Below are 43,516 nucleotides of genomic sequence, written 5' to 3'. Positions count from 1 at the left end.
GCGAGACGTGAAGAGCGCGGACGCCGCCGTGAGGGTGCGGGGGCTCGTGAAGCGCTACGGGGAGACGAAAGCCCTCGACGGAGTGGACCTGGACGTACGGCAGGGGACCGTGCTCGGGGTGCTGGGACCGAACGGGGCCGGGAAGACGACGCTGGTGCGCATCCTGTCCACGCTGATCCGGCCCGACGCCGGCACGGCGACCGTGGCGGGGTACGACGTGCTGGCGCAGCCGCGGCAGCTGCGCCGGGTGATCGGCCTGACCGGGCAGTACGCCTCGGTCGACGAGTCGCTGTCCGGCCGCGAGAACCTGTACATGATCGGCCGGCTGCTCGACCTGTCGCGCCGCGACGCCTGGTCGCGCACGGACGAGCTGCTGGAGCGGTTCTCGCTCACGGAGGCGGCCCGCAAGCCCGCGAAGGAGTACTCCGGCGGTATGCGCCGGCGCCTGGACCTGGCGGCGTCGATGATCGGCCGCCCGGCCGTGCTGTACCTGGACGAGCCGACGACCGGCCTGGACCCCCGCACCCGCAACGAGGTGTGGGACGAGGTGCAGAACATGGTCGCGGAGGGGTCGACCGTGCTGCTGACCACGCAGTACATGGAGGAGGCCGAGAAGCTCGCCCACGAGCTGACGGTCATCGACCGCGGCCGGGTCATCGCCGGCGGCCGGGTCGAGGAGCTCAAGGCCAAGGTCGGCGGCCGCACCCTTCAGGTGCGCCCGGTCGACCCGGCCCTGCTGAACGCCATGGCGGCGGCCCTCGGCACGGGGGCGCAGGCCGTCCCGGACCACGCGCGCGGCGTGCTCAACGTACCGATCATCAGCGACGAGCAGCTGACGCAGGTCGTGGCCGCGCTCGGTGAGCACGGCTTCGCGATCGCCGGCATCGACACCCATCTGCCCAGCCTGGACGAGGTGTTCCTGGCCGTCACGCACGGCGGGGCCCCCAAGGACCGAGAGGAACTCGCCGCATGACCGCCATCACCGCCCCCGCCGCGCCCACCGCCGCGGCCGTGGACGCCGATCCGCGGATCGGGCTGCGGGCCAATCTCCGGCACGTCGGCGCCCTCGTGCGGCGCAACGTCCTGCAGATCCGGCAGGACCCTGAGTCGATGTTCGACGCACTGCTGATGCCGATCGTCTTCACGCTGCTGTTCGTGTACGTCTTCGGCGGCGCGCTCGAGGGCAGCCAGGAGAAGTACGTCAACTACATGGTGCCCGGCCTGATGGCCATGATGGGCATGAACATCGCGATGGCCGTCGGCACCGGCGTCAACTCGGACTTCAAGACCGGGGTCATGGACCGCTTCCGGACCATGCCGATCGCCCGCTCCTCCGTGCTGATAGCGAAGATCGTCGTCGAGATCGGCCGAGCGCTGGTCGCCACGGTCATCCTGCTCGCGATGGGCTTCATCCTGGGCCTGCACGTGGACAACGGTGTCTTCGGCCTGGTGTGCGCGGTGGTGCTGTCCCTGACCTTCGGGGCCTCGCTGATGTGGGTCTTCATCCTGCTGGGTCTGGTCGCCCGGACCCCCCAGTCCGTCCAGGGGCTGTCCATGATCGTCGTCCTGCCGCTGCAGTTCGGAAGCTCGATCTTCGCCAAGCCCTCGACCATGCCGGGCTGGCTGGAGGCCTTCACCCGGTACAACCCGCTGTCCAACCTCGCGGACGCCTCCCGCAATCTGATCAACGGGGGCGCGGTGGCGCACTCGGTGATGATGACGCTCATGTGGGCCGTGGGCATCACGGTGATCAGCGCGCCGCTGGCGGTGGCGCGGTTCCGCAACAAGACCTGATCCTGGAGGCATGGACCCCGTCGAGGCGCTGGACCGGATCGCGTTCCTGCTGGAGCGGGACGGCGCCCCGACGTACCGGGTGAAGGCCTTCCGGGGCGCCGCCGCCGCGGTCACCGCGTTGCCGCCGGACGAGCTCCTGCGGCGCGCGGCCGTTTCCGGTTCCCTGGAGGAGATCAAGGGCCTGGGCCCGAAGACCGCCGCCGTCGTCCGGGAGGCGCTGGACGGCGGCCGGCCCGCCTACCTCACCCGGCTGGAGGAGGGCGGCGGAACCGATGCCGTGCCGCGGCCCGAGGGCGACGCGGGGCAGCGGATGCGGGCGGCGCTGCGCGGCGACTGCCATCTGCACTCCGACTGGTCCGACGGGGGCAGCCCCATCGAGACCATGGCCCGCACCGCGGCCGCGCTCGGCCACGAGTGGGCGGTGCTCACCGACCACTCCCCCCGGCTGACCGTCGCCCGCGGCCTGACCACCGACCGCCTCCGCGCCCAGCTGGCGGTCGTCGCGGAACTGAACGAGCGGCTGCCCGCGCCCTTCCGGCTGCTGACCGGCATCGAGTGCGACATCCTCGCGGACGGCTCCCTCGACCAGAACGCCGAACTGCTGGACCAGTTGGACGTGGTGGTCGCCTCCGCCCACTCCAAGCTGCGGATGGAACGGGACGAGATGACCCGGCGCCTGGTCTCCGCCGTCAGCAACCCGCTGGTGGACGTGCTCGGCCACTGCACCGGGCGCCTGGTGCGCGGCAAGTCCCGCCCGGAGTCGGAGTTCGACGCGGACCTGGTCTTCGCCGCGTGCGAGCGCTTCGGCGTCGCGGTGGAGATCAACAGCCGCCCCGACCGCCTCGACCCGCCCCGCCGGCTCCTGCGCACGGCCGTCGACGCGGGCGTCCTCTTCTCCATCGACAGCGACGCCCACGCCCCCGGCCAGCTCGACTGGCAGATCTTCGGCTGCGCCCGCGCCGAGGAGTGCGGCGTCCCGCCGGAACGGGTCGTCAACACATGGCCCGCGGACGCCCTCCTGCACTGGACCCGTACCCGGCGGGTGCCTCCGGGGACCGCTCAGGCCTGAGCGCCGGTCCGGTCCACCGCGAGGCCGAGGAGATCACGCAGCGCGGTGGTGTCCGGCTCGGCGCCGTCCTGCGGGGCCGTCGCGGCGTCGACCGCCCGGTCCAGCGCGGCATGCACGCCCTCGTCGAACTCCAGGTGCTTGCCGCGTTCCCAGTCCAGCTCCCAGCGGGCCCAACCGCCCTCGACCAGGGCCGCCAGCGCCAGGGAGTACAACTGGTCCGCGGCGGCGGCCTCGTTGCGGGCCCGCAGGGAGTCGTCGAGGAGCATGTGGCCCACGTCGCCGGGGCGGGGCATGCAGTCGACGACCTCCGGCCACCGTCCGTCGTCGACGGCGTCCAGCAGCGCCCCGAGGTCCGCGGGCCGGCGCAGGACCGCGCGGCCCGCCCGGAGCACCGGCACCGTCTCGGCACCGAGTTCCGCCGTACCCGCCGCGGCGGCCAGCTCCCGCCAGGGCAGTTGCCGCAGCCCGCCCGTCCCGGGCAGTGCCAGAACGGTACGGGAACCGGTTCCCGCGGGGTCGTGGAGCAGTCCGGCCGCGGCCGGTGACGGCTCGTCGGGGAACAACCCGGCGGCGTCCGCGGGCAGCGCCTCGATCGCCGCGACCCGCTCGCGCATCGGAGGGTGCGAGTCGTAGGGCGAGGTCTTCTCGCGCGGCGGGTCGGCGATCAGCCGCCGTTCCTCCTCGCGCCAGGTGTCGCTGTCCAGGAACGCGGCGAAGCCGGAGTGCACCTCCGCGGCCGGCGGGAGCAGACCGAGCCCGATGCCGATTCCGGCGTACTCGCGCAGATAGCGGGTGTGCGCGGCGTCGATGAGAGGGATGCGGCGCAGGGCGGCGGAGGTGGCGTCGCGTCCGGCGACCCGCGCGGCGGCGCGGTCCGCGGCACGTTCTCCGAGGCGTGCTTCGGCCTGCGTCACCCGCAGGCAGAAGCGGGCATAGCCGGCGAACAGCGAGCCCATCGCGTGGCCGATGCCACTGCCGTCCTCGGCATACCGGTCGAGGACCCGCGTCAGACCGCTGCGGTTGCGGGCGGCCAGTGCCGAAAGGAAGGTGTCGCGCCGGGCGAAGTGGCCGATCTCATGGGCGATGACCGCGTCGAGCTGGTGTTCCGTCAGACCGGTGAGGTACGGGACGCCGAGCACCATCCGCCGGCGCCCGGGGACCAGCCCGAGCAGCCAGGAACTCTGCCAGACCGCCGCTTGCGGCTCCGCCACGAGCCAGAGCTCGGCGGGGGCGGGGGTGTCCATCGCCGTGGCCACCCGAAGGACGCGCGCCCACAACTCCGGCTGCTCGTCCGCACTCACCCGCAGACCGGCGGGCCGTTGGCGGTTCATCCCGCGGACCGAGGCGAGCAGCCCCGACACCAAGGGCGAGGCGAAGGCGACGCTGATGCCCACGAACAGGAAGGTCACATAGCCCCCCTTGAGCGCCGCGTCGAACAGGACGACGTTCGCGGCAACGATCGCCGCGAGCAGGCCGAGGGCCATGACGTAGAAGCCGAGGAGCAGCCCGAGGAGGCGGACGGCATGGAACAACGCGCGCATGGCGGAAGGGGTCTCCTGGGGAGCGGGGATCGCGAACGACGGCCGAGTGGCGACGCGCCATCGTATGCGGGCACCCGACACCGCTCAACGGCCTTTCCGCTCAGGGCGTCCCGGGCCTCGTCCCGCAGGTCAGGGCGGCCGCAGGCGCAGGACCGTGGTGAGGGCGTGGCGGCCGACGCCCTGGAGGATCTCGACGGGGAGGGGCCCGGGCAGCGGGCGGTAGGGGGTGCCGTCGTCGAGGGCCGCGGTGGCGAGGGGCACGGGGGTGAGGAGGGCGGCGAGTTCGGCGCGGAGGGGGGCGTCGAGGGGGGCGGAGGACAGCGGGCCGTCGCCGAGGTCGAGGACGAGGGCGCGCGGGGCGCGGGGGGTGCCGGTGAAGCCGATGGCGACGGCGTCCTGGGGGACGGAGTGCCGGAGTTTGAGCCAGTCGCGGCGGCCGGGCCGGTAGCGCTGGGCGCGGCCCTTGACGACCAGGCCCTCGATGCCGGTGGCGGCCAGGGAGGCGTACCAGTTCAGCGCCTCGTCGCGGTCGGTGGTCATGGGGACGGGCTGCAACGGCGGGCCGAGCGGGGCGAGGAGGGCGGTCAGGGCGGCGCGGCGCTCGTCGTAGGGGCGGGCCCGCAGGTCGGTGCCGCCGGCCGCGAGGAGGTCGAAGGCGGCATAGTTGGCGGGCGGTCCGGGCGGTCCGGGCGGGCGTCTGCGGGTGCCGCCCAGGGCGCGCCGCTGGAGCGCGCCGAAGTCGATGCGGCCGTCGCGCCAGATGACGACCTCGCCGTCCACGACGGTGCCGGGCGGCAGGGCCCGCGCGGCTTCGGCGAGTTCGGGGAAGGTGTCGGTGACGATCCTCCCGGAGCGGGTCTGGAGCCGTACGGGGCCGGTGAGGACGACCATCCGGTGGCCGTCGAACTTGGGCTCGTACGCGCAGCCGCCGGGCAGCGCGCCCGTCTCGGGGACGGTCTCCACGCGCCGGGCGAGCATCACCACGACGGGCGGCGGGACGGGATCGGTCACGGCAGCCGGCCCCGGGCGGCGCCGTCGTCGAGGCCGGCCAGCAGGTCGCCGTAACGGCCGACCCGGTCGAGCACGTCCTCGGGCCCGAAGACGAGGTCTCCCGGCGCGCGGCAGGCGGCGACCTCGTCCCAGGTGACGGGGGTGGCGACGCCGGGGCGGTCGCGCAGCCGCAGGGTGTAGGGGCAGGCGGTGGTCTTCGCGGAGGCGTTCTGCGACCAGTCGATGAAGATCTTGCCGGGGCGCAGGCTGCGGGTCATGGAGACCAGGACGAGGCCGGGGTGCTCGCCCTGCATCCGCCCGGCCAGCGCCTTGGCGTAGCCGCTGACGGCCCTGCCGGTCGCGGGCTCCAGCGGCGCGTACAGATGCAGGCCCTTGCTGCCGGAGGTGACGGGGAAGGCGGTGAGCCCGTCGTCGTCCATCATCTGGCGGAGCCGTTCGGCGACCCGGCAGCACAGGACGAGGTCGGCGCCCTCGCCGGGGTCGAGGTCGAGGACGAGCCGGTCGTGGCCGTCGCGCCCGGCGTCCGCGGTCCACTGCGGGACGTGCACCTCCCAGCCGCCGAGGTTGGCCATGGTGACCAGGGTGGCGGTGGAGTCGAGGACGACGTGCGGCTCCCCGGGGCCGCCGGTCGTGGTCACCCAGGAGGGCGTGCCGGCGGGCGGCCGTTTGGCGAACCACGCCTGCCCGTGCGGCCCCTCGGGGGCCCGGACGAAGGAGGCGGGGCGGCCGGTCGCGTGGGGCACCATCACCGCGGCGACCTGGGCGTAGTACCGCAGCAGCTGCGCCTTGGTGTGGCCGGTCGCCGGGAAGACGACCTTGTCCAGGTGGGTGAGGACCACCTGTCGGCCGTCCACCTCGGCCGGCTGCCGGTCGGGCGAGGCTGACGGGGCGGGCATAGTGTGGAAAGTCCCCGGAAAGGGACGAAAGTATGCGATCCATGTGGAAAGGTGCGATCGGCTTCGGGCTGGTCTCCATTCCCGTCAAGCTCTACGCGGCCACCGAGGAGCACGGCGTCTCCCTGCACCAGGTGCACGCCGAGGACGGCGGCCGCATCCGCATGAAGCGGTTCTGCGAGAAGGAGGGCAAGGAGGTCCCCTACTCGGAGATCGCCAAGGGGTACGAGGACGAGAGCGGCCGCACGGTGGTCCTCAGCGACGAGGACCTGGCGCAACTGCCGCTGCCCAGCCGCAAGCTGATCGACGTCCTCGCCTTCGTCGACACCGACGAGATCGACCCCCTGTCGCTGTCCCGGGCCTACTACGTGGGCGCCGATGCCGCCGCGTCCAAGCCGTACGTCCTGCTGCGCGAGGCGCTGGCCACCAGCGGCAAGGCTGCCGTCACCAAGATCGCCCTGCGGACGCGCGAGTCGCTGGCGCTGCTGCGCGTCCACGAGGAACTGCTGGTCCTGCACACCATGTACTGGCCGGACGAGGTCCGCGACGCCGGGGGGCTGGCGCCGCCGGAGAACATCGCCGTGCGGCCGCAGGAGCTGAAGATGGCGCAGAGCCTGATGGAGACCCTTTCCGAGGACTTCGACCTGGAGTCCCTGCACGACGACTACCAGACGGCGCTGGACTCCCTGGTCGCCGCCCGTCTGGAGGGCGAGCCCGTGCCCGAGACGGCCGAGGTGACCTCCGCCCCCGACAACGTGGTGGACCTGATGGCCGCGCTCCAGGCCAGCATCGACGCCCGGGGCGCCGAGAAGGCGGGCACCGCCGAGAAGGCCGGGGGCACCCGGAAGACGGCCGCCGCGAAGAAGACGGCCGTCAAGAAGGCCCCGGCGAAGAAGGCTGCGGCGAAGAAGACCACCGCCAAGAAGACGACGGCCAAGAAGACGGCGGCGCCCAAGAAGGCCGGCTGAGCACCGGCCCGCGTCACAGAGGTTCTTGCAGCAGCACGATCGTCCCGGAGAAGGTGAGGGCCCCGCCCTCGCGGTAGACGGCGTCGAAATCCCGCTCCCCCAGGTGCGTGCGCAGCCAGGCCGCGTCCTCGTCGAGGCTCTGGCGCTCCCACGGGGTGCAGGCGGTCTGCCGCAGGCTGTCGTGGGCGCCGAGCACCAGCGCGGCACGGCGCGCCGCTTCCCGCGCGTCACCGTCGTCGCGCAGTCCCGCGATGCCGGTGAAGAGTGTGACGGCCGGCGGGAAGAGCAGCACACCCATGCGCGGCCCGATGACCGGGCTCAGTGGATGGGCCTCCATGTAGTCGACGGCCTCGCGGAGATGGGGCAGCCCGCCGTACGGATCCCCGGCCATGCCGGTCAGCCAGCCGCGGATCGCGGCCAGCAGCCCGAAGATGAACGAGGGCATGCCCCGCGGGGGGTCGGCCTGCATGGCGTCGAGCAGTGCGAAGCCCTCGTCCAGGTCGCCGCGCCGGGCGAGCATCGCGACCAGGAGCACCCTGCCGTAGTAGCTCGCGTCGTCGCCGACCGGGCGGAAGCGCTGGGCGTCGGCGATCCCCTCCCGGACCAGCCGCTCGCCCTCCTCCTCCTGACCGCTGTTGGCGAGGGCATCGCCGAGGCGGACCGTCATCATCGGGACCTGCTGGTGGGCGCCGAGCTTGAGCGCGAGGGCGATCGCCTCGCGGCAGCTCTCGGCGGCGCGGCCCCAGTCGCCGGCGTTGGCGGTCGCCTCGGCCTCGGCCGCCAGCACCTCCGCCAGGCCCCAGTCGTCGCCGGCCTCGCGGAACAGGGCCCGGGCCTCGCGGATGTCCTCCATGGACTGGGCGAACCGGTCCTCGACGTCGTTCATGATCTTGGCCCGCAACTGCAGCGCGTACGCCAGCTCCCACGTCCGGCCGTGCCGCCGGCAACTGCTCACCGTGGAGTCGATCAGCTCGGGCATCAGGTCGAAGCGCCCGGTCAGCATGGCGCCCAGCATGCGGAAGAGCCCTGGCCGCAGGCTGGACTGGGGCAGGTCCGGCGGATAGGCCTCGATGAGCGCCTCGCCGAGCGCGACGTACCGCGGGTCGCTCCAGGCGTCGGTCTCCTCCATGCGGGCGAACACCTCGGCGGTCCGCACCCAGCGCCTGGCCTCGGTGAGCAGCTGCGGCGCCATCGGCAGCGGGTCGTCCAGCGGACCGCGGTCCAGCGGCGGCAGCGCGAGCGGTGCGGCGAAGGCGTCCACCGGACTCATCTTCGCCACCACGCCGGGCCAGTAGCCCATCTCACTGCGGTAGTTGCGCATCTCCCAGAACCAGCTGGAAGCCAGCACCAGGCAGAGCGCCTCCTGCTCGTCGCCCGTCTCCACCGCCCGGCGGATGGCGGCCCGCAGGTTCTCGTGCTCACGCTCCAGGCGGTCCAGCCACAGCAGCTGGCGCGCGCCGCGCAGTTCGGGATCGGCGGTGCGGATGTACTCGCGGAAGTACGAGATGTGGCGGCGCCCCACGATGTCGCGCTCGCCGGCCTCGTCGAGCCGTTCCGCCGCGTACTCGCCGATGGTCTCCAGCGTGCGGTAGCGGGCGCCGTCCTCGGTGAGGTCGGCGACCACGAGCGACTTGTCGACCAGCGAGGCCAGGAGATGGGCGACGTCACGCGGGTCCACGGAGCCGGCGCCCTCCCCGCCGCACACCGCCTCGGCGGCGGCCAGGTCCCAGCCGCCGGCGAAGACGGCGAACCGGCGCAGCACGGTCCGTTCGGCCTCGGTGAGCAGGTCCCAGCTCCAGTCGACCACGGCCCGCAGCGTCTGCTGGCGGGGCAGCACGGTGCGGCTGCCCGCGGTGAGGATGCGGAAGCGGTCGTCGAGCCGGTCCACGAGCTGACGCGGCGTCATCATCCGCAGCCGGGCTGCCGCGAGCTCGATGGCCAGCGGCAGCCCGTCCAGCCGCCGGCACAGCTCCGCGCACGCCTCGGGGTCCTCGTCCGGGGTGAAGCCGGGACGGGCCGCGGCACCGCGGTCGGCCAGCAGGCGCAGCGCGGGCGGCTGCGGCAACGGGTCCAGCGGCCGGATCAACTCCCCCGGCACACCCAGCGGTTCACGGCTCGTGGCGAGCACCGCCAGGTCGGGGCAGTCGGCGAGCAGCCGCTCGGTCAGCTCGGCGGCGGCGCCGATCACGTGCTCGCAGTTGTCCAGCACGAGCAGCAGCCGGCGGTCGGCGCAGTACTCGGTCAGCTGCAGCAGCGGGTCCTTGGCGACCGCGCCCTTGGCCTCCGCGGCGAGCGCGGCCTCGGTGGCCGAGCCCGCGTGCAGCAGGGTCTCGCGCAGCCCGAGGGCGTTCACCACGGCCACCGCCACCGTGCGGGGGTCCTCGACGGGGGCGAGCTCGGCGAACCACACGCCGTCCGGCCAGTGCCCGGCGACCGCGTCCCCGGCCTCCTGCGACAGCCGCGTCTTGCCGGTGCCCCCGGGGCCGGTGATCGTCACCAGCCGGGCGGTGGACAGATCGGACGCCAGCGCCGTCAGGTCCGACTCCCGCCCGACGAAGCTGGTCAGCCGGGCACGCGCGTTGCCCCGGCGCGGCGGCGGGAGCGGTGCGGCGGCCGCCGGAACGGGGGTCGGGGTCGCCGGCGCGAGCAGTTCGGCGTGGAGCGCGCGCAGTTCCGGCCCGGGGTCGGCACCGAGCGTCTCGGCGAGCTCCCGGCGCACGTCCTCGTACGCGACCAGGGCGTCCGCGGTCCGTCCCGCCTCCCGCAGCGCCCGCAGCCGCAGGGCCTGCACCGGCTCGTTGAGCGGATGGGCCGCCGCCAGCTCCGCGATCTCCGGGAGCACCTGCTCGGCGCGGCCCAGCGCGACCTCGGCGGTGATCCGCAGACGGCGGGCGTCCAGCCGCAGCGCGTCGTAGCGGGAGGCGACGGAGACCCGGTCCGGAAGATCGGCCAGCACGGGCCCGCGCCACAGCCCGAGCGCGCCGTCCAGCGCGTCGGCGGCCTTGCCCGCGTCGCCGTCGGCCAGGGCGCGCCCGCCGTCCTCCACCATGCGCTCGAAGCGGAACAGGTCCACGGCGTCCGGCGCCGCGTCCAGCCGGTAGCCGCCGTCCGCGGAGGCGACCGCCTCGTGGCCGATCGCCCGGCGCAGCCGCGCCACCAGCGCCTGCAGCGCGCCCGTCGCGTCGGCGGGCGGCTCGCCCTCCCACACCTCGTCGATCAGCGCCTCCGTCGTGCGCACCCGCCCGGGGCGCAGGGCGAGCGCGGCCAGCAACGCCCTGAGGCGCGTCCCGGAGAGGGGGACGGCGGTGCCGTCGTCGCGGTGGGCCTGTGTCGTCCCGAGGATGCCGTAGCGCACGCCCCCATTGTGTCCGAGTGCGGCGCCGCGGTTCCGTGGGCCTGGGTTTTTCCCCCAACCTCCCTCCCGAGTGCCCGGCGCGGTAAGTGCGGGCCCTGCGCTGCGTGCGTTGTGGGGTCGGCGCCGCTCCGGAGTCCTCCCCCAACCTTCGGCCGGGGGGACCCCCACGGGGCTCGCGGTTTGCCCCCACATCATTCGGCATCGACCACGCAGTCTCCGCTCGTCCCTCCCCCAGCTACCACTGGGAGGTGCCCCCAGCGGGCGGACCCCGGCGCACCCCCTCCCGGGGTCGTTGGGGCGACTGACGGCCGGTGGGGGTGCGGTGGGCGGTGACGGCTGCGCACTTTGTTGGCGCTGCGCCAACGGGTGCCCGAGCACGGTGCCGTCCATACCCACCCACCGGGGATCAGGCGCTAGCAACTACGGAGGGGGCGGGGCCAGAGGGGTGGCGTTCTGGACTGTGGAGCATATTTGGGTGCACAACCCGGAGTGCGCAGCGGAAAGCACCTGAGGCACCTAAATGTGCTGTCCAGAATGGCAGCCCCGGAGGCCCCGAACCCGGCCCCCCAACAACTGGCGTCGGGGCGCCCAGACCTTGCCGGGCACACGGGAGGGCGGGCGGGGAAAACGGGCGCCCCGGAACGTCTCGCGTTGGCGGAGCGTTATCGGCCCGTGGGTGTGCCCGACCCCCCACGGATGACATGATCGGGCGGCCGGCCCGGCCCCCTCCCCGAACAGCCCTCCGCAGGAGCCCGCACGATGACCACCGCAGCAGCCCGCAGTGAACGGCAGATCAGCCCGATTTTCCTCGGGCTGGTCGCGATCATGGCCGTCTCCGGGTGGGCGGTGTGGACCGGGTTCTCCTCGAACACCGGCTTCGCCGTCTTCCTGTTCGTCGTGTCGGGCTGGGTGGTCTCCCTGTGCCTGCACGAGTACGCGCACGCCCGCACCGCCCTGCACGGCGGCGACATCTCGATCGGCGCGAAGGGCTATCTGACCCTCAACCCGCTGAAGTACACGCACGCGCTGCTGAGCATCGTGCTGCCGCTGGTCTTCCTGATCCTGGGCGGCATCGGCCTGCCCGGTGGCGCGGTGTTCATCGAGCGGGGCCGGATCAGCGGCCGCTGGAAGCACAGCCTGATCTCGGCGGCCGGACCGCTGACGAACGTGCTGTTCGCGATCGCGGCGATGCTCCCGTTCACTCTCCACCTCGTGGAACCGGAGACCAAGGAGCAGCTGGCGTTCGCCGCGGCCCTGGGCTTCCTGGCCATGCTCCAGGTGACGGCGGCGATCCTGAACCTGCTGCCGGTGCCCGGTCTGGACGGCTACGGGATCCTCGAGCCCTGGCTGTCGTACAACGTGCGGCGCCAGCTGGAGCCGTTCGCGTCGTTCGGGCTGCTGGCCGTCTTCGGCGTGCTGTGGATCCCCGAGGTGAACTCGGCGTTCTTCGGCTTCGTGGATGCCGTGACGGCTGCCTTCGGCGTGCCGGAGGGCCTCTCGGGCCTGGGCTCCCAGCTGTTCCGCTTCTGGGAGAGCGGCGGCTTCTAGGCCGCCTTCTCCAGCTTCGCCTTGCGCGCGTAGTACCAGCACATGTTGCTGGTCAGGCCGGTGATCGCGAGCCACAGGACGCCGAGCCAGCTGCCTTCGACGAAGGAGACGACGGCGGCGACCACGGACAGCACGCACACGATGAGCGCGTAGAGGGCGAGGCGGGGCATGGGGGCGGCTCCTGTCGGGTCGGTCACGAACCCGCCCATTGTCCCCCATGCCCTCGCGCTGCCCCACGGCGGTCACACGTCGGTGAGGCGTACTCCGGCGTGGGCCTTGTAGCGGCGGTTGACGGAGATCAGGTTGGCGACCAGTGCCTCGACCTGGTGGGCGCCGCGCAGCCGGCCGGCGAAGATCCCGCGGACGCCGGGGATGCGTGCGGCCAGCGCCTGTACCAGGTCGGTGTCGGCGCGGGACTCGCCGAGGACGAGTACGTCGGTGTCGATGGTCTCGACCTCCGGGTCCTCCAGTGTCACCGCGGACAGGTGGTGGAACGCGGCGGCGACCCGGGAGTCGGGGAGCAGCGCGGCGGCCTGTTCGGCGGCGCTGCCCTCCTCCGGCTTCAGGGCGAAGGCGCCCTTCTTGTCGAAGCCGAGCGGGTTGACGCAGTCGACGACGAGCTTTCCGGCGAGTTCCTCGCGCAGTGACTCCAGCGTCTTGGCGTGGCCCTCCCAGGGCACGGCGACGATGACGATGTCGCTGCGGCGGGCGGTCTCGGCGTTGTCCGCGCCCTGGACGCCGTGGCCGAGTTCGTCCGCGGTGGCCTGCGCCCGGTCGGCGGCGCGGGAGCCGATGATCACCTGCTGGCCCGCCCTGGCGAGCCGGTAGGCCAGGCCGCGGCCCTGCGGGCCGGTGCCGCCGAGGACGCCGACGACGAGGCCGGACACGTCGGGCAGGTCCCAGGGGTCCTTGGCGGGAACCTTCGGGGCGGGGGCGTCATTGCCGCTGTCAACAGTCATGTACGTGATCCTGCCACGGTCACGCCGTGACGCTGCCCTCGCTGAGGCCGCCCCGCCAGTGGCGCTGGAGCACCACCATGAGCAGCATGAGCGGCAGGACGGACAGCAGCGCGCCGCCGACCGTGTACTGGTAGAGCTCCGGCTGCCGGTCGGCGTAGCCCTGCCAGGAGGTGAGCCCGAGCGTCACCGGGTACAGGTCGCTGTCGGAGAGCATGACCAGCGGCAGGAAGAAGTTGTTCCAGATGTGGACGAATTGGAACAGGAAGACGGTGACGAGGGCCGGCGTCATCAGGCGCAGCCCGAGGACGTGGAAGATCCGCCACTCCCCCGCCCCGTCGAGCCGGGCGGCCTCCAGCAGGGAGCGCGGGATGGCGGCGGTGGCGTAGATCCGGCACAGGTACACCCCGAACGGGCTGACCATGCCCGGGACGAGGACCGACCAGTAGGTGTTGGCGAAGCCGAGGTCGGTGAAGAGCAGGTAGAGCGGCAGGGCGAGCGCCGTGGAGGGTACGAGGACACCGGCGACGACGGCGGTCAGCACCGCCTCGCGCCCCGCGAAGCGGTACTGCGCGAGGGCGTACCCCGCGGCGGCCGACAGCCAGGTCGCCCCGAGGGCGCCGACGCCCGCGTAGAGCAGGCTGTTGCCGAACCAGCGGACGTAGACGCCGCCGTCGTAGGTCAGCACCCGGCCGAGGTAGTCGATCGGGTGGGGGTGCGCGAACCAGAAGCCGAAGCTGCCGAAGAGGTCGGCGCTGGACTTGGTGGAGGAGACCGCGAGCCAGTAGACGGGCACGAGGAAGTAGACGGCGGCCAGGGCGAGCGCGGTCGCGGTCAGGACGCGGTGGCGGAACGGGACGGTCATCGCAGCGCCCCGTCCCCGCCGCGGCGGCCGACGAGGCTGAGGAAGCCGAAGGACAGCGCGCACGCGACGAGCGCGAGCAGCACCGCCTCGGCGGCGGCCACGTGGTAGTCGTTGGCCGCGAACGCCTCGTTGTAGGCGTGCAGGTTGGGCGTGTAGCCGGAGTCGATGGCCGGGGAGAGCGGACGCAGCACGAGCGGCTCCGAGAACAGTTGCAGCGTGCCGATGATGCTGAAGACGGCCGTCAGGACGAGCGCCGGACGGATCAGCGGCAGCTTGATGTGCCAGGCGACGCGTGCCGCGTTCGCGCCGTCGAGGCGGGCCGCCTCGTACAGCTCGGCGGGCACGGCCTTGAGCTGGGCGATCAGGACGAGCATGTTGTAGCCGGTGAACTGCCAGGTCACGATGTTGGCGATGGACCACAGCACGGTGCTCTTGGACAGGAAGTCGACCTGCCAGCCGGCCGAGTGCAGGATCTGCACCAGGGGGCTGATCCCGGGGACGTACAGGAAGCCCCACAGGATCGAGGCGATGACGCCGGGCACGCCGTAGGGCAGGAAGTACGCGGTGCGGAAGAAGCCGATGCCGCGGGCGGAGGCGCTGTCCAGGAGCAGCGCGAGGGCGGCGGCCAGCGCGAGCATCAGCGGCACCTGCACGACCCCGAACAGCAGCACGCGCCCGAAGCCCGCGAGGAACGAGCCGTCGCTCAGCGCGTGCGTGTAGTTGGCGAGGCCCGCGAACACGTCGTGCGAGCCGCCGAAGCCGAGCGGCCCGGTGCGTACGGTCCGCAGCAGGCTCTGCTGCACGGCGTAGCCGATGGGGACGACGAAGCAGAGCAGGAACAGCGCGCAGAACGGCAGGAGGAACGCGGCCGCGGTGCGGGCCTCGCGCGAGCGGGCACGGGAACGGGAACGGCTCCGGGGGCGGGCGGGGCCGGCCCGGTGCGTACGGGCCCCGGACGCCGCGGCGGAACCGGGGGCTTCAGGCGGCACGACGTCCGCCCGCGCGGTCATGCGGCCTCCGCTTTCAGGCCCTTGTCGCGCAGGTCGGCGAGGGTGCGGGCCTGGAGTTTCGGCAAGGTGGCGGTGAGGGAGGTGCCGTCGCTGACGGCGCCGCTGAGGGCGTCGGTGAGCCGCTGGAAGAAGGTGTCCATGGTGGGGCCCCAGGTCCAGGTACGGTCGACCGCGGCGCCGGAGGCGGCGACGACCGCGCCGTAGTCCTGGCCGCCGAAGTAGGCCGCGCGGGTGTCGAGTTCGGCCGGGGTGAAACCGGAGGTGGGGGCGGGGTAGCCGTAGCCGCCCCGGATGAGCAGGCGGACGCTTTCGGGGTCGCTGTTGAGCCACACCGCGAAGTCCAGTGCGGCGCGGGGGTTGCGGGTGCCGGTGAAGACGGCGGTGGTGGAGCCGCCCCAGTTCCCCGAGGAGGGGGCGGCGCCGGAGCCGGCGGCGTGCCACTGCGGCATCGGCCGGACCCGCCACTTGCCCGCGCCGCCGGGGGCGTTGCCGGTGAGCAGGGCGTCGCCCCAACTGCCGCCGGTCCAGCTGACGAGGTCGCCGGACTGGAGGCCGGCGTACCAGGCGCTCTGCATCATGGGCTGGGTGGTGACCAGCCGGTCCTTGATGAGCCGGTCCCAGTGGCGGGTGACGCGGCGGGTGGGCTCGTCGTCGATCGAGACCAGCCAGGTGTCGCCGCCGGCCCGGAACCAGCGGGCGCCGGCCTGCCAGGCCAGGGCGGTGAACCAGCCGGGGTTGGAGGGCGAGAAGGAGGTGAGGTGTGCGCCGCGGCGGCGGACGGCACGGGCCGCGGCGGTGAAGTCGTCCCAGGTGGCGGGGGTCTCGATGTCCCAGCGGTCCAGCAGGTCCTGGCGCTGGAACAGCACCATGGGCCCGGAGTCCTGCGGGATGGCCCAGACGCCCCCGGCGTACACGCTCTGCTGCCACAGCCAGTCGGCGAACCGGGGGCGGTAGCGGTCGGCGCCGTGCCGGGCGAGGTCCACCAGGCCCTGGTCGAGCAGGAATCCGGGCACCATCTGGTACTCGACCTGCGCGAGGTCGGGCGGGCTGCCGGCCTTGAGCGCGGCGTGCATCTTGGCGTACTGGGCGCCGCCGCTCGCGGCCACCTTCTCCAGTTCGACGCGGACGCCGGGGTGCAGCCGGTTCCACAGTGCGACGTTGCGCTCGATGCCGGGGACCCAGGACCAGAAGGTGAGGGTAGTACTGCCGCCCGCCGCGCCGGTGGTGGCGGCGCAGCCGGGCAGGGCGAGCGCCGCCGCCGTGCCGCCGGCCGCCGCCAGCACGCCGCGCCGGCCGATCAAGAGACCAGCTCCGCGAGGGGGACGCGGCGGAAGGTGATCGTCTCGTAGGGGCCGAAGTCGCCGGTCTCGTAGAGCAGTCCGACGGTGTCCTCGTCCAGCCGCACCAGGTCGGAGTAGGCGGCGGGGAGGCCGTCGACGGTGTGCGCGGTCCGCCAGGTGACGCCGTGGTCGTGGCTGGCCCGGATGGTCATCAGGGCGCGCGCGGCGGGGTGCCCGGGGCCGGAGAACAGCAGGACGTCGGGGGTGCCGAGGTGCAGGACGCTGCACTGCACGACGGGGGCGACGAGGCCGGCCTGCGGGCGGAAGCGGCGCTCCAGGGTGGCGCCGCCGTCGGCGGAGACGGCGTCGGCGCGGTTGCCGGGGCTGCGGGAGTCGGTGCGGGTGTTGAAGTAGACGGTGCCGTCGGGGAGTTCCGCGGCGGTGGTCTCGTTGGGGTTGACGTAGTCGTCGGACGAGTCGTCGGTGTAGCCGAGTTGCCAGGTCCCGCCGAGGTCGTCGCTGTAGAGGCAGTGGCCGCCGTTGTAGCGGGGCTCGGCGCCGGTGTCGGGGCCCTCGGGCGGGCGGGTGTGGTTGCCGGCGACGACGATCCGCCCGGCGTGCCGGCCGGTGCGCAACTGGAGCGCGTGGCCGGGGGTGGTGGCGTACCAGCGCCAGCCGGGGCGTTTGACGGCGGCGGTGATCTCGCGCGGCTCGGACCAGGTGGCGCCGTCGTCGTCGCTGTGCTGGACCCAGACCCGGCGGCCGTCCTCGTCGGGCACCTTGCCGCGGATGATGTCCCGTTCCTCCGCGGTCCCGGCGTTGCGCACGTGGACCAGGACGACGCGGCCCTCGGCGGTGACGACCGGGGCCGGGTTGCCCGCCGTGCCGGAGCCGTTGGACGTCACCACCTGCAGGTCGTCCCAGGTGCGGCCGCCGTCGTGCGACCGTCGCAGGACGAGGTCGATGCGGCCGGTGTCGGCTGCCGAGGCGTGCCGGCCCTCGGCGAAGGCGAGCACGGTGCCCGCACCGGTCACGACGACCGCGGGGATGCGGAAGCTCGCGTAGACGGGCCCCGGGTCTTCCCCGGAGGTTCCCCCGGTACCGCCTCGGTAGGGGACGGATGTGAGGTATGACATCGGTGTTGCCTCCGATGCGCCCTTGCATGGCAGACGTAGGACGTCCCTTGTCGTCAAGGGACGGTAGACAAGACACTGACGGCACGTCAAGAAAGCACGACAGCACGTGGGAAAGGCGGCCACTTGTGACCAGAACCGCCGGCGGGGGCCGCGGCCCGACGCTCCAGGATCGCATCATCGAGCTCATCCACGAGCAGCGACTCGCCCCCGGCGCCACATTGCCCACCGAGCCGCAGCTGATGGATCTGCTGGGCGCCGGCCGCAACAGCGTGCGCGAGGCGGTGCGCGCGCTCCAGGCGCTCGGCATCGTCGAGATACGCCACGGCACCGGCACCTTCGTGACCGACGCTCCGCTGCGGGTGCTGCTGCCCTCGCTCACCTTCCACATCCGCTCCCGGGTACGGGCGCTGGCCGATCTGGTGGCCGTGCGCGAACTGCTGGAGGTCGGGCTGATAGGCGAGGTGGCCGGCACCATACCGCCGGAGCGGCTCGACGAACTCGACGCGCTCGCCTCGCGGATGGTCACCGACCCGGACGCCGACCGCACCTTCCACGCGCTGTTGTACGCGACCTGCGACAACGAACTGGTGCTCCAGCTCATGGACCTGTTCTGGAGCGTCTACCAGGACGTCGGCTCCGCCCTGGCGCCCGCCGACGACCCCGTCGAGCGCGTCATCGCCAACCACCGCGCGGTGGTGGGCGCGCTGCGCACCGGGGACGCGGGCGCGGCGCGGGCGGCGATGCGCCGGCACTTCACCGACGTACGGGCCAGGGTCGCGGGCGCCCTTCCCGCACAGTGACCCCCTTCGGGTGAGCCGGGCGGGAAGCCCGGTACGGCGGCGGAGGCCTGCGCCAGGATGCCGTGGCATGGATGCCGTACGGGTCGAGGTCGTCCGTGAACTGCTGGCCGGCAGCGAGTGGCCGGAGCGGACCCGGGCGTTCGCGGGGGCGCTGCGCGGCGCGGTCCGCCGCGGCTCCCCGGGCGGGCTGCTGCTGGTGGGCGGCGGCGGGTACGAGCCGTGGCACATGGCCGCGCATCTGGACGACGAGGCCGCCTGGAGCGGGCTGCCGGAGCTCTCCCCCGTCCTGGTGCGGCAGCGCGTGCCGCCGGGCGCGCCCGCGCATCTCGCGGTGGGCACGGCCCGGCTGGAGGCCGCGCGGCGCGGCGAGACGGTCCTGGTGGTCGCGCCCGGGCAGGCGGAGGCGGGGCTGCTGGAACGGGTGGACGGCGCCCGGCGGGCCGGGGCGAGGGTGCTGGCGATGGACGCGGGCGACCGGGAGCTGGCCGGTCTCGCCCATGAGGCGCTGTCGGTGCCGCCGGAACCCGGCGAGGTGGGACTCGAACTGCTGCAGCACCTGGTCAGTGCCGCCGCGGGGCGGCGGGTGCGGCTGCGGGACCGGCTGCCGCGGCTCGCGCGGCTCGCCGAGCAGTTCGTGTCGCCGCCCCCGGCAAGCTGGTAGAAGTGACCGTTATGACCGATATGCACGCCCCCTTGTGCGGCGTCGTACCTCCTCTGTGCACTCCCCTCACGCCCGCGGGCGACGTGGACACCGACGGGCTGCGCGCCTTGGTCGGCCATGTGCTCTCGGCGGGCGTCCACGGCGTCTTCGCGCTCGGGTCGAGCGGCGAGACGGCCTATCTGTCCGACGCGCAACGCCGGATCGCGCTCACCACCGTCGTCGAGGCGGTCGGCGGGCGCGTCCCCGTGCTCGCCGGGGTCGTCGACATGACCACGGCCCGGGTGCTGGACCACGTCCGGGCGGCCGTCGCGGCGGGTGCGGACGCGCTGGTGGCGACCGCGCCCTTCTACACCACCACGCACCCGGCCGAGATCGCGGACCACTTCCGCCGGGTGCGGGACGGCGCGGACGGCCTGCCGCTGTTCGCGTACGACATCCCCTCCGCCGTGCACACCAAGCTGCCCGCGGCGACGGTGCTGGCGCTGGCGGAGAACGGCACGCTGGCCGGCCTCAAGGACAGCAGCGGCGCCGACGGCGGCATGCGCCGGCTGCTCGTGGAGCTGCGCCGGCGCGGTCTGTCCGGCTCCTTCTCCCTTCTCACCGGCTCCGAACTCACCGTCGACGCCGCCCTGCTGGCCGGCGCCCACGGTGTCGTGCCGGGACTCGGCAACGTCGACCCGCACGGCTATGTGCGGCTCTACGAGCACGCGCTGGCCGGACGCTGGCGGGAGGCCGCGGCGGAGCAGGACCGGCTCGCCGCGCTCTTCTCCATCGTCGACATCGGCGCCGCGGCCGCCCCGATGAGCGCCAGTGCCTCGGCGCTCGGCGCCTTCAAGGCGGCCCTGCACCTGCGGGGCGTCATTCCCTGCGCCGCCACGGCCGCGCCGCAGGTGCCGCTGGACGACACCGCGGTCAAGGCCGTCGGCGAACGCCTGGAGGCCGCGGGCCTCATGGCCTGAACGCGCCGCCCGGACCGGCCCGGTGGACCACGGCGTCCACCGGGCCGGCGCCGGAAAATGCGTTGCACCCCGCCGCCCGCCCGCGAAACATGCGAGGGTGCGCAATCTCCTCCCCGACCTCGCGCCGTGGCGCAGCTCCCGCGACTTCCGCCTGATGTGGTGCGCCGGGCTGATCACGAGCTTCGGCAGCTTCCTGACCTTCGTGGCGCTCCCGGTCCAGATCAAGAACCTCACCGGATCGACGCTGGCGGTCGGCGCGCTGGGGGCGGTGGAGCTCGTACCGCTGGTGGTGTTCGGGCTCTACGGGGGCGCCCTGGCCGACGCCCTCGACCGGCGGAAGCTGATCCTGTGGACGGAGGCCGCGCTCGGCCTGATGTCGGTCCTGCTGCTGGCGAACACCCTGCTGCCGCGTCCGCTGCTCTGGCCGCTGTACGTGGTGGCGGCGCTGACCAGCGCGCTCGGCGGGCTGCAACGCCCCGCGCTGGAGGCGATCGTGCAGCGCATCGTGCCGCACGACCAGCTCACCGCGGCGGCCTCGCTGAACGCGCTGCGCTGGCAGCTCGGCGCCATCGCGGCCCCCGCGCTGGCGGGTGTGCTCATCGCGTACGCGGGACTGCGCTGGGCGTACGCCGTCGACGCCCTGACCTTCGCGGTGTCGCTGCTGCTGGGCCTGCGCCTGCGGCCGTCCCCGCCCTCGCAGGACGCGGAGCGCCCCTCACTGCGCTCGATCGGCGAGGGCGCGCGCTACGCCTGGAGCCGCAAGGAACTGCTGGGCACCTATGTGGTGGACATCGCGGCGATGGGCCTGGCGTTCCCGATCGCCGTGTTCCCCTTCATGGCGGACGACCTGGGCGCCCCGTGGTCGCTGGGCCTGATGTACGCGGCGCTGCCGGCCGGGGCGATGCTGATGAGCCTGACGAGCGGCTGGTCGTCCCGGGTGCACCGGCACGGCGTGGCGATCGTGCTGGCCGCGGCGGGCTTCGGGCTGTGCATGGCGGCCGCCGGGCTGACCCGCAATGTGTGGCTGGTGCTGCTGTTCCTGGTGCTGGCGGGCGCGCTGGACATGATCAGCGGTGTGTTCCGCTCCACGATCTGGAACCAGACGATCCCGGACGCCCTGCGCGGCCGCCTCGCGGGCATCGAGCTGCTGTCCTTCATGACCGGCCCCCAGCTGGGCCAGGTCCGGGCCGGCGGCGCGGCGGCGGTGCTGGGGCTGCGGACCTCGGTGTGGACCGGCGGCCTGGCGTGCGTGGCGGCGGTCGGGACGCTGGCGGTGTGCCTGCCGACGCTGATCGCGTACGACGCGCGGACCAACGTGCACGCGGTGGGCATGCGGACGGCGGCGGAGGACGCGGTGTCCCCCGCCGCCTGACCCGTGGGGCGGTCGGTGGGCCCGGCCGGTGTGGACGGCCGGGCCGTGGATCAGCCGGTGAACCCGGCGGTGATCGAGGTGAACTGCCAGGTGCTCTGGTTGATGCCGGAGCAGTTGCTCACCACGCCGCCGCCGGCGCACGGCCGGTCGCGGTTGACGGCCCAGTAGGCGAGCCGCGCGATGTGGTGCGAGTTCGCCCAGTCCCGGATCTGGGTCCAGATCGCCGGGGTGGTGGTCTCCTGCTGGTCGCTGAGGCCGTTCATCCCGGACAGGCCCATGTGGGCGTAGGCGGTGGCGTCGTCCCAGCCGAAGGTGGACTTCAGCTTGGCTTTCAGCCCCTCGGCGGCGTTGACGGTGTTGCCGTACATGTCGGCGCCGCCGCCGAAGTCGAACGGCATGATCGTGAAGACGTCGATGTTGGCGCCGAGCGCGTTGGCCCGGTCGATGAGCCGGCCGCCCCAGTAGGTCGGGCCGGTCGTCGACGTGCCGAAGGTGAGGATCGTCCGGATGCCGGGGTTGTTCTGCTTGACGATCTTCAGCGCGTTGAGGACGCGGTCCTGGACGACCTCGGACTCGAACTCGTCGGTGTTCTCGATGTCGACGTCGATCGCCTTGAGCCCGTAGGCGTTGATCACCTGCTGGTAGGCACCGGCCAGCGCCTCGGGGGTGGAGCAGTTGGGGCCGAGCTTGTTGCCCTGCCAGCCGCCGATGGACGGGACGATGTCGCCGCCGGCCGCGCGGATGGAGTTGATGGTCGACTGGTCGACGCCGCCGGTCAGCGGACGGGAGCCGTCCCAGGCCGGGTTGCAGCCGCCGGAGGAGAGGATGAAGGCCATCGTGAACCACTTGACGCCGGTGGCGCTCATCACGCTGGTCGCGCTCGGCGGGTCGCCCCAGCCGAGGAAGAGGTAGGGCGCGGCCTGCTTGAAGCCGGTGCCACCGCCACCGCCGGCGTTGGTGGTGACGCTCACCGCGTTGGAGGCCGCCGAGGTGTTGCCAGCGCCGTCGCGCGCCTTGACGGTGAAGGTGTACGCGGTGCTGGCGGCCAGGCCGGTGACGGTGGCGGAGGTGCCGGTCACGGTGGTGGCCAGGGTGCTGCCGCGGTAGACGTCGTAGCTCGTGACGCCGACGTTGTCGGTGGAGGCGTTCCACGCGAGCGAGACGGTTGAGGACGTTTTGCCGGTGGAGGTGAGGCCGCTGGGCGCGCTGGGCGCCTGGGTGTCCCCGCCTCCGCCGCCGCCCGGCCCGTCGAGGCTGATGTCGTCGGCGTTGTAGGTGCCCTGGGCGTACCAGCCGTGGACGTACAGCTGCACGCTGGTCTGCGAGGCCCCGGTGGTGAAGGGGACCGTCAGCTGGGTGTACGAGCCGGCGGACGGCGTCCAGGTGGAGGCGCCGCCGGTGACGCCGAGGTAGACGTACGTGCCGCGCACCCAACCGGTCAGCGAGTAGGCGGTGTTGGGCTGCACGGACACGGTCTGGGTGCACTGGGCGGTGTCGCTGCTGCTGACGGCGCCGGCCAGCGCCTTGGTGCCGCTGTGCACCGGGCTGCTGACGACGGAGCCGCCCGAGCAGGACCAGCCGGACAGACTGCCGCTCTCGAAGCCGGGGTTGGTGACGAGGTTGGCCGCCTGGGCGGTGCCGGGCAGGGCGATCAGGGATCCTGCGGCGGCCAGGAAGGCGGCGGTGACGACGGAGAGGATGCGGGATCTGCGGGATCCCGGACGCGGGACTCGACGACGGAAGAGCACGTGACCTCCCAGTGGGGGGCGGGGGGTTCGAGCGGTGCCGGGCAAGTGGTCTGGACCGTTGGTCTGGACCTGTAGTGCCGGATTGAAGCCGAGTGTCGTGCCCGCGTCAAGAGGTCCGGGCCACCGCCGCTTCCTGGTTCGGCGGCGGCCCGGACGGCCGGGTGATCGCCGGAGATCGGCGGAGGGGTCGCCCCGTCAGCCGACGCGCTCGATCCGCGCCTTCCGGATCAGGAACTTCCCGGGCTCGCGGACCTGCTCGAAGGCGGCGTTGTTCAGCAGCGCGCAGCTCCCGGACGGCGATGTCACGGTAACCGTCGTGGACTTGCCGTTGTCGAGGTTGGTCACCTTGAGCCTGGTGCCCATCGGGAACTGGTTGCTGGACGCGGCCGGGGCGCCCGCCTCGCCGGACAGCGTCACCGTCGACCCTGGGCACACCACCTGGCCGGTCACCGCGCCCGCGGGCGGCGCGGCGGGCGGCTGCTGCGCCTGGCCCTGGTTCTGCCCCTGGCCTTGCCCCTGACCCTGACCCTGACCCGCGGGCGCGGCGGGCGCCGCCGGGGCCGCGCCGCATCCCGAGGCCTGGCGCTGCACGTTGATCTGCGCGATGACCGCCTCACGGTTGGCGATCCGGGCCGCCGACTGCGCGTCGGGATTCGCCCGCTGCCCCGCGATGAAGGCCTGGTTGTTGCGAATCGCCTGGTCGAGGCCGTCGCACACCACGGAGGCGTGACCGCTCGCCATGGTCGCCACGGCGAAGCCGCCGGCGAGCGTCGCCGCGCCCGTCATCAGCGCGATCTTCTGCTTGGTCCCGAGCCTGCGTTTCCTGGACATGGGGCCCCTCCGGTTCATCAGGTTTCTCCGGCTTCGTCCGACCTGCCGTGGTCGGATCCGGTCCGCATGTCCTGTGAAACGGAGCGCCCTTGGTCTGAACCTCAATACGTTCGAAACCTCGGACGGGAAGGGGGCCGATGTGCTAGGCGCGGGAGCCGCCGGGCGCTGCGGGCCGGTCCGCCGGGACTGGCCAATCGGGTGACGCGGCGGGGGGCGCGGAGGAGTCCGGCCGCCGCACCCCCGCGCCGCGCGCCCGGCAACGGCCGGGTCGGTCAGTCGCCCTCGTCCTCGCGCGGCTGGTCCTTCCACCGCGGGTCGTTCTCCCACTGCAGGTTGCGCTCGGCGGCGGTCTCCATCGCGCGTTCGGCGTCGGCCCGGCTGGGGTACGGCCCCATGCGGTCCTTGGCCGGGCACTCCGGACCCTCCTCGACCTTTCTGTGCTCGATGCAGTAGAACCACTCGCCGGGCTTCCCGGCCGGCTTGCGGACCCTCCTGAACGGCGCCATCGCTCCTCCTCGTACGACGTCCTGCCGCCATGCTGCCCGACCGGCCGCCGATACACTCGCTGACATGTCTGTCCTGGTGCCCGGCAAGCTCTCCCCCACGCGTCACGTCCCCGCCTCGATCCCGCGGCCCGAGTACGTGGGCCGTCCGGCCCCGCGGCCGTACGACGGGCCGGAGGTGCAGTCCGCGGAGACCGTCGAGAAGATGCGCATCGCGTCCCGGATCGCCGCGCGGGCGATGGAGGAGGCGGCGAAGGCCATCGCGCCCGGGGTCACCACCGACGAACTGGACCGGATCGCCCACACCTACATGTGCGACCACCAGGCCTACCCCTCGGACCTCGGCTACCGGGGCTTCCCCAAGTCGCTGTGCTCGTCCATCAACGAGGTCATCTGCCACGGCATCCCCGACTCGACCGAACTGCGCGACGGCGACATCGTCAATCTCGATGTGACGGCTTTCATCCACGGAGTGCACGGCGACACCAACGCCACCTATTTCGTGGGCGAAGTCGCCGAGGAATCACGGCAGTTGGTGGACCGCACCCGGGAATCGCTGAATCGCGCGATCAAGGCGGTCAAGCCGGGCCGGCAGATCAATGTGATCGGCCGGGTGATCGAGTCGTACGCCAAGCGCTTCGGCTACGGCGTGGTGCGTGACTTCACCGGCCACGGCATCAACACGTCCTTCCACTCGGGCCTGATCGTCCCGCACTACGACGACCCGCGAGCCACCACGGTGATGAAGCCGGGCATGACCTTCACCATCGAGCCCATGCTGACGCTCGGCACCCACGAGTACGAGATGTGGGACGACGGCTGGACGGTGGTCACCAAGGACCGCAAGCGCACCGCGCAGTTCGAGCACACCTTGGTCGTCACGGAGACGGGCGCCGAGGTGCTGACCCTGCCGTGAGGCCCCCGTCCGGCCCGCACAGCGGCGCGCCCCTTCATTACTTTTTCTTTACCCAATAGTGGGCAAGGCGAGATGAGGCTTGGGTAAGTTAGGCAAGCCTTTCCACAGAAAGGCTCACCTAAGTCCTTGCCTCACCGATCCGCCAGGAGCCTGTATGTCCGCCGTCCGCATGTCCGCAGTAGCCGCCGCCGGCATAGTGGTCGCCGTCACCGCCGTGACCGGGTGCGCGGAGAAGGCGGACAGCGCCTCCTCGGACGCGATCACCGTGACCGCCTCGGACACCGCATGCGACGTCTCCAAGACCACCTTCCCGGCCGGGCACGTGCAGCTCGCCGTGGAGAACAAGGGCTCCAAGGTCACCGAGGTCTACGTCTACACGCCCAGCGACAAGATCGTGACCGAGCGGGAGAACATCGGCCCCGGCACCAAGGCCACCATCACCGCCGAGATCAAGGCCGGCTCCTACGAGATCGCCTGCAAGCCCGGCATGCAGGGCGACGGCATCCGCCAGAAGATCACCGTGACCGGCAAGGGCGCCGTCAAGAGCGACCCGCGCCTGGACGCGGCCGTCGCCGCGTACCGCAAGTACGCCCAGGAGCAGGCCGACCAGACCATCCCGGTGGTCCAGCAGTTCGCGGACGCCGTCAAGGCCGGCGACGTGGAGAAGGCCAAGTCGCTCTTCGCGCCGTCCCGCGTCGGCTGGGAGCGCACCGAGCCGGTCGCCGAGTCCTTCGGCGACATCGACCCCCTGACCGACACCCGTGAGGACGGTCTGGAGGACGGCCAGAAGTGGACCGGCTGGCACCGGCTGGAGAAGTCCCTGTGGAAGGACAAGAAGGCCGGCGCCGAGGAGGGCACCCTCGCCGACCAGCTCGTCACCGACCTCAAGGACTGGCAGACCCGGGTCGGCAAGGCCGAGATCACCGCCACCAGCATGGCCAACGGCGCCAAGGAGCTGCTGGACGAGGTCGCCACCGGCAAGATCACCGGTGAGGAGGACCGCTACTCCCACACGGACCTGTCGGACTTCCAGGCCAACGTCGAGGGCGCGCAGAAGGCGTACGAGCTGCTGAAGCCGGTCGCCGCCGAGAACGACCCGGCGCTCACCTCCGAACTGGACAAGCAGTTCACCGCCCTGACGGGGCTGCTCGGCAAGTACCGCAAGGGCAACACGTTCGTCTCGTACGACACCGTCGGCAAGGCCGACCGCAAGGAGCTCTCGGACAGCGTCAACGCGCTGGCCGAGCCGCTGTCCAAGCTCGCCGCGGCCGTCGCCAAGTAACCGTCACCACAAAGGACTGGGGAGCATGTCCGAGGAGACCACCACCTCGCGGCGCACACTGCTCGGCTGGACCGGCGCCGGGGTCGTCCTCGGCGCCGCCGCGGCCGGCGGCACCGTCGCCGCCGTGCACACCGGGAACGACGTGCAGCCCGCGGCCTCCGCGGGCAGCGCGATCGCCTTCCACGGCCCGCACCAGGCCGGCATCACCACCCCGGTCCAGGACCGGCTGCACTTCGCGTCCTTCGACGTCACGACCGAGGACCGCGAGGAACTGATCGCGCTCCTCAAGGAGTGGACCGAGGCCGCGCGCCGGATGACGCAGGGCCGGCCGGTCGGCGAGGGCGCGGTCGGCGGCCTCGCCGAGGCCCCGCCGGACGACACCGGTGAGGCCCTCGGCCTGCAGCCCTCCCGGCTCACGCTGACCGTCGGCTTCGGCCCCTCGCTCTTCCGTGGCGCCGACGGCAAGGACCGCTTCGGGCTCACCGGGCAGCGCCCGCAGGCCCTGGTGGACCTGCCGAAGTTCCCCGGCGACAACCTGGACGCGAGCCGCAGCGGCGGCGACCTGTGCGTCCAGGCCTGCGCCGACGACCCGCAGGTGGCGGTGCACGCCATCCGCAACCTGGCCCGCATCGGCTTCGGCAAGGTCGCGATGCGCTGGTCGCAGCTCGGCTTCGGCAAGACCTCCTCCACCACGCCCGACGAGCAGACCCCGCGCAACCTGATGGGCTTCAAGGACGGCACGCACAACGTCGCCGGCTCCGACCGCGCCGCCCAGGACAAGCACGTGTGGGTCCCGTCCGGCGACGGCCCGGCCTGGATGGCCGGCGGCTCGTACCTGGTGGCCCGGCGCATCCGGATGCACATCGAGACCTGGGACCGCACCTCCCTGCGCGAGCAGGAGGACGTCTTCGGCCGGACCAAGGGCGAGGGCGCCCCGCTCGGCAGGAAGCACGAGCGGGACACCCCGGACTTCAAGGCGATGAAGCCCGACGCGCACGTCCGCCTCTCGCACCCCGACAACAGCGGTGTGACGATCCTGCGGCGCGGCTACTCCTTCACCGACGGCACCGACGGCCTCGGGCGGCTGGACGCCGGGCTGTTCTTCATCGCCTACCAGCGCGACGTGCGCGACGGCTTCATCCCGCTGCAGATGCGGCTGGCCAAGACCGACGCGCTCAACGAGTACATCCAGCACGTGGGTTCGGCCGTCTACGCCGTACCGCCGGGCGTCCGGGACTCCGGCGACTGGTGGGGCCGCGCGCTCTTCGGGAACAACTGAAAGGAAGTGACGGCGGGTGTTCGGCAACTACCTGATCGGACTCCGTGAGGGCCTGGAGGCCAGCCTGGTCGTCTGCATCCTGGTCGCCTACCTGGTGAAGACGGACCGCAAGGACAAGCTGCCCCCGGTCTGGCTCGGCGTCGGCGCCGCGGTGCTGCTGAGCCTCGGCTTCGGCGCCGCGCTGCAGTTCGGCTCCTCCGAACTCACCTTCCAGGCGCAGGAGGCGCTCGGCGGCTCGCTGTCGGTCATCGCGGTCGGTCTGGTGACCTGGATGGTGTTCTGGATGCGGCGCACCGCGCGGCACCTGAAGGCCGAACTGCACGGCAAGCTGGACGCCGCGGTCGCCATGGGCACCGGCGCGCTGATCGTCACCGCCTTCCTCGCGGTGGGCCGCGAAGGGCTGGAGACCTCGCTGTTCATCTGGACCGCCGTGCAGGCCACCGACGACGGCGTACGGCCGCTGGTCGGCGCGGCGCTGGGACTGCTCACGGCCGTGGTCCTCGGCTGGCTGTTCTACCGCGGCGCGGTCCGTATCAACCTGGCCAAGTTCTTCACCTGGACCGGGGCGATGCTGGTCGTCGTGGCGGCCGGCGTCCTCGCGTACGGCTTCCACGACCTCCAGGAGGCCGACTGGCTGCCCGGACTGGGCTCGCGGGCATTCGACATCAGCACGACGATCCCCGCGGACTCCTGGTACGGAACGCTGCTCAAGGGCGTGTTCAACTTCCAGCCGGACCCGACCTGGCTCCAGGTCGCGGTCTGGGCGCTCTACCTCGCGCCGGCCATGTTCTTCTTCCTGCGCCCCGGCCGGCCCGCCGCGCCGCCGGCGCGCGCCGCTTCCGGCGAGCGAGTGCCTGAGGGCGCGGGGCCCGTCGCCGACAAGGGCTGAGGTTTCCGGGCGGCGCCCCGCCGCCGGCGCGGAGGCCGGACCGTGCCGGGCCCGGCCGGTCTCCGGGCACGGTGGGGGCTCCGCCGTGGCGGTCTGTACGCCGGAGGCCGGCTCACGGGAGGCTGCCGCCATGCGGAAACTGACCTTTGCCATGAACATGAGCCTGGACGGCTACATCGCCGCGCCCGGCGACGACCTCGGCTGGAGCGTGCCGAACGACGAGCTGTTCCAGTGGTGGTCCGACCGGGTGGGCGCGACGGGCCTGGCCCTGTACGGGCGCAGGCTGTGGGAGACGATGAGCTCCCACTGGCCGACCGCCGACAAGCAGCCGGGGGCCACACCGGCGACGATCGAGTACGCCGGGCGCTGGCGGGACATGCCGAAGGCGGTGTTCTCCTCCACGACCAGCACGGTCGACGGGAACACCCGTCTGGTCACCGGCGACGCGGTCACCGAGATCACCAGGCTCAAGGCCGACGACGGCGGCCCCATGGACATCGGCGGTGCCACGCTCGCCGCGGCGGCCATGCGGGCCGGGCTGATCGACGGGTACACGATCGTCACCCATCCGGTCCTGGTGGGCGGGGGCACGCCGTTCTTCACCGCCCTGGACAACTGGGTGAACCTGACCCTGGTGGAGACCCGGACGTTTCCCGGCGGCGTGGTCCTGACCAGCTACGAGACCAAGCGCTGAGCGCTCGGCGCCGGATCGGCCCGGGCCGGGTGCCCAAGGGTCTCGCGGTGCCGTGTTCCGAGGCGGCCGGGATCCCCGACCGGACACCGGCCGGATCGTGCCGAGCGGGAGTCGGGCCGCGCCGGTCCGCGAGCGTGAGGAGGTCCGCCCACGCCGGGATGCGCGAACAGCCCTGGATCCGGCAGCAGGCCGGGCGCGGCGGCCGAGTGCACAGCGAGGCGCCGGACTTCTGCGCCTCGCGCACACCACGCCGGGGCCACGGGAACCGCGACGGGCCGGGGCTGGCACGGCGGCCGGGCTCGCCGGCGCCGGGAGGGGCGGCTCAGGCGATCCAGCCGGCCGTTTCGGGCTCGTGCTCGATCTGGGCGCAGGCGTCGGTCAGGACGGTGAGCAGCGGCAGGGGGTCGGGCAGCGGGCGGTCGGGGCCGTGGCCGGGCAGCCAGGTGACGACGGCGCCCGAGGGCAGGCGCGAGGGCGGCATCAGCACGTAGCTGGCACGGCAGTGCCAGCGCAGGCCGGGGTGCTCGTCGAGGGTCTCGGGGTGGCAGTCCAGTTCGCAGGGCCACCACTCGTCCTCGTCGGCGGTGGCGCGGGTGCCGGTGAAGAACAGGGTCCGGCCGTCGGAGACGGCGACCGGCCCGGTGGCGGCCCCCTCGGCGGCCAGGCGGTCCAGGGCGATCCGGCCGGCCTCGGCGGGGACGTCCAGGACGTCGTGGGCGATGCCGGTGGCGGTGATGAAGTTCGCGAGCGGCTCGGTGCGCAGCCAGCGGCGGATCGCCTCGGGGTCCGTGGTGGCCTGGGTCTGCCAGGCGAAGGAGACGGGGTGCCGGCCCGGGGTGGGGCAGCCGATCCGGTCGCAGGAGCAGCGGTAGCCGGACTCGGCGGAGGGGTGCGCGGCGGGGGCCAGTGGCAGGCCGGCCTCGGCGGCCGCGAGCAGCAGGTCGTCCCGGTCGCGGGCGCCCGGGATCCGCCGGGCGAGGGCGTCCTCGCCGTCGGCGTCCCGCTCCCCCGCTTTCCGGCGCAACCAGCCGGACAACCTGCCCTTGGTGACCATCGAGCCCCTTCCCTCGCCCGTGTGAACCCTCGCTCCACCCTACGTAACGAAGGAAAAGACGTGAGCGGAATCCACGGATGGTGGAATTCCATCCTGCGCCCTGTACGGATCCGGTTTGCACCCGGGGTGCCCGGAAGGTCCCCCGAAGGGGGGATGGGTGCCCGCAAATGATCCCATACCGCACCGCCCGGACGTAGCCTGGTTTCCGACAGACTGTCGGCAAGCCCATTGACTAAGGCAAGCCTAAGTGGGCACGATTCCTGCACGGCCCGACCGCAGGAGGCTCCCCTTGACGACCGCCGGCCCCTCCGGAGCCCCACCGTTCTCCACCGTGATCCGCGCCGCCTCCCACGACCGCCACACCGAGGCGGAGAACTCCACGTTCATCGGCGACCTGCTCGGCGGACGCCTCGGGGTGAGCGCGTACGCCCGGTACACCGAGCAACTGTGGTTCGTCTACCGGGCCCTGGAGGACGGAGCCGCGGCCCTGGCGGGCGACCCCGTCGCGGGACCGTTCCTGCGGCCGGAGCTGCCCCGGGTCGCCGCGCTCGAACGCGATCTGGGCCACCTGCTCGGCGCCGGCTGGCGGGAGCGGGCGGCGGTCCTGCCCGAGACCGCCGCCTACGCCGCCCGCATCACGGAGACGGCCCGCGACTGGTCGGCGGGCTATGTCGCCCACCACTACACCCGCTACCTCGGCGACCTCTCCGGCGGGCAGGTCATCCGCGGCATCGCCGAGAGGACCTGGGGCTTCACCCGCAAGGGCGACGGTGTGCGCTTCTACGTCTTCGAGGCGATCGGCAATCCCGCCGCCTTCAAGCGGGAGTACCGGGCCCTGCTGGACGCGCTGCCCGCCGGCGAACTGGAGAGGCAGCGCGTCGTGGAGGAGTGCCGCCGGGCCTTCGCCCACAACTCGGCGGTCTTCGCCGCGCTCGGGCGGGAGTTCCCGCTCACCGCCTGAGCGCGTACGGCTCCCTCACGCCCCGTGCGCCCCCCAGCCGGCCGGGTCGACGCCGCCCGGCACCGGGGCGGCGGGGTCGTAGGGGGTGCGGGTGAGAACGAACGTGCCGACGTCGAGGTGGCTGACGGTGCCGTCGGCGGAGCGGACCGCGCGCAGCGTCTCACCGTCGTAGTAGCCCTCCAGACCGGTCCAGGTGCCGTCCGGTTCGGCGCGGAAGCGGGCGCCGCGGCCGCCGCCGGGGGTCGCGGGGGCGAGTTCCAGGTCGCGGCCGGCGGTCAGCCGCAGCACGTGCGGGGAGGTGCCCCAGTACCAGGGGCCGGTCAGCGCCAGCAGTTCGGGGTCGGGGTCGGAGACCGGGCGCCAGGGCTCGGGGATGCGCGGCTCGTGCTCGGTGACGATGCGCAGCAGGTCCCGTGCGACCACCCCGGTCTGGGCGCCGGTCGTGGAGTTGGCGAGGACGACGGCGCCCAACTGCTCGACGGCGTCGCACCACAGCCCGGCCACGAAGCCGGGCATGGAGCCGCCGTGCCCGACCAGCGGGCGGCCGTCCGCCGCCGCCGTCAGCTGGAGCCCGAGGCCGTGGTCGCCGCCGGGCGCGGCGGGCCGGCGCATCTCCTCCAGAGTGGCGGCGGACAGGACGTCCTCGTCACCCGCGGCCAGGAAGGCGGCCCAGCGGCACAAGTCGTCCGCCGTCGACCACAGTTCGCCCGCCGGTGCCATCAGCCCGGTCTCGTGCACGGCCTCCGGCAGCATCAGTTCGGCGTACGGGTGCACGGCCCAGCCGCCCGCGTGCGGGGCCTGCGGGCGGCGGGTGGTGCGGGTCATGCCGAGCGGTTCGAGCACCTGGGACCAGAGCACTTCGTCCCACGGCTGCCCGTCGTGGAGCCGCTCCACGACGGCGCCGAGCAGGGCGAAGCCCGGGTTGGAGTAGTGGTGGCGCTCACCGGCCGGGTGCAGCCGGGCGTGCTCGCCGAGCAGGGCGTCGATGTCGGGGCGCAGCCCACCGGGGGTGCGCTCCCACCAGGGGCCCGGGGACTCGGAGGCCAGTCCCGCGGTGTGCGCCAGGAGTTGACGGATCGTCACCCCGCTCGCGGCGGTGGAGCCGAGGTGCTTGTCCACCGCGTCGTCCAGCCCGAGGCGTCCCGCGTCGCGCAGCCGCATCACCAGCACGGCCACGAAGGTCTTGGTGATAGAGCCGATCCGGTACTGCGTGTCCGCGTCCGGCGCGTGCCCGTCCACGCAGGACCGGGCGCCGGTCCACAAGGTGCGGCCGTCCCGGACGACGGCCGCCACGAGGGACGGCGTGCGGGAGGTGGACTGGGCAACCGCGATCCGGTGCAGCAGGGCACGGCGGGTCCCGGGGAGCAGGAGGTCGTCGGAGGCGGCGCTCGGTGTCGGCATGCGCTCACCTTAGAGGCCGCCCACCAGGGCCGAACGGGCATTTTTCGGTCCGCAATCCGGTGCGCGACGTCCGCCGCGGGTCCACCATGAGCACAACGGCCTCAACCACACCGTGAGGAGCCTTCATTGAGCGCAGCGCGAACCGCTTCGTTCCGGCGGTACCTGATGTGTCCCCCCACGTACTTCCGGGTCACCTACTCCATCAACCCGTGGATGGACCCCGCAAAGCCGGTCGATCCCGCGCTCGCCCTCTTCCAGTGGGAGGACCTCCGCGACCGGTACCGCTCGCTGGGCCACGCCGTCGAGATCCTGCAGCCGCTGCCCGGCCTGCCGGACATGGTGTTCGCGGCGAACGGCGCGACCGTGGTGGACGGACGGGTCTTCGGCGCCCGCTTCGCCAATGTCGAGCGCAAGGCGGAGGCCCCGGCGCACCGCGACTGGTTCCTCAGCCGCGGCTACACCCACGTCCACGACCCGCAGCACATCAACGAGGGCGAGGGCGACTTCGCGGTCACCGAAAGCTGGCTGCTGGCCGGCAAGGGCTTCCGCAGCAGCCCGCTGTCGCACTCCGAGCTCCAGGAGTACTTCGGCAGGCCCGTGATCGGCCTGGAGCTCACCGACCCGCACTTCTACCACCTGGACACGGCGCTGTGCGTGCTCTCCGGCGACGAGATCATGTACTACCCGGACGCCTTCTCCCCCGGCAGCCGGTCGGTGCTGCGCCGGCTCTTCCCCGACGCGCTGATCGCCACCCGCGACGACGCCCTCGCCTTCGGCATGAACTGCGTCAGCGACGGTCTGAACGTCCTGGTCCCGGCCGCGGCGAAGGGGCTGCTCAAGCCGCTGCGGGAGCGCGGTTTCGAGCCGCTCACGGTCGACATGTCCGAACTGCACAAGGCGGGCGGCAGCGTGAAGTGCTGCACCATGGAGCTGCGCGACTGACCGTGATACGAAGGGGCCCATGGTTCAGCAGCCGCAGTCGCCGCGGTCCCACCGGCCCCTTCGGACCACCTACGACGCCGTGATCGTGGGCGGCGGCCACAACGGCCTGGTCGCCGCCGCGTACCTCGCGCGGGCCGGCCGCTCGGTGCTGCTGCTGGAGCGCCTGCCCTCGACCGGCGGCGCCGCCGTCTCGACGCGGGCGTTCAGCGGCTTCGACGCGCGGCTGTCGCGCTACTCGTACCTCGTGAGCCTGCTGCCCCGGAAGATCATCGACGACCTGGGGCTGCGCTTCGCGGTGCGGCGGCGCCGGATCTCCTCGTACACCCCGCACGGGGACGGCGGCCTGCTCGTGGACGCCGGGTCGGCCGCCCGCACCCGGGAGAGCTTCGTGCGGCTCACCGGCTCCGACCGCGACTTCGAGGCGTGGCAGCGCTTCTACGGGATGACGCAGCGGGTCGCCGAGCGGGTCTTCCCGACGCTGACCGGGCCGCTGCCCTCGCGCGGCGAGCTGGAGCGGATCGTGGACGACAAGGCGGCCTGGGAGCAGTTGTTCGAACGGCCGCTGGGCGAGAGCGTCGAGGCGGCGTTCGAGGACGACGTGGTGCGGGGCGTGGTGCTCACCGACGCCCTCATCGGCACCTTCACGCACGCCCACGACCCCTCGCTGCTGCAGAACCGCTGTTTCCTCTACCACGTGATCGGCGGCGGCACCGGCGACTGGGACGTGCCCGTCGGCGGCATGGGCGCGCTCACCGACGCCCTGGCGGACGCGGCGCGGGCGGCCGGGGCGGAGATCCTCACCGGCACCGAGGTCACCGCGCTCGCCACGGACGGGACCCGGGCGGAGGTGGACTTCGACGGCGGCCGCGTGTCGGCCCGGCACGTCCTGGTCAACGCCTCGCCGCACGCCCTGGCCGGACTGCTCGGCGAGCCCGCCCCGGACCGGCCCGAGGGCGCCCAGCTCAAGGTCAACATGCTGCTGCGCCGCCTGCCGCGGCTGCGGGACGCGGACGCGGACCCGCACGAGGCGTTCTCCGGCACCTTCCACATCGCCGAGTCCTACAGCGGGCTGCAGAGCGCGTACGAGGAGGCCGCGGCGGGGGCGGTGCCCACGGCCCCGCCGTCGGAGATCTACTGCCACTCGCTGACCGACCCCACGATCCTGGCCCCCGGGCTCGTCGCGGAGGGCATGCACACCCTCACCCTGTTCGGGCTGCACGCTCCCGCGCGGCTCTTCGCGGCCGACCCCGCCGGGGCGAAGGACGCCCTGCTGAGGGCCACGCTCGCGCAGCTCGACGCGGTGCTCGCGGAGCCGCTGGCGGACTGCCTGGCCGTCGACGCGGACGGGCGGCCGTGCATCGAGGCCAAGTCGCCGCTGGACCTGGAACGGGAGGTCGGCCTGCCCGGCGGGCACATCTTCCACCGGGACCTGTCCTTCCCGTACGCGCGGGAGGACGGTGCGGACGGCGAGGACGCCGGCCCCTGGGGCGTCGGGACGGCCCACGCCAATGTGCTGCTCTGCGGCGCGGGCGCCGTCCGGGGCGGCGGCGTCAGCGGCATCCCGGGCCACAACGCGGCCATGGCGGTACTGGGCGCCTGACGGCGCGGGACCGGGTTGGGCAGACCTTGCCCCACGCCGCCACGCGCCGAAGGGACCGGGCCCCTGGCGACCGCGGGCTGCTCGGCGATGTCCACCGGCACAGGGCTCGCGACGTCCCACGCGAAGGTTCGGCCCGGCGCCCAAGCCCGCCACGCAACGCAACACAGCCGGAACGCCCCCCACCGGCTACTCCTCGGCGGCTTCCGGGGCGGCCACGCGTCGGCCCGGGCAGGAAGGCGGCACAGCCGAACTCCTCGTCGTCCACCTGCGGCAGCAACCCGGCGGGGCGACGACCCGCGGCCGGCTCAGGGCAACGTGCCGCCCGCGGACCAGCCCGGGAGCCCGCCTCCCGGACCGGCTACTCCTCAGCCGCCTTCGGGGGCGGCCAGACCTCGCCCCAGGCCACGTCGCACGCCAGCCGGCACAGGGCAACGTGCCGCTCCGGCGTCGGCCCGGGCTCGTCCACCTGCGGCAACGACCCGCCCCTGGCTCGGCGGCGCGACGCCCCACGCCCGGACCGGCTACTCCTCGGCCGCCTCCGGGGGCGGCCACGCGTCGCCCCACGCCACGTCGCGCGCCGCCCGGTACAGGGGGCCCTGCCGTTTGCTGACCGTGGTGCGCCGCAGACCCTCCTCGACGGTGCACAGGTCGATCAGCACCTGCCCCTTGCGGATCTGCGGGTGGCGCACGACCCGGTCCGGCGCGGGCCCGGCGGGGAAGCGGGCGGCCGCGACATAGCTGAACTTCTCGTCCTCGTAGGGCAGCGAGCCGCCCTTGACCTGGCGGTGCAGCGAGGTCCGGGCGACGCGGGCGGCGAAGTGGCACCAGTCGGGGGCCTGCACCGGGCAGGCCCCGTCGTGCGGGCAGGGCGCGAGGACGTGGAGGCCGGCCGCGACGAGGGCGTCGCGGGCGGCGAGCACCCGGGCGTAGCCGTCGGGGGTGCCCGGTTCGACGACGAGGACGGCGCCGCGCGCGGCGCGGGCGGCCTCGGCGACGACGGCCTCGCGGTCGGCGTCGGCCAGTTCGCCGATGACGTACGAGAGCGTGATCAGGTCGGCCTCGGGAAGCCGCGCCGCCGTGCCCAGCGGCGCCTTCACCCACTGCGCCTGCCGTACGGCCTCGTGCCCGGCGGCGCCGGCCAGGTCGCGGCCGAGGGTGAGGGCGGCGTCCGACCAGTCCAGGACGGTGCTGGTGTGCGTGCCCTCGTCCCAGGCGTCGGCGACGGCCCAGGTCGCGGCGCCCGTGCCGCCGCCCACGTCGAGGTGGCTGTCCGGCGCCCACCTCCCTGCCCGGTCGCGGAACTCCGCGAGCGCCGCGGACACGGCCGCGTAGGTCGCGGGCATGCGGTAGGACGCGTAGGCCGCCACGTCGGAGCGGTCGCGGAGGATCGGCGTGCTGCTGGGCGTACGCCCCCGGTAGGTGGCGATCAGGCGGTCGACGGCCTGGGCGGCGCGGCCCGGGGGGAGCCCGTCGAGGAGATCGGCGAGGGCGGCATGCAGAGTGGACACAAGGGACAAGGGTAAGGGCCCCTTCCGCATCGCCCGCCCCGCCGGACATCACCCGGACGGCCGAACGGGTGGACGATCGTTCGCCGGCCGCCCGGGTCCGGCCCGCGACGGGCAAACCCACCGGTTGATCTCCACACGCCGCAACACAGGCGCAATCAGCCACAAAAGGGCGGACGCTTCACTGGAGTGGTCAGATCCAGCCGAACGTGAACTTCAGGACAACGGACCTCCGAAATTTCGTAAACCGCAGCGAACGTACAACTGTTTGGCATAGCGTTCCGGCTTACTACGGCACACCGCTGCTTGGGGAAGTGGCTGGCGTGCCCACTTTGTCGCGTTGTGCCAGGGGGGTCCATGCGGCGGGTCGGTACACCCAGTTCGGAAGAGATGGATACAACTCCCGTGCAGGGCCGCGCTGTCGCGGCACCGCACGGGTCGAGCGACAAGGCGCGCTGGTACCTCCCGGTGGCCGTCGTCACCGACGCCGCCGGGGCCGGGGTGCCCGTCGGGCTCGTCTTCGACGCCACCGGCCAGCCGCATCCCCTGCTCTGCGCGGGGACCGCGGCGCTGTCATGGGCCTGTGTGCAGGCGGGGCGGCACCGTTACGCGAGCCGGGTGCTGGGCGAGTCCCGCAGCGCGCGTTCGGTGCTCCACGACTGGCTGATCCTGCTGGGCGTGCTGGCCATCGTCCGCACCGTGGTGGGCGAGGCCTCCGAGCCGCTGGTGGCGCTGCTGGCGCTCACCCCGGGGCTGCTGCTGACCGCCGTCTGCCGCAAACTGACGTACCACCACCTGATCGCGTCGCGGCGCGTGGCCCACGCCGTGCGCCGGGTGCTCGTGGTGGGCGAGCCCAGCGCGGCGGACTACGTGGTCGACCATCTCGCGGCGCGCACCGACCACGAGTACGTGGTGGTCGGCGCGGTCCCGGTCGGCCTGGCCAACCTGGAGTGCGGCGCCCCGGTCGCCGCCCGGCTGGACTCGCTGCCGCCGGCCCGTCCGAGCGGCGACTCGGGCGCGGTCCTGGCCGCCGCCCGCGAACTCGGCGCGGACCTGCTGCTGGTGGCGCCCGGTCCGCGGATGGCCGGGGAGCGGCTGCGCCGGCTGTCGTGGGCGGTGCACGACGCGGGGGTGCCGCTGGCCGTCCTGCCCGGTCTGACCGATGTCTCCGAGCGCCGTGTGGAGCTCGCCTCCGCCGCCGGGCTCACGCTCCTGCACATCAGCCCGCCGGTGCGGCGCGGGGTGCAGATCACCCTCAAGTCGGCGCTGGACCGGGTCGGGGCGGGGGTCGGACTCCTGCTGCTCTCCCCGCTGTTCGGGCTCATCGCGGCGGCCATCCGGCTGGGCTCCAAGGGCCCTGTGTTCTACCGGCAGATCCGGCACGGGCTGGACTGCGCGCCCTTCACGATGTGGAAGTTCCGCACGATGGTGGCCGACGCGGACGACCGCAAGCCGGAACTGGCGCCCGCCAACGAGAACGACGGCCTGATGTTCAAGATGCGCCGCGACCCCCGGGTCACCCGGGTCGGGCGCATCCTGCGCCGCTGCTCGCTGGACGAACTGCCCCAGCTCCTCAACGTTCTACGGGGTGACATGTCCCTGGTGGGTCCGCGTCCGCCGCTGCCCGACGAGGTCGCGCGCTACGACGAGGTCGAGCTGCGGCGGCTGGCGGTCAAGCCGGGCCTGACCGGCCTGTGGCAGGTCAGCGGGCGCTCCGAGCTCTCCTGGGACGAGACCCTCCAGCTCGACCTGCGCTACGTGGACAACTGGACGTTCACCAGCGACGTCGACCTGATGGCCCGTACGCTCCGGGCCGTGGTCGACGGCCGCGGAGCGTACTGATGCCCCGCGGCTCAGCCCGCGCCGTGCTCCCGCCACCAGGCATAGGTCGAGGCGATGCCGTCGGACAGGGCGATCTCCGGCTTCCAGCCGAGGCCGGTCAGCCGGGAGACGTCGAGCAGCTTGCGCGGGGTGCCGTCGGGCTTGCCGGTGTCCCAGGCGATGTCGCCCTCGTAGCCGACGACCTCCCGTACGGCCTCGGCCAGTTCGCGGATGGTCAGATCGGTGCCGCAGCCGATGTTGACCGGCTCGTCGCCGTCGTAGGCGCGCAGCAGCAGCGCGCAGGCGGCGGCGAGGTCGTCCACGTGCAGGAACTCCCGGCGCGGTGTGCCGGAACCCCACAGCACCACCTCGGGGGACCCGGCCGACCGCGCCTCGTGGAAGCGGCGGATCAGGGCCGGCAGCACGTGCGAGGACGCGAGGTCGAAGTTGTCGCCGGGCCCGTAGAGGTTGGTCGGCATGGCGGAGACGAAGGACGCGCCGTACTGCCGCCGGTAGGACTGCACTTGGACGATGCCCGCGATCTTGGCCAGCGCGTACGCCTCGTTCGTCGGCTCCAGCGGGCCGGTGAGCAGGGCGTCCTCGCGGATCGGCTGGGGCGCGTGCTTGGGGTAGATGCAGGACGAGCCGAGGAAGAGCAGCCGGGCGACCCGGGCGGCGTGCGCACCGGCGATCACGCTCAGCTGGATCCGCAGGTTGTCCTCCAGGAACTGCACCGGGTAGGTGCTGTTGGCCATGATGCCGCCCACCTTGGCGGCCGCCAGCACCACCGCGTCCGGGCGGGTCCCGGTCAGGAACGCCTCGGTGCGGGCCGCGTCGCGCAGGTCGAGCTCGTCGCGGCCGCGGGTGATCACCTCGTGGCCGTCGGCCTCCAACCGGCGGACAAGCGCCGATCCGACCAGTCCGCGGTGGCCCGCGACGAAGATCCGGGCACGCTCCGGCAGGGTTGCGTTCGCTTGGGTCATGACAGGCGATTCTGCCAGCCCGGGTCACCCCATAGGGGCTGAACCCAAACATCTGTACGCAAAGGAAACATATCCGACCCCAGGGGGGACAGCGCATGGGCAAGAGCGCCCTGATCACGGGTGTCACCGGCCAGGACGGCTCCTATCTCGCGGAGCTGCTGCTGAGCAAGGGCTACACGGTGCACGGCCTCGTCAGACGGTCGTCCAGCTTCAACACCGAGCGGATCGACCACATCTACCAGGGGCCCCAGGAGGCGAATCGTTCCTTCACGCTTCACCACGCCGACCTCTCCGACGGCGTGGCCCTGGTCAACCTGCTGCGCGACCTGCGCCCCGACGAGGTCTACAACCTGGGCGCGCAGTCCCATGTCCGCGTCTCCTTCGACGCGCCGCTCTACACCGGCGACGTCACCGGCCTCGGCTCGATCCGGCTGCTGGAGGCCGTGCGCGCCAGCGGCGTCGACACCCGCGTCTACCAGGCCTCTTCGTCCGAGATGTACGGCGCCACCCCGCCGCCGCAGAACGAGCGGACGCCCTTCCACCCGCGCAGCCCCTACGGCTGCGCCAAGGTCTACGGCTACTGGGCGACCGTCAACTACCGCGAGGCGTACGACATGTTCGCGGTCAACGGCATCCTGTTCAACCACGAGTCCCCGCGCCGCGGCGAGACCTTCGTGACCCGCAAGATCACCCGCGCCGTCGCCCGCATCAAGGCGGGCCTGCAGGACCGGCTCTACCTGGGCAACCTCGACGCGGTCCGGGACTGGGGCTACGCACCCGAGTACGTCGAGGCGATGTGGCTGATGCTCCAGCGCGACACCCCGGACGACTACGTGGTGGCCACCGGGGAGGCCGCCACCGTACGGCAGTTCCTGGAGACCTCCTTCGCGCACGCCGGCCTCGACCCGGCGGAGTACGTGCGCTACGACCCCAAGTACGAGCGCCCCAGCGAGGTCGACGCCCTCATCGGCGACGCGAGCAAGGCCGCCGACCTGCTCGGCTGGAAGCCCTCGGTGCGAGTGGACGAACTGGCCCGGATCATGGTCGACGCGGACTGCGAGCAGGTCGCGCGGCAGCTCGCGGGCGCGACCGTGCGCATCGACCGCTGACGCGGCCGCCGGGCTCCCGGCGGCTCCGCGCTCCACCGCTCTCCGGCCCGCACCTGGCCATATCTGCCTGCACAGGGGCGAACTCCCCCTCGCAGATGTCGGGCAGGGAACATCCGGCCGGGTATGCGGTGAACACAATTTCGTCAAACTTTCTACCGGCCCTGTTCGCACACCCCTACGCTGCGGTCCACAGGCGGGCGATTGGGCCGCTTGTGGACGAGTGGGCCTTGGGGGGCACATGCGAAGACTTGGGGCAATGACGGCCGCCGGTGCGCTGGTCGCGGGCGCGCTGGCCGGGGCGGGGATGGCGGCGGCGCCCGCCGCGACGGCGCTCACCTCGCCGGTGGCCATGACCGCCGACGACCTGCCGACCTGGCAGACCAACGGCATCGTCTGGGCGATGGCCCAGGCGCAGGGGGTCGTCTACGCGGGCGGCACCTTCTCCACCGTCCGGCCGCCGGGATCGGGGCCGGGCAGCAACGAGCAGCCGGCGGTGAACTTCGCCGCCTTCGACGCCTCGACGGGCGCGCCGACCGGCTGCAAGCTGTCGTTCACCATCGGCGCGGGCAGCACGGCCACCGTGCGGGCGCTGGCGGTCTCGCCGGACGGCGGAACGCTCTACGCGGGCGGGTACTTCAGCGCCGTCAACGGCGTCCAGGTCAACAGCCTGACCGCCGTCGACCTCGCCACCTGCACCCCGATCGCCTCCTTCCACCCGGCGGTCTCCGCGACCGTGCGGGCGCTCGACGCGACCGCGGACACCGTCTACGCGGGCGGCGACTTCACCACGGTCGCCGGTCAGTCCCGCCGCTACTTCGCGGCACTGACCTCCTCGGGGTCCCTGACCTCGTGGAACCCGGCCGGCGACAAGCCCGGGCGCGCGGTGCAGGTCACCCCGGACGGCGGCCACGTCATGATCGGCGGGGACTTCGACACGATCGGGGGCGCCGACTCGCACGCCCTGGCGGTGGTCGACGGCGGCGACGGGACGCTCACGAAGGCGTACCCGATGGGCTTCTTCCCGGCGACCTCGGTCGTCAAGGACATCACCCGCGACGCCACCGGCCTCTACGCGGGCAACGAGGGCACCGGCGGCGGCGTGTTCGACGGCCGTACCGCCTTCGACGCGGGCAGCTTCGACCAGCGCTGGCGCGACACCTGCCTGGGCGCCACCCAGTCCGTAGAGGTCTACCAAACCGTGCTGTACAGCGGCTCGCACGCGCACGACTGCAGCAGCATGGGCGAGTACCCCGACCAGCGGCGCAAGCACCTGCTGGCGGAGTCGGTGACCGATCCGCACCTGCTCGGCTGGTTCCCCGACACCAACGACGGGCTCGGGGAGGGCATCGGCCCGCGCGTGATGGCGGTCTCGTCGCGGAACAGCACCGACTACCTGTGGGTCGGCGGCGAGTTCACCACCGTCGACGGCAGCGCGCAGCAGGGCCTGACCCGCTTCGCGTCCGGCCCCGACACCGGCAACCCGACCACGCCGGAGGCCGGGGCGGCCAGTCTGTCGGCCGGCAAGGCCAAGGTGACCTGGCAGGCGAGCCTGGACAACGACGACAGCGTGCTGACGTACAAGGTCTACCGGGACGGGGGCGCCACCCCCGTGTACACGACGACCGCCACCTCCATGCCGTGGGTGCGTCCGCAGCTGAGCTTCACCGACTCCGGTCTCACCCCCGGCTCCACCCACAGCTACCGGGTGTCGGCCGGTGACGGGACCAACACCAGCCCGCTGTCCTCCACCGCCACGGTGACCGTCGCCTCGGGCAGCAACAGCTACGCGGCCGCGGTCCTGGACGACGGGGCCACGCTGTACTGGCGCTACGACGAGACGGGCGGCACCTACGCGGCCGACGCCTCCAGCGCCGACGACAACGGCGACTACGTCGGCGGCCCGTCCTACCGGCAGACCCCGGCCGCGGTGACCGGGCCCAGCACGGCGATCGGCTTCAACGGCTCGAACCAGTGGGTCTACAGCGACCGCAGCCACAGCCGGCCGGCCACCTTCTCCGTGGAGTCGTGGTTCCGGACCACCACGACCTCGGGCGGCAAGATCGTCGGCTTCGGCAACTCGACCACCGGCACCAGCGGCCAGTACGACAAGCACGTCTACATGACCAACGACGGCCGACTGGTCTTCGGCGTCTACACCGGGGCCACCAACACCGTCACCACCGGCACGTCCTACAACGACGGCGACTGGCACCACGTCGTCGCCACCCAGGACGGCGGCGGCATGAAGCTCTACGTCGACGGGGTCCTGGCCGGCACCAACCCGCAGAGCGGCAACGAGAACTACACCGGCTACTGGCGCGCGGGCGGGGACAACCTCAACGGCTGGCCCCTGCAACCCTCCAGCAACTACTTCAACGGGCAGATCGACGAGACGGCGGTCTACCCGGCCGCGCTGACCGCCGCCCAGATCGCCCACCACTACGAGCTGGCCAGTGCGCCCGCCGACACGGTGACCACGCTGACCGCGGCCGAGGACACGTACGTCAACGCCGGGGCGCCGTCGGCCAATTACGGCACCTCCGGCTCGCTCGCGGTGCGCGGCAGCTCGGCGTACCTGACCTATCTGCGCTTCAGCCTGCCGGCCGCCCCGGCCGGCCAGACCCTGAAGAGCGCGTTCCTGCGGCTGACCACCAGCACCGACCCGGCCGCCGGGACCAACGACACCGCCAACGTGGTGCCGGTGACCGGCGCCTGGACGGAGGCCGGGGCCACGTACGCCAACCGCCCGGCGCTGTCCTCGACGGTGCTCGGCAGCCTGA

37 protein-coding genes (1 of these 37 running past the window's edge) are annotated in these 43,516 nt (G+C 73.0%); 20 read left to right on the top strand and 17 right to left on the bottom strand.

Translation table 11 applies throughout. The annotated features are described in order from the left end of the window. The first annotated feature begins 7 nt into the window (after nt 1–7). The 3 genes from ABZ883_RS35215 to ABZ883_RS35205 are packed head-to-tail and all read left to right on the top strand — an operon-like array spanning nt 8 to nt 2,863. Nucleotides 8–973: an ATP-binding cassette domain-containing protein gene (locus tag ABZ883_RS35215; protein ID WP_360913615.1), complete on the top strand. Its 966-nt coding sequence runs from the start codon at nt 8–10 to the stop codon at nt 971–973. Next, a complete protein-coding gene (locus ABZ883_RS35210; RefSeq protein WP_360913599.1) occupies nt 970–1,794 on the top strand; it encodes an ABC transporter permease in 825 nt (274 codons plus the stop codon). The genes ABZ883_RS35215 and ABZ883_RS35210 overlap by 4 nt, the downstream gene beginning before the upstream one ends. 10 nt (nt 1,795–1,804) lie before the next feature. Continuing rightward, entirely contained in the window at nt 1,805–2,863 is a 1,059-nt protein-coding gene (locus ABZ883_RS35205; RefSeq protein ID WP_360913597.1) for a PHP domain-containing protein, read from the top strand. On the opposite strand, the gene ABZ883_RS35200 is transcribed toward ABZ883_RS35205, so the two are convergent. The 3 genes from ABZ883_RS35200 to ligD all read right to left on the bottom strand — a co-directional run bounded on the left by ABZ883_RS35200 (nt 2,854) and on the right by ligD (nt 6,311). Then, on the bottom strand, nt 2,854–4,404 hold the full coding sequence (locus ABZ883_RS35200; RefSeq protein WP_360913595.1) for a M48 family metallopeptidase: 1,551 nt from the start codon (nt 4,402–4,404) through the stop codon (nt 2,854–2,856). The two genes, ABZ883_RS35205 and ABZ883_RS35200, sit on opposite strands and share 10 nt — an antisense overlap. A gap of 129 nt (nt 4,405–4,533) precedes the next feature. Further along, complete coding sequence (locus ABZ883_RS35195) at nt 4,534–5,415, bottom strand: ATP-dependent DNA ligase (protein WP_360913593.1); 882 nt, start codon at nt 5,413–5,415, stop codon at nt 4,534–4,536. Continuing rightward, nucleotides 5,412–6,311 carry a non-homologous end-joining DNA ligase gene (gene ligD, locus ABZ883_RS35190; RefSeq protein ID WP_360913591.1) on the bottom strand — a complete coding sequence of 300 codons (900 nt, stop codon included), beginning with the start codon at nt 6,309–6,311 and terminating at the stop codon, nt 5,412–5,414. Before ligD ends, ABZ883_RS35195 begins: the two co-directional genes overlap by 4 nt. Nucleotides 6,312–6,343: 32 nt before the next feature. Between ligD and ABZ883_RS35185 the strand changes: the two genes are divergently transcribed. After that, nucleotides 6,344–7,276, top strand: a complete 933-nt coding sequence (locus ABZ883_RS35185; RefSeq protein WP_360913589.1) for a Ku protein — start codon at nt 6,344–6,346, stop codon at nt 7,274–7,276. A 13-nt stretch (nt 7,277–7,289) separates the two neighbouring features. Here ABZ883_RS35185 and ABZ883_RS35180 read toward each other — a convergent pair whose 3' ends face one another. Further along, nucleotides 7,290–10,631 carry a BTAD domain-containing putative transcriptional regulator gene (locus ABZ883_RS35180; protein WP_360913587.1) on the bottom strand — a complete coding sequence of 1,114 codons (3,342 nt, stop codon included), beginning with the start codon at nt 10,629–10,631 and terminating at the stop codon, nt 7,290–7,292. Nucleotides 10,632–11,390: 759 nt separating this feature from the next. On the opposite strand from ABZ883_RS35180, the gene ABZ883_RS35175 reads away from it, so the two are divergent. Beyond that, entirely contained in the window at nt 11,391–12,179 is a 789-nt protein-coding gene (locus ABZ883_RS35175) for a site-2 protease family protein (protein WP_360913585.1), read from the top strand. Here the strand turns inward: ABZ883_RS35175 and ABZ883_RS35170 are convergent. From ABZ883_RS35170 to ABZ883_RS35145, 6 genes are all read right to left on the bottom strand, one after another. Next, entirely contained in the window at nt 12,176–12,349 is a 174-nt protein-coding gene (locus tag ABZ883_RS35170; protein ID WP_360913583.1) for a hypothetical protein, read from the bottom strand. The genes ABZ883_RS35175 and ABZ883_RS35170 overlap by 4 nt on opposite strands. Before the next feature lie 72 nt (nt 12,350–12,421). After that, nucleotides 12,422–13,138, bottom strand: a complete 717-nt coding sequence (gene npdG / locus ABZ883_RS35165; protein ID WP_360913581.1) for an NADPH-dependent F420 reductase — start codon at nt 13,136–13,138, stop codon at nt 12,422–12,424. Between the two features lie 19 nt (nt 13,139–13,157). After that, nucleotides 13,158–14,000: a carbohydrate ABC transporter permease gene (locus ABZ883_RS35160; protein WP_360913579.1), complete on the bottom strand. Its 843-nt coding sequence runs from the start codon at nt 13,998–14,000 to the stop codon at nt 13,158–13,160. Further along, nucleotides 13,997–15,010, bottom strand: a complete 1,014-nt coding sequence (locus tag ABZ883_RS35155) for a sugar ABC transporter permease (RefSeq protein WP_360913577.1) — start codon at nt 15,008–15,010, stop codon at nt 13,997–13,999. The genes ABZ883_RS35160 and ABZ883_RS35155 overlap by 4 nt, the downstream gene beginning before the upstream one ends. Then, nucleotides 15,007–16,311 (bottom strand): extracellular solute-binding protein, encoded by a 1,305-nt coding sequence (locus ABZ883_RS35150; protein ID WP_360913575.1) that lies wholly within the window; start codon nt 16,309–16,311, stop codon nt 15,007–15,009. The genes ABZ883_RS35155 and ABZ883_RS35150 overlap by 4 nt, the downstream gene beginning before the upstream one ends. After that, on the bottom strand, nt 16,308–17,426 hold the full coding sequence (locus ABZ883_RS35145; protein ID WP_360913573.1) for a sialidase family protein: 1,119 nt from the start codon (nt 17,424–17,426) through the stop codon (nt 16,308–16,310). Before ABZ883_RS35145 ends, ABZ883_RS35150 begins: the two co-directional genes overlap by 4 nt. Nucleotides 17,427–17,551: 125 nt before the next feature. Here ABZ883_RS35145 and ABZ883_RS35140 point away from each other — a divergent pair, with 125 nt between their 5' ends. The 4 genes from ABZ883_RS35140 to ABZ883_RS35125 all read left to right on the top strand — a co-directional run bounded on the left by ABZ883_RS35140 (nt 17,552) and on the right by ABZ883_RS35125 (nt 21,218). Then, nucleotides 17,552–18,226, top strand: a complete 675-nt coding sequence (locus ABZ883_RS35140; protein WP_360913571.1) for an FCD domain-containing protein — start codon at nt 17,552–17,554, stop codon at nt 18,224–18,226. A gap of 67 nt (nt 18,227–18,293) precedes the next feature. Beyond that, a complete protein-coding gene (locus ABZ883_RS35135; RefSeq protein ID WP_360913569.1) occupies nt 18,294–18,887 on the top strand; it encodes a hypothetical protein in 594 nt (197 codons plus the stop codon). A gap of 11 nt (nt 18,888–18,898) precedes the next feature. After that, the gene (locus ABZ883_RS35130; protein WP_360913567.1) at nt 18,899–19,846 is read left to right on the top strand and encodes a dihydrodipicolinate synthase family protein; all 948 of its coding nucleotides are present in this window, start codon (nt 18,899–18,901) and stop codon (nt 19,844–19,846) included. Between the two features lie 97 nt (nt 19,847–19,943). Next, the gene (locus ABZ883_RS35125) at nt 19,944–21,218 is read left to right on the top strand and encodes an MFS transporter (protein WP_360913565.1); all 1,275 of its coding nucleotides are present in this window, start codon (nt 19,944–19,946) and stop codon (nt 21,216–21,218) included. A 50-nt stretch (nt 21,219–21,268) separates the two neighbouring features. Here the strand turns inward: ABZ883_RS35125 and ABZ883_RS35120 are convergent, their stop codons facing one another. The 3 genes from ABZ883_RS35120 to ABZ883_RS35110 form a co-directional block, all read right to left on the bottom strand. Further along, on the bottom strand, nt 21,269–22,966 hold the full coding sequence (locus tag ABZ883_RS35120; RefSeq protein ID WP_360913563.1) for a carbohydrate binding domain-containing protein: 1,698 nt from the start codon (nt 22,964–22,966) through the stop codon (nt 21,269–21,271). A 195-nt stretch (nt 22,967–23,161) separates the two neighbouring features. Continuing rightward, nucleotides 23,162–23,797, bottom strand: coding sequence for a hypothetical protein (locus ABZ883_RS35115; RefSeq protein WP_360913561.1), 636 nt, complete (start codon nt 23,795–23,797; stop codon nt 23,162–23,164). Nucleotides 23,798–24,069: 272 nt separating this feature from the next. Beyond that, nucleotides 24,070–24,303 carry a hypothetical protein gene (locus ABZ883_RS35110; RefSeq protein WP_360913559.1) on the bottom strand — a complete coding sequence of 78 codons (234 nt, stop codon included), beginning with the start codon at nt 24,301–24,303 and terminating at the stop codon, nt 24,070–24,072. Nucleotides 24,304–24,367: 64 nt separating this feature from the next. Between ABZ883_RS35110 and map the strand changes: the two genes are divergently transcribed. The 5 genes from map to ABZ883_RS35085 all read left to right on the top strand — a co-directional run bounded on the left by map (nt 24,368) and on the right by ABZ883_RS35085 (nt 29,360). Further along, a complete protein-coding gene (map, locus tag ABZ883_RS35105) occupies nt 24,368–25,216 on the top strand; it encodes a type I methionyl aminopeptidase (protein WP_360913557.1) in 849 nt (282 codons plus the stop codon). A 154-nt stretch (nt 25,217–25,370) separates the two neighbouring features. After that, nucleotides 25,371–26,498 carry an iron uptake system protein EfeO gene (efeO, locus tag ABZ883_RS35100; protein WP_360913555.1) on the top strand — a complete coding sequence of 376 codons (1,128 nt, stop codon included), beginning with the start codon at nt 25,371–25,373 and terminating at the stop codon, nt 26,496–26,498. Nucleotides 26,499–26,523: 25 nt separating this feature from the next. Next, complete coding sequence (efeB, locus tag ABZ883_RS35095; protein WP_360913553.1) at nt 26,524–27,777, top strand: iron uptake transporter deferrochelatase/peroxidase subunit; 1,254 nt, start codon at nt 26,524–26,526, stop codon at nt 27,775–27,777. A gap of 16 nt (nt 27,778–27,793) precedes the next feature. Beyond that, nucleotides 27,794–28,666: an iron uptake transporter permease EfeU gene (gene efeU, locus ABZ883_RS35090; RefSeq protein WP_360913551.1), complete on the top strand. Its 873-nt coding sequence runs from the start codon at nt 27,794–27,796 to the stop codon at nt 28,664–28,666. A 130-nt stretch (nt 28,667–28,796) separates the two neighbouring features. Next, on the top strand, nt 28,797–29,360 hold the full coding sequence (locus ABZ883_RS35085) for a dihydrofolate reductase family protein (RefSeq protein WP_360913549.1): 564 nt from the start codon (nt 28,797–28,799) through the stop codon (nt 29,358–29,360). A 322-nt stretch (nt 29,361–29,682) separates the two neighbouring features. Here the strand turns inward: ABZ883_RS35085 and ABZ883_RS35080 are convergent, their stop codons facing one another. After that, on the bottom strand, nt 29,683–30,414 hold the full coding sequence (locus ABZ883_RS35080) for a bifunctional DNA primase/polymerase (protein ID WP_360913547.1): 732 nt from the start codon (nt 30,412–30,414) through the stop codon (nt 29,683–29,685). 289 nt (nt 30,415–30,703) lie between these two features. Here ABZ883_RS35080 and ABZ883_RS35075 point away from each other — a divergent pair, with 289 nt between their 5' ends. Beyond that, nucleotides 30,704–31,375 carry a biliverdin-producing heme oxygenase gene (locus tag ABZ883_RS35075; protein WP_360913545.1) on the top strand — a complete coding sequence of 224 codons (672 nt, stop codon included), beginning with the start codon at nt 30,704–30,706 and terminating at the stop codon, nt 31,373–31,375. A 15-nt stretch (nt 31,376–31,390) separates the two neighbouring features. Here ABZ883_RS35075 and ABZ883_RS35070 read toward each other — a convergent pair whose 3' ends face one another. After that, on the bottom strand, nt 31,391–32,776 hold the full coding sequence (locus tag ABZ883_RS35070; RefSeq protein WP_360913543.1) for a serine hydrolase domain-containing protein: 1,386 nt from the start codon (nt 32,774–32,776) through the stop codon (nt 31,391–31,393). A 126-nt stretch (nt 32,777–32,902) separates the two neighbouring features. Here ABZ883_RS35070 and ddaH point away from each other — a divergent pair, with 126 nt between their 5' ends. Further along, nucleotides 32,903–33,718, top strand: a complete 816-nt coding sequence (gene ddaH, locus ABZ883_RS35065; RefSeq protein ID WP_360913541.1) for a dimethylargininase — start codon at nt 32,903–32,905, stop codon at nt 33,716–33,718. 19 nt (nt 33,719–33,737) lie between these two features. Beyond that, nucleotides 33,738–35,318: an NAD(P)/FAD-dependent oxidoreductase gene (locus ABZ883_RS35060; RefSeq protein ID WP_360913539.1), complete on the top strand. Its 1,581-nt coding sequence runs from the start codon at nt 33,738–33,740 to the stop codon at nt 35,316–35,318. 521 nt (nt 35,319–35,839) lie between these two features. Here the strand turns inward: ABZ883_RS35060 and ABZ883_RS35055 are convergent. Next, complete coding sequence (locus tag ABZ883_RS35055) at nt 35,840–36,856, bottom strand: small ribosomal subunit Rsm22 family protein (protein ID WP_360913537.1); 1,017 nt, start codon at nt 36,854–36,856, stop codon at nt 35,840–35,842. 372 nt (nt 36,857–37,228) lie between these two features. On the opposite strand from ABZ883_RS35055, the gene ABZ883_RS35050 reads away from it, so the two are divergent. Further along, nucleotides 37,229–38,665: a sugar transferase gene (locus tag ABZ883_RS35050; RefSeq protein WP_360913535.1), complete on the top strand. Its 1,437-nt coding sequence runs from the start codon at nt 37,229–37,231 to the stop codon at nt 38,663–38,665. An 11-nt stretch (nt 38,666–38,676) separates the two neighbouring features. Here the strand turns inward: ABZ883_RS35050 and ABZ883_RS35045 are convergent, their stop codons facing one another. After that, nucleotides 38,677–39,627: a GDP-L-fucose synthase gene (locus tag ABZ883_RS35045; RefSeq protein ID WP_360913533.1), complete on the bottom strand. Its 951-nt coding sequence runs from the start codon at nt 39,625–39,627 to the stop codon at nt 38,677–38,679. A 95-nt stretch (nt 39,628–39,722) separates the two neighbouring features. Here ABZ883_RS35045 and gmd point away from each other — a divergent pair, with 95 nt between their 5' ends. Both gmd and ABZ883_RS35035 read left to right on the top strand, forming a co-directional pair. Further along, nucleotides 39,723–40,736 (top strand): GDP-mannose 4,6-dehydratase, encoded by a 1,014-nt coding sequence (gene gmd / locus ABZ883_RS35040; protein ID WP_360913531.1) that lies wholly within the window; start codon nt 39,723–39,725, stop codon nt 40,734–40,736. 256 nt (nt 40,737–40,992) lie between these two features. Further along, on the top strand, nt 40,993–43,516 hold the 5' portion of the coding sequence (locus ABZ883_RS35035; protein ID WP_360913529.1) for a LamG-like jellyroll fold domain-containing protein. It continues 185 nt past the right edge of the window; 2,524 of the gene's 2,709 nt are visible here — the first part of the coding sequence; it begins with the start codon at nt 40,993–40,995; its stop codon lies off the right edge, out of view.

Origin of the sequence: Streptomyces sp. NPDC046977 (assembly GCF_040644455.1) — a bacterium.
In the GTDB taxonomy this organism is placed as follows: Bacteria; Actinomycetota; Actinomycetes; order Streptomycetales; family Streptomycetaceae; genus Actinacidiphila.
This window is presented reverse-complemented; position numbering and strand designations above follow the sequence as displayed.

Excerpts from the sequence above, each read along its gene's own strand:
- ABZ883_RS35185 (WP_360913589.1), top strand. The coding sequence starts at position 6,344 with ATGCGATCCATGTGGAAAGGTGCGATCGGCTTCGGGCTGGTCTCCATT.
- ABZ883_RS35135 (WP_360913569.1), top strand. The coding sequence starts at position 18,294 with ATGGATGCCGTACGGGTCGAGGTCGTCCGTGAACTGCTGGCCGGCAGC.
- map (WP_360913557.1), top strand. The coding sequence starts at position 24,368 with ATGTCTGTCCTGGTGCCCGGCAAGCTCTCCCCCACGCGTCACGTCCCC.
- ABZ883_RS35160 (WP_360913579.1), bottom strand. The coding sequence starts at position 14,000 with ATGACCGTCCCGTTCCGCCACCGCGTCCTGACCGCGACCGCGCTCGCC.
- ABZ883_RS35155 (WP_360913577.1), bottom strand. The coding sequence starts at position 15,010 with ATGACCGCGCGGGCGGACGTCGTGCCGCCTGAAGCCCCCGGTTCCGCC.
- ABZ883_RS35170 (WP_360913583.1), bottom strand. The coding sequence starts at position 12,349 with ATGCCCCGCCTCGCCCTCTACGCGCTCATCGTGTGCGTGCTGTCCGTG.
- ABZ883_RS35080 (WP_360913547.1), bottom strand. The coding sequence starts at position 30,414 with ATGGTCACCAAGGGCAGGTTGTCCGGCTGGTTGCGCCGGAAAGCGGGG.
- ligD (WP_360913591.1), bottom strand. The coding sequence starts at position 6,311 with ATGCCCGCCCCGTCAGCCTCGCCCGACCGGCAGCCGGCCGAGGTGGAC.
- ABZ883_RS35060 (WP_360913539.1), top strand. The coding sequence starts at position 33,738 with ATGGTTCAGCAGCCGCAGTCGCCGCGGTCCCACCGGCCCCTTCGGACC.
- npdG (WP_360913581.1), bottom strand. The coding sequence starts at position 13,138 with ATGACTGTTGACAGCGGCAATGACGCCCCCGCCCCGAAGGTTCCCGCC.
- ABZ883_RS35210 (WP_360913599.1), top strand. The coding sequence starts at position 970 with ATGACCGCCATCACCGCCCCCGCCGCGCCCACCGCCGCGGCCGTGGAC.
- ABZ883_RS35110 (WP_360913559.1), bottom strand. The coding sequence starts at position 24,303 with ATGGCGCCGTTCAGGAGGGTCCGCAAGCCGGCCGGGAAGCCCGGCGAG.
- gmd (WP_360913531.1), top strand. The coding sequence starts at position 39,723 with ATGGGCAAGAGCGCCCTGATCACGGGTGTCACCGGCCAGGACGGCTCC.
- ABZ883_RS35145 (WP_360913573.1), bottom strand. The coding sequence starts at position 17,426 with ATGTCATACCTCACATCCGTCCCCTACCGAGGCGGTACCGGGGGAACC.
- efeO (WP_360913555.1), top strand. The coding sequence starts at position 25,371 with ATGTCCGCCGTCCGCATGTCCGCAGTAGCCGCCGCCGGCATAGTGGTC.
- ABZ883_RS35175 (WP_360913585.1), top strand. The coding sequence starts at position 11,391 with ATGACCACCGCAGCAGCCCGCAGTGAACGGCAGATCAGCCCGATTTTC.
- ABZ883_RS35070 (WP_360913543.1), bottom strand. The coding sequence starts at position 32,776 with ATGCCGACACCGAGCGCCGCCTCCGACGACCTCCTGCTCCCCGGGACC.
- ABZ883_RS35115 (WP_360913561.1), bottom strand. The coding sequence starts at position 23,797 with ATGTCCAGGAAACGCAGGCTCGGGACCAAGCAGAAGATCGCGCTGATG.
- ABZ883_RS35205 (WP_360913597.1), top strand. The coding sequence starts at position 1,805 with ATGGACCCCGTCGAGGCGCTGGACCGGATCGCGTTCCTGCTGGAGCGG.
- ABZ883_RS35200 (WP_360913595.1), bottom strand. The coding sequence starts at position 4,404 with ATGCGCGCGTTGTTCCATGCCGTCCGCCTCCTCGGGCTGCTCCTCGGC.
- efeB (WP_360913553.1), top strand. The coding sequence starts at position 26,524 with ATGTCCGAGGAGACCACCACCTCGCGGCGCACACTGCTCGGCTGGACC.
- ABZ883_RS35130 (WP_360913567.1), top strand. The coding sequence starts at position 18,899 with ATGACCGATATGCACGCCCCCTTGTGCGGCGTCGTACCTCCTCTGTGC.
- ABZ883_RS35045 (WP_360913533.1), bottom strand. The coding sequence starts at position 39,627 with ATGACCCAAGCGAACGCAACCCTGCCGGAGCGTGCCCGGATCTTCGTC.
- ABZ883_RS35055 (WP_360913537.1), bottom strand. The coding sequence starts at position 36,856 with ATGCGGAAGGGGCCCTTACCCTTGTCCCTTGTGTCCACTCTGCATGCC.
- ABZ883_RS35085 (WP_360913549.1), top strand. The coding sequence starts at position 28,797 with ATGCGGAAACTGACCTTTGCCATGAACATGAGCCTGGACGGCTACATC.